Raw genomic sequence first — 42188 nt, forward strand, 5'->3', positions numbered from 1 at the left:
AATATTCTCGTCCACGACACCGCACTTGATGCGCAGCAGTGCCACCAAACAGCGGAAAGAACGAAACGGCCATCCACAGGACACCCCCAGCCGCCGCGAGGACAAACCTCGGAAGCGGCTTGAGGACTCTCGTCAACCGGCGAGTACTTCGCGAACAGCTTCGAGCGCCGCTCCAGCCGCCGAGCCGTCCGGCCCGCCGCCCTGCGCCATGTCGGGGCGGCCGCCGCCGCCCTTGCCGCCGAGCGCTTCGACGCCGGCACGGACGAGATCGACGGCGCTGACCTTGCCGGTCAGGTCTTCGGTAACGGCGGCAGCGATGCTGGCCTTGCCGTCATTGACCGCGATGACCACGGCCACGCCCGAACCCATGCGCGCCTTTTCCTGATCGAGCAGTCCGCGCAGTTCCTTGGCGTCGAGGCCGTCGATGACCTGGCCTGAGAAATTCACCCCGCCCAGTTCCTCGTCAGCCGCAGACGCCTTGGCTCCGCCGCCGCCGAGCGCGAGGGCCTTTTTCGCCTCGGCCAGTTCCTTTTCGAGCTTGCGGCGTTCGTCGAGCAAGGCCGCGACGCGGGCCTCTGCCTCGTCCGGGGTGGCACGAAGCAGGCTCGCAACACTCTTGAGCGCATCCTCGCGGCCCACCAGCCACTGGCGAGCGCCTTCACCGGTCAGCGCCTCGATACGGCGCACGCCCGAGCTTACCGCGCCTTCTGAGACAATGCGGAACAGGCCGATATCGCCCGTGGCGCGCACGTGGGTGCCGCCGCAAAGCTCAACCGAATAGGTCTGGCCGCCGGCGTTCCGCCCCATGGACAGCACGCGGACTTCATCGCCATACTTTTCACCAAACAGCGCCATGGCGCCGGCGGCAATGGCATCGTCGGGGCTCATCAGGCGGGTGACGACCGTTTCGTTGCCGCGAATTTCGGCGTTCACTTCAGCCTCGATCGCGGCCACATCCTCAGCCGTCAGCGCGGTGGGCTGCGAGAAGTCGAAGCGCAGGCGGTCCGCCGCGACAAGAGAGCCCTTCTGGGTGACATGGCCGCCCAGCCGGTTGCGCAGCGCCGCGTGAAGCAGGTGCGTGGCCGAATGGTTGGCGCGGATCGCGTCACGGCGTTCAACGTCGATATCGAGCTTGATCGTGTCACCGACCGAGATCGAACCGCTTTCCACCGTACCATTGTGCGCGTGCAGGCGGCCGAGCGGCTTGCCGGTGTCGGCAACCGTCAGCTTCATGCCATTCGCGCCGGTGATCGTACCGGCATCGCCCGACTGGCCGCCGCTTTCGCCATAGAACGGCGTCTGGTTGGTGATGACGGTAACGACATCGCCCGCAGCGGCGGAGGTCACTTCCTTGCCATCCTTGACCAGAGCAACAACCTGCGCCTCTGCCGTGGTGGCGGTGTAGCCGGTGAATTCGGTCGCGCCAACGCGCTCGGCGATGTCGAACCACACTTCGGCGTCCGCCGCCTGCCCCGAACCCTTCCACGCAGCGCGGGCAGCAGCCTTCTGGCGCTCCATCGCCGCGTCGAAGCCGGCCTTGTCCACGCCGATCCCCCGCGCGCGCAGCGCGTCTTCGGTGAGGTCGTAAGGAAAGCCGAAAGTGTCATAGAGCTTGAACGCGGTTTCGCCGGGAAGTTCGCCGCCATCGCTCATGTCGCCGGTCGCTTCGTCGAGCAGCTTGAGCCCGTTCGCCAGCGTCTGGCGGAACTTGGTTTCCTCGCGCTCCAGCACTTCGCGGATCAGCGGTTCGGCGCGGCCGAGTTCCGGATAGGCCTGGCCCATCTCGATCACCAGCGCGGGCACCAGACGGTGTATCAACGGGTCTTTGGCACCGAGCAGGTGCGCGTGGCGCATGGCGCGGCGCATGATGCGGCGCAGGACATAGCCGCGCCCTTCGTTGCTCGGCAGCACGCCATCGGCCAGCAGGAAGCTGGTCGAGCGCAGGTGATCGGCGATCACGCGGTGGCTGGCCTGATGTTCGCCCTGCGCGGCAACGCCGGTCAGACTTTCCGACGCGGCGATCAGCGCCTTGAACGTGTCGGTATCATAATTGTCGTGCACGCCCTGCATCACGGCGGAGACGCGCTCCAGACCCATGCCGGTATCGATGCTGGGCTTGGGCAGGTCGGCAACGATCTCGCCCGCGGCCTGCTCAAATTGCATGAACACGAGATTCCAGATCTCGATGAAGCGGTCACCGTCTTCATCCGGGCTGCCGGGAGGGCCGCCGGGGATGTGATCGCCGTGATCGAAGAAGATTTCCGAGCAGGGCCCGCACGGGCCATCATCGCCCATCGCCCAGAAATTGTCCTTGGTCGCGATGCGGATGATGCGATCTTCGGGCAGGCCAGCGATCTTCTGCCACAGGGCAAAAGCCTCGTCATCGGTGTGATAGACGGTAGCGAGCAGCTTGTCCTTGGGAAGGCCCCATTCGTTGGTCAGCAGGGTCCAGGCGTGCGTGATCGCTTGTTCCTTGAAGTAATCGCCGAACGAGAAATTGCCGAGCATTTCGAAGAACGTATGGTGCCGCGCGGTGTAGCCGACGTTGTCCAGATCGTTGTGCTTGCCGCCGGCGCGAACGCACTTCTGGCTGGACGTGGCGCGCGGGTTGGCGCGCGTCTCAAGCCCGGTAAAGACGTTCTTGAACGGGACCATGCCCGCATTGGTGAACATCAACGTCGGATCGTTGAACGGCACCAGCGGCGCAGATTGCACCACATCGTGCCCGTTAGAGCCGAAGTAATCGAGGAATGAGCGGCGGATTTCGTTCGTCGAAGTCATGCTGCGCCGATAGGACACTCGCGGATTTGCGGCAAGTGCGAAGCAATATGCGGTGAACCGATCAGGCGATGGCGGGCAGCATGACCTTGAGGCCGCCGGGTGCAATGCGGAAGGTCAGCGGGAATTCGAGCTCGATCACCTCGCCATCCAGCGCAATGTGATGCGATCCGTGACGATAGGCGATCACTTCGCGCGCGCTCTCGATTGCAGCGAAGTCCGCCCGCCGGTCGACCTTGCCGCGCATGATGCGCCATGCCGCCAGCAACAACCCCGGTCCGCCGCGCTGGGCCACCGCGAACAAGGAAAGCTGCCCGTCCTGCAGGGTCGCGCGCTGGCCGATGTGGCCCTTTTCGAGCGAATAGAGGTTATTGCCGATAAACAGCAGCGGCGTTTTCACCCGGCGGCGCGTGCCATCGATATCAAGGTCCAGCCGCCGCGTGCGGGGCCAGACCACAACGCGCAGCGCCGCCGGCAAGGTGGCGAGCCATTTCGGCAAGTGTCGCCGGTCGCGGTCCTCAACCATTCGCGCGTATAGCCCAAGCGAGGCATTGTTGAGGAACAACCGCTCGCCAGCGTAACCCACGTCAACCATATCGCAGCGGCCATGGGCTGCAACCTGCGCCGCTTGTTCCAGCGTGCCATCAAGGCCGATGTCGCGCGCGAAATGGTTGCGGGTGCCAAGCGGCAGGACGGCAAGGCAGCGCCCTTCCCCAGCGAGCCGCGCCGCGGCGCTGGCCAGTGTGCCATCGCCGCCGCCGACCGCAATGACGGGCGAACGGGTTGCGGTAACGGCTTGATCAAGGTCCTTGGCCTTGACCAGTTTCACGTCAATCGCTTGCCCGGTGAGCGCGAAGGCATTGCGGATCGTATCGCCCAGCGAATCGCCAAGCCCGGCGGCCGTGCCACCTTCGCAATTGATCACGACAGGAAGGACCTGGCGATGCATCCCGGTCAAACGCCTGAAACGTCGCTACGTTCCAGAATCATGCGTCCCGCATCAGTCACGGCGGGCGGTGACAATCCACGCGGCGGCAGCGAAAGCCACCACGCCTTCGCGCGCATTCCGCCTGATCCATCCGGCGAGCCGGTCGGCCAGAACCTTGCGCGCTTCACCGTGAAGTTGGCGGATCACCGGCGCAAGCGGGCCGATGCGGGCGAAGAAATCCGCCGCCTGCGCCTCGGCTTCGTCGCCGCTACCCGCGACATAGGCGAAATCGCAGGGCTCGATCCGAATTCCGCTCCAGCCGGCTTGGGTCAAGATGTCGCTGATGCGCTCGGGATCGGCGAAAGCGAACGGCCCGGGCGCATAGGGATCGGTGGGTGCGGGAACTCCGGGGAGCAGCGCGGCAAGCCCGGTCATCCAGGGGTTCTCTTCGCGTGACCGGAAGCAGGAGAAAGCCAGTCGGGCGTCAGGCGCGGAAATGGTCCGCAGATGCGTGAAGGCGGCGACGGGATCGTCGAAGAACATGACTCCGTGTCGCGAGACGTAAAGGTCTGGCGCGAAACCCTCCGGCTCCCAGCTCGCCGCATCGGCGCAGAGGAACCGTGCTGCGCTGTTGGGACCAGCACGATCATTGGCCATCTCGACCAGGTCAGGCGAAACGTCGACGCCGATAATCTGCGCTTCGGGGCGTTGGCGGGACAAGGCGAGCGAAAGCTCACCCGCGCCGCAACCGATGTCGGCGACGCGGCTGCCCGGCAGGGCGGCGATGACGTGGAGCAATTCACCGGTCAGCCCGGCAAAACTGCGATCGGTCAGCTGCCAGCTCTGCGCCCAGGCCTTGCCCACCCGGTCCTGCCATTCGCTTTTACCAGTCAATCGCCGGCTCCTGTCATTCACCCGGTCTAGGAGCCAGATGGTCCATGAACAAACAGAATCCGCTTGCGACTCACCGCCAAGAGGCAGACCATCGCGCCATGTCCCAAGCGCGTCTGACGCTGGACCGCGCCCGGCGCGCCTTCACGCAAGAGGAGGCGGATAATGGGTAACACCCCAAACACCACTGGAACGAATGGCAGTAAATCCACCCGTGCGGTCGCGCTTGTCGGGCCGGCCGGCACGGGCAAGACCAGTCTGGCCGAGGCGCTGCTTTATGCCAGCGGCGCGATCAACCGGCAGGGCACGATCGAGGCCGGCAATACCGTGGGCGATGCCAGCGCCGAAGCGCGCAGCCGGCGCGGCTCGACTGAAATCAACTGCATGCATTTTGATTATATGGGCGATCGCTTCGCGCTGATCGACACGCCCGGCGCAGCCGGTTTCGCCGCCGACGGCCTCGCCGCCCTGCCCGCCGCCGACATGGCGATCGTGGTGATCGACCCCGCCCCGGAACGCGCGGCGCTGGCCGAGCCGATGCTGCGCCGGCTGGACGAACTGGGCATTCCCCACGCCATCTTCGTCAACAAGATCGAGACGGCCCGCTCCGGCGCGGTCCGCAACCTGATCGGCGAACTGCAACCGATGAGCCGCGAACCGCTGGCCCTTCGCCAGATCCCGATCCGCGAGGGTGAGCACGTGACCGGCTATGTCGATCTCGCGCTTGAACGCGCCTATCGCTACCGACCCGGCAGGACGAGCGAGCGCGTCGACATTCCCGGCGAAGTGTTGGAGCGCGAAAGGTCGGAACGCACGCACCTGCTTGAAACTCTGGCCGACTTCGACGATGACCTGATGGAAGCGCTGCTGATGGACGAGCAGCCTGATCCGGGTACCATAATGGCCGATCTCGCAGTCGATACCGGGTCCAACAAGATTGTGCCGGTTCTGCTCGGTTCGGCGCTGACCGATGGCGGGGTCAACCGGCTTCTGAAATTCCTGCGGCACGAAGCACCGGCTCCTGCCGCCGCCGGGGCGCGGCTTGGCTTGGCTGAGGGCGGCGCGCTGCACGTGTTCAAGGTAACCAATGCCGGTGCGATGGGCAGGCTGGCGCTGGGCCGTGTGCTGGGTGAGCCGCTGAGTGAAGGCGCGGAACTGCTGGTCGATGGCGAGCCTTCGCGGACCGGATCGATCTTCTTCATGCAGGGTGACAAGACGGCCAAGCAGGCTGCCGCTGCGCCGGGCGACATCGTCGCCGTTGCGAAGGTGGATGGAGCGCGGGCCGGATCGCTGCTTGGAGGGCGCAAAGCGCGCCTGCGCGGCGAGTTCGGCGTGACCGCGCCGGTGCGTAATGCGGCGCTGGCCATCACGACGCGGGACCGGAAGGACGACGTAAAGCTTTCGACGGCCCTGCACCGGCTTTGCGAGGAGGATGCCGGGCTGCACTGGCTGCAGGATGATGCCAGCCACGAGACCATCCTGCGCGGGATCAATGACGAGCACTTGTCCGTTGTGATGAACCGGCTGGAGCGGCGATACGGGGTGGCCGTCGAGGGGCATCCGCCGAGCATCGCTTACCGGGAATCGATCCGCAAACCGGCGGGTGCGCGGGGGCGGCACAAGAAGCAGTCGGGCGGACACGGCCAATATGGCGACTGCGTGATTGAAATCCGGCCGCTGGGACGCGGTGAAGGTTTCCGTTTCGAGGACCGGATCACAGGCGGTGCCATTCCGCGCCAGTATATTCCGGCGGTTGAGGCAGGCATCCGCGATGCCATGGAGACGGGTCCGCTGGGCTTTCCCGTGGTCGACGTGGCAGTGACGCTAATCGACGGGTCGTTCCATTCGGTCGATTCGAGCGAGCTTGCATTCCGTGTCGCGGGCCGGATGGCCATGGCGGAGGCGCTGGCCAAGGCCGCGCCTTACCTGCTCGAGCCGGTCATGCGGGTGAGTGTAGACACTCCTGCCGGGACTGGGTCGAAGGCCGGGTCGGTGTTGTCGAGCCGGCGCGGACAGATCCTCGGTCTTTCGCCGCATCCGGACTGGGCACGCTGGGAACGGGTCGAGGCCTTGTTGCCCGAAGCGGGCATTCACGGCCTCGATGCAGAATTGCGGTCGCTGAGCCAAGGGCTGGCTGGCTTCCACGCCGAGTTCGATCACCTGGCCGAGCTGGGCGGCAAGCAGGCGGACGAAGTGGTCAAGGCGCGAACGGCGCAGGCAGCCTGATCGCCCTTGCCCAAAAGCGAACCGGCGCGAAGGGGGTGCCTTCGCGCCGGTTGCTTGTTCCGAGCCACCCGGGACTGGTCGGGCTTGATGGCTCCTTGAAGATCAGATGTCGTCGTCTGCGTCCGGACCCGTCATCATCTCTTCGGCAACCTTGTCGGTCTGGCCGCGGATAGCGGCTTCCAGACGGTCGCAAACTTCTGGGTGTTCCTTGAGGTAGGTCTTCGAATTCTCACGCCCCTGGCCGATCCGGATCGAATCGTAGGAGAACCAGGCACCTGATTTCTCGACGATGCCGGCCTTCACGCCGAGATCGAGGATTTCGCCGATCTTGGAGATGCCTTCACCGTACATGATGTCGAATTCGACCTGCTTGAACGGCGGGGCGACCTTGTTCTTGACGACTTTCACACGGGTCGTGTTGCCGACGATATCGTCGCGGTCTTTGATCTGGCCGGTGCGGCGGATATCGAGGCGGACCGAAGCGTAGAACTTGAGCGCGTTGCCGCCGGTCGTGGTTTCCGGGTTGCCGTACATCACGCCGATCTTCATGCGCAGCTGGTTGATGAAAATCACCATGCAGCGCGAACGGCTGATCGAACCCGTCAGCTTGCGCAGCGACTGGCTCATCAGGCGGGCCTGCAGACCAACGTGGCTATCGCCCATTTCGCCTTCGATTTCGGCGCGGGGCACCAGCGCGGCGACCGAGTCGATCACCAGCACGTCGATCGCGTTCGAGCGGACCAGCGTATCGACGATTTCGAGAGCCTGTTCGCCGGTATCGGGCTGTGAAACGATCAGTTCGTCAATGTTGACGCCCAGCTTCTTGGCATAGGCCGGATCGAGCGCGTGTTCGGCGTCGACGAAAGCCGCAGTGCCGCCAGTCTTCTGCGCTTCGGCAATGCAATGCAGCGCCAGAGTGGTCTTGCCCGAGCTTTCCGGACCGTAGATTTCGATCACCCGTCCGCGCGGCAGCCCGCCGACGCCGAGGGCGATATCGAGACCGAGCGAGCCAGTCGACACCGACTCAACTTCCATCGTCTCCTTCGAACCGAGCTTCATCGCGCTGCCCTTGCCGAACGCACGATCGATCTGGGCCAAGGCGGCTTCGAGCGCCTTCTGCCGATCTGAATCCTTCATAGTGCCGTCTTTGCCTTCCTGAATCAGCTTGAGCTGCGCTGCCATGATTAGTCCCCTCTGCCTAGGTGGCGGCGACCGGAAAGGTCAACCTCTGGGAATCGATGTATCGCATTTGTTCTAGTGGAACAAGAAGGGAACAGGAACATTTTTGGAACATTGATTATCTAATTGAAATTATGTTGATAATTTTGCTCCCACGGATCGCGCACCGCCCTCCACAGCGGGAATTTTTCCGATCCGTTCCATATCACGACACGAATCAGCGGCGGATAAATGAAAGCCCCGCCGCACCGGGACTGGAGGTGCGGCGGGGCCCAAGGAAACTGCAGGTTGGCCGGTCAGTCGCCGATGGCGACCTTCAGCCGCACGCCCCAGGTGCGCGGGGCACCATAGATGATGCCGCCATCGGCGCTCGAGCTGTTCTGGATCTGGGTGGCGATGTAGGTCTTGTTGCCCAGGTTGTTGACGTAGCCTTCAAGCTTGTACTTGCTGCCAAAGTCAAAGGTCAGCCGCGCATCGAAAATGTCACGGCCCGGCACCAGCGTGTTCACGCTGGGGAACGGGGTCGCATACTGCTGGGCGATGTGCGACCACTGCACCCTCGGCGTCACGTCGATGCCGCCGAATGCGAAGGTGTACTGCACGCCCGCATTCATCGTCCATTCGGGCGAGAACGGCAGGCGCCGGTCCTTTGGCACAAAGCGCAGGTTGGTGGCGCAGCCGGCGTCAGTGCCGGGGGAATTCGTGTCCGAGATACAAGCCGAATTGCTGAACTTGGCGTCGAGGTAGCCAAGGCCGAAGTTGAACCCGAGTCCGCCGAACTGGCCGGTAATTTCCAGCTCGGCCCCCTTGGCATGGCCAGCCAGCGCGTTCTGCGTCACCGGCAATCCGCCGACGAGGCTGGACAGCTGGATGTCCTTGTAAACCGAATAGAACACATCGCCGTTCACGCGCAGGTGGCGATCAAGGAATTCGGTCTTGAAGCCGAGTTCGTAGACGAAGTTGCGTTCAGGCAGGAAGTTGGGCGTGTTCGGCGTCAAGTTCACCCCGCCCGCCTTGTAGCCCTTGGACGCGGTCAGGTAGATCAGGTTGTCATCATTGACGTGATAGTTGACACCCAGCTTGCCGGTCAGCTGGCTGGTCGCGATCTGGCTGACATAGGGCAAGGTAAAGCCGGCCCCCGGAACGGCGGTGCGGGTGTAGACCTGTTTGTCCCACGAATAGCGGCCGCCGACGATCAGCTCGAGCTGCTCAGTGGCGAAGTAGTTGACCTGCCCGAACAACGACTGGCTGGTGTTCTTGGCCGATGAGATAATCGTCGAGGTCGAGCTGACGAAATCACGCGTGTTGTTGTTGTCACGCAGCAGGGTGACCGGCACGGTTTCATCCATCAGGAAGCCGCCGAGCACCCACTGCAAAGGCCCCTTGTCAATCGACAGCAGGTTCACTTCGCTGATGAAGGTCTTGAATTCGGTCGTCGCGCGGCTAACCCGGCCAACGTTGCCGGCGGGCGGGCGCGGCAGCGCGGTGGCGGTGCGATCGCCGTCAGTCTGGTCATAGGTATGGCCATCCTGCCATGAGACCATGCCGCGAACGGCGACGCCATCCCACAGATCATAGCGCGCTTCGCTCGACAGGCGATATCCGGCCTGATCCTGATAGGAGCGGGCGTCTTCCTCGATCACGAAGGGGTTCGCGGTGACGAGATCGTTGCGGTTCTTCACCGCGTTGTTGTCCGACTTCACGTCGAAATATTCACCGCGGACGTTGACCTTCAGACGGCCGTCGGCACCTTCCATCACCAGGCTGGCACGGATCGCATCCATGTCGAGATTGCCCGGCTGGCTTTGCGCGTTGGCGGCGATGTTGCGGGTGAAGCTGTCGCGCTCCTCGTGAAGGTAGGCGATGCGCAGGCCGACCGACTGGCCGCCCATTTCCGCCGTCGCAATTGCCCGGACGCGGCCATAATCCCCCACCGTCACATCGGCGGTGGCACCATGCGAATTGAACTTCGGATCGGGCGTTCGGACATAGATCGCGCCGCCAGTCGAGTTCTGGCCGCTCAGCGTACCCTGCGGGCCGCGCAGCACTTCCATCGATGCGATGTCATAGAAGCTGTGACCGATGAACTGTTCGTGCGGGATCAGCACGCCATCTATGTAATAGGCGACGCCGGGATTCGACGTCGGCGCCGACTGGGCAATGCCCACGCCGCGAATGTTGACGAAGGTCGAGCGGTTGAACGTGTTGATCGCGATCGAGGGAGCGACCTGCTGGATATCGTTGAGGTTGGTAACGCCCTTGCGCTGCAGTTCCTCACCCGAAAGCACGGTTGCCGAGATCGGCACGTTCTGCAGATTCTGCTCGCGGCGTTCCGCGGTGACGACGATTTCCGAAAGCGCGCCGTCGTTTGCCTGGGGATCGCCGTTGTCTGATTGCGCCATGGCGGGCATCGAAACGCCGGTCAGCATCAAAGCAATCGCGCCACGTGTAAAGTTTCGCATCTGTCCTCACCCTGCAACATTATTGTCTGGTGAGACGGACGTTATGCAAGCCCTTGCATAGGTCAAGGGAATTGCTCTCACACATAGTCATTCTGCGTTCAGGCGATGCAGCGCGGCAACACTTGTGCCGGCGCGGTGGGAAGCGGAGACCTTATCCGTGCGCCGTGCCCAGCACGCCGCCCACCTTGTCGCTGATCTGCTGGACCGAAAACGGCTTGGGCAGGAAATGCACGCCGTCGAGGTGGATTTCCTTGCGCAGCTGCTCCTCGGCATAGCCCGACATGAACAGCACCGGCATCTGCGGGTGTATGGCGCGGATCGCCTTGGCCATGGCGGGGCCGTCCATCACCGGCATGACGACGTCCGAGACGACGATGTCGAACATTTCGCCCGCCTGGACACGCTCCAGCCCTTCCTCGCCGTCGCTGGCGGTGGTGACGGTGTAGCCGGCGCGGGTGAGCGCGCGTTCGGCGACGGCGCGCACGGTATCCTCGTCCTCGACCAGCAGGACCTTGCCGCCGCCTGACCATGCCGCCTTGAGTTCCGGCTTGGCTAGCAGGCCGGCATTGGCGGGTTCACCGTGATGCACCGGCAGGTAGACAGTGAACTTGGTGCCCCGGCCCGGCTCGCTGTCGGCAAAGATGAAACCGCCCGACTGCTTGACGATACCATAGACGGTCGAGAGCCCCAGCCCGGTACCGCGGCCCTGGTCCTTGGTGGTGAAGAACGGTTCGAAGATCTTGCCGAGGTGTTCGGGCGCGATGCCGCTGCCGGTATCCTCGACGATCAGCGCGGTATAATCGCCCTGCGGGATGATCTCGCTGCGCATGGCGCGCACCGCGTCGGAGGTCACCCGGCGGGTGGAGAGTGTCAGCTTGGCGTGCCCATCAAGCTTGCCCGCCATGGCATCGCGGGCATTGACCACCAGGTTCATGATCACCTGTTCAAGCTGGGTCGGATCGGCGCGCACGGCGCCCAGATCACGGTCATGGCTGATGGTGAAGTGAATCTTCTCACCCACCAGCCGCTTCAGCATCTGGCCGATATCGGCGACCACGTCGGGTAATTGCAGCACTTCGGGGCGCAGCGTCTGCTGGCGGCTGAAGGCGAGAAGTTGACGCGTCAGGCTGGCGGCGCGGTTGGAATTGGCGCGGATCTGCTGGATGTCGTCATAATCGCTGTCCCCCGGCGTGTGGCGCAGCAGCATGAGGTCGCAGGTGCCAAGGATCGCAGTGAGGACATTGTTGAAATCATGCGCCACACCCCCGGCGAGCTGCCCGACGGCCTGCATCTTGGTCGCCTGGGCAACCTGCCGCTTGAGCCGGGTTTCCTCGGTCGAGTCAGTCAGGCCGAGCAGCACCGCCGCCTCGCCCAGCCCGCGCACCCCGGCGAGGCTCAGCGACACCGGCTCGTCCGGCTGGTGTTTCAGCCGCACGGCGATGTCGCCGCTCGCCGCAGAACCCTGCGCATAGCGGCGGACAGCATCGGACAGAGCGCCCTTGTCTTCCTTGACGACGAGGTCGGTCGGATAGGTCGGAGGTGCCTCGCCCTCCATGCCAGCGGCGCGCATGAAGGCCGGGTTGGCAAACAGCAGGTGCCCGTCGCGGTCGGCCATGGCGAGGCCCAGCGGCAATTGCCCCAGCAAGGCCTCAAGGTGCGGCGCGGCGGTTGGCGCATCGCGCTCTGCCCCGCCGCCGATGGCGATTCCGGCATCGATCACCAGCATCAGCGAGGGCACTTTCTCCATGTCGGGATCGCCGGCATCGGGATCGGCGACCGGCACATAGTACATGGTCAGCGCCGAACCGCGGCGGCCTTCGCGCGCCCATGTGAGCCGCTCGCGATCGTCCTGCTGGAGGAAGGAGACGAACGGCTTGCCGACAAGCACCGCGCGGGCATCGCCGGTGGCGCGTTCGGCAAAGCCGGCGTTGGCGCTGCGGATATCGCCTTCGGCATCGACCAGGGCTGCGGCAATGCCGTATTTGCCCAGTGCCCTGCCCGCCTTGCCTTCAATGGCGCGGGCAGTGTCGACCACCGGATCGGCGACGGTAAGCGCGGTGAAGCGCCAGATCAGGTAATCGTCGGCGCGGCCTGCGCGCTCGGCCTCCACCCGCCAGCGGCCGAGGCCGCTCTCGACCATTTCGGCCTGGCCCATGCCATCGCGCCAGGCAGCGCGGGCGGCCTTAATCAGGCGTTCGAGCGAAGCGCCATCGACGTCGAGCTTGGGCGGGGACTGGCTGGTACCGAACCAGCTTTCGTATAGCGCATTGGCGCAGGTCAGCCGGCCGGCGCGGTCGGTAATGCACATGCCGGCGTCCGGGCGGGCGATCGCGGCGACGGTCACCGACCAGTCGGGCATGGCCCAATCAGCCTTGCTTTCAGGAGCATTGCGGCGGGTCAGCAGATAGCCGATGCCGCCCAGCGCAATCACCCCGCCTCCAAAGCCAGCGAGTGCCGCCAGCGAGCCGGTGGCATACCATATCAATGCAAGCGAAATCGCGACGGCCAGCACCACGGCCAGCCGTTCGATCAGGGAGTTTGAAGGGCCCAGCGCCGAAGCGCTCACCCTTGCTCCGCCTTCATGCCTTCCAGTTTCACGCGGCGCTTGTGGCGCACCCACCAGTTCCAGGTAAAGACCGCGATGAAATAACCCACAACGGAAACCACGAAGCTGATCACCAGCAGGCCGGAAACGAGCGCCGGGGCGGCATCGGAGAACAGCCACGACAGCCACTGGTCAAGCCCGGCGCCGTGGGAATAGAGCGACTGGAATGTCGTCAGATCGGCATGATAGCCCATCGAATTGCCGACATAGATCGATCCCGCCAGGATCAACGGGGTCGTTGCCGGGTTGGACAGGAAGGTCATCGCTGCGGCAATCGGGATATTACCGCGAAACGGCACGCACATCAGCGCCGCACCGACGATCTGGACGCCCGGGATCAGGGCGAAGATACCGACGAGCAACCCGACGAATACGCCGCGAGGCACCGAACGCCGCGTAAATCGCCACAGTTCTGCCCTGCGGGCCAACGGCGCGACAAAGCGCACGTTCTCCAGATCCTCACGCTTGGGAAGGTTGCGGTGCGACCAGGCAGCGATGCGTGCGAACATTCCCATGGGTTTGGCGGATGTAATCATTCGTTGGGGCTCCCGAAAGGGGACCCTAGGGCTAAAAACATTGCAACACGATGAAGAGCGATCCTAGCGCGACCGCCACCCCGCGAGGAAACAACCGTTACTTGTGCTCGCGCAAGATACGCTGCTGATCGCGCTTCCAGTCACGGTCCTTGATCGTGGCGCGCTTGTCGGCGTTGTTCTTGCCCTTGGCGAGCGCCAGTTCGACTTTCGCCCGGCCGCGCCCGTTGAAATAGATCGACAGCGGCACCAGCGTCATGCCCTTGCGCTCCACCGCACCGGTGAACTTGGCAATCTCGCGCTCTTTCAGCAGCAGCTTGCGCAGGCGCTTGGGCTCATGGTTGTGGCGGTTGCCGTGGCTGAATTCGGGGACGTTGGAATTGACCAGCCAGACCTCGCCCTTTTTCACTTCAGCATAGGATTCGGCGATCGAGCCTTCGCCAAAGCGCAGGCTTTTCACTTCGGTGCCGGTCAGGGCAATGCCCGCCTCGAACACTTCATCGATGAAATATTCAAAACGCGCGCGCCGGTTTTCGGCGACGACCTTCTTCTTGTCGAACTGGGCGGGAGTCGGGCGAGCCATGGTAGGGGCGATGTAGGGATGACTGGACCAAAAGGAAACCGGTTCACACTAAAATCGTTCAGGCCCCGCGCTCACTAAAGGTTGAGCGCGCCCAGGTGCGTTTGCCACTTGATTTCGTCATTGTGCGAATGGGTGAACCCCACCGAGCGTTCGTAAGCGACAGTGTCCTGGTGCCGGAAGGCGACGATGTAGGTTCGCCGCCAGCGGTCCGCCGTGCGATTGCCGCCTGATCCGTGAAGGATCAGTTCGTCGTGCACCGTAATATCGCCGCGCTTCAGCGGCAGCTCGACAATCCGGTCGGCGGGATCGAGCGTCACGCTGAGAATGTGGAACTCTTCCTTGCCCTCGCCATGCAGGGGCCGGTGCGGCCGTAGCGCGCCCTTCTGCGAACCGGGCACCACCTGCAGACAGCCATTCTGGCTATCGGCATCGTCGAGCGCGAGTGAGCAGGTGGCCGTGAAGGTATCGGGTGTGTTGGTCGGCCAATAGCCCAGATCCTGATGCCACGAAAACATCGCGTCGGGCTTGTTAGGGCGTTTGGCGAGGAACTGGTCGTAATCGAGCGCCGCCTGTTCACCCAGAAGCTGGCGCGCGATCGATGCGGCGCGGCGCTCATAGACGTTGTCCTGCAGATGCGGCTGGTACTTGCGCGGGAGCATGGCGTTGACGAGGCTGAAATCCTTGAACCGGCGGTCGGCAGGGCCGCTCATGTCGCAAAAGTCGCGGCCCATTCCGGTCACTTCGCCTTGGATGAAGCGTTCGAAGTCTGGTTCGATCGCTTGCAGCTCTTCTTCGGTCACGACATCGCGCAGGGTGAGGTAGCCGTCACAGCGATAGGCTTCGACCTGATCGGCGGACAAAATGTACTCGTCCCCCTGCCTGCCGAGCTTTTCCGCCATGTCACGTCCTCCTCAAGCGCGGCCGGTCTGGCCGTTCATTGACGCAGGCGGCTTTGGCGCAACTCAGCGTGATGCAAAAGCCGGGAAAGGATTTTCTGTCACGATGTGGCGTCAAACCAGTCCCGCGATCTCCAGCGCCTCATCCACCTGCTTCTTCACCGCATCACCCACCTTGACCAGCGGCAGGCGCAGGTCGTCGGTCATCCATTCATGCACACGGCTGAGCGCGTACTTGCAGGGAGCGGGGCTGGCATCGGCGAACATCGCGTAGTGCAGCGGGTAGAGCTTGTCGTTGAGTTCGCGCGCCAGGGTCAGGTCATTCGCGGCGATCGCGGCCTGGAAATCGGCGCAGAGCTTGGGCGCGACGTTGGCCGTCACCGAAATGCAGCCCTTGCCGCCGGCAGCCGAGTGCGGCAGCCACAGCTCGTCATCGCCAGAAAGCTGCGCGAAGGGGTGGTGGATGCCCATGCGGTGGTCGGTGACCCGGCTAAGGTCGCCGCTGGCGTCCTTGATGCCGACGAAGGTCTTGGGATAGCGGTTGACCAGTTCGATCACCGTTTCGGGCTTGAGATCGGACACGGTGCGCCCCGGCACATTATAGAGTACGATCGGCAGGTCGGTGTTTTCCGCAAGGAAGCTGTAGTGCGCGATCAGGCCGGCCTGGCTTGGGCGGTTGTAATAAGGCGCAACGCAGAGGCCAGCCGCCGCGCCGCTCTTCTTCGAAAAGTTGAGGTGCAGGCGCGCGTTCATCGTATCGTTGCTGCCGCAGCCGGCGATGATCGGCACGCGGCCGGCGGCCTGCTCGATGCAGACCTCGATCACGCGGTGATGTTCGGCGTTCGACAGGGTCGACGCCTCGCCCGTGGTGCCGCAGGGGACGAGGCCGGACGAGCCATTCTCGATCTGCCATTCAACGAGTTGCCGGAAGGCGCGCTCATCGAACGCTCCATCGCGAAAAGGAGTCACCAGGGCCGGAATGGAGCCGGAAAACATGGACATCTTCCTGTTAGTTGCCCCAAGGAAGCGACGGGCCGATCCCGAAGCAGCTCCCCGCGGCTGGTTTGTGTTCAGGGCCTGATAAGGAGCTTACAGCGAAAATGTCCAGCATGGTGACGACACGTAATTTGAAACATCGCTCTCTCGCCCTGCTGATCGGCTCTCTTCTTGCCCTTCCTGCCCAGGCCCCGACAGCATTGGCCCAGACCGTTTCCGTGCCCGTGGTGCAGAAGCTGCCCGATAGCTATGTGCCCGGCGGTGAGGATCAAACCGCGCCTGCACGCCCGTCCGCCCCGCAAGCGCAGCCGTTGGCCGTGCCGATGGTGGGTGAAGGCGGCGAATGGGATGCCGCTCGCTCCATCCACCGGGAGAATGGTTCGCCGCAGATGGCAGCTGCAATCGCCCGCTGGAAGTCGCTCAGCCAGAACGATAATTACAGTTTTTCCGACTATTCCGGCTTCCTGCTGGCCTATCCGGGCCTGCCGCTGGAAAGTAAAATCCGGCGCAGCGCGGAAAAGGCACTGGAACGCGAAGGTGCCGATCCCGGGCGGGTTATCGCCTATTTTGACCGGATGCCGCCGCTGACCAATTCGGCGCGGGCACTCTATGCCCTCGCCCTTGCCTCTTCGGGCCGCTTGTCGCAGGCGCAGTCGCAGGCAATGGCCGCTTGGCGCGGCGGAGCGATGAGCCCTTCGGCGGAAAGCGGCATCGCTGCCATTCTTGGCGGCAAGATCAAGAGCGACGATCACGACGCGCGGATGGACGCGCTGCTCTGGGCCGGCGCGGCCGATGCCGCCTCGCGCCAGCTCTTGCTCGTCTCCCCCGGCTCGCGTGATCTGTTCGCGGCCCGGCTGGCCGTGCTGCAAGGCAACGATCCCGACCGGCTCGGCATGGTCACGCCGATGGGCGCGCAGAGCGATCCCGGCTGGCTGTACAACCGCGCGCGACAGATGCGCCGCCTGAACGAGCGGCTTGGCGCTGCCACGCTGCTGGCCAACCGCGCGCCGCTGTCCCGCCTGCCCCACGATCCCGAAAAGTGGGTCGAACTGCAACTCGCCGCAGCGCGTGATGCCGATGCGGCGACTGCCGTGCGCATTGCCTCCAAGATCGACGACGGCTTTGCCCCTAAGGCCGATGTCAGCCTGCTCTCGTTCGACCTGCGCGACGATTATACCTCGCTGATGTGGCTCGGCGGACAGAAGGCGCTCTACACGCTCAGCGATCCGCGCAGTGCAGCGCTGTTGTTCTGGCGTTACGGCGCCGCTGCACGCACACCGCAGACCCGCTCCAAGGGATTCTACTGGGCCGGACGGTCGCTGTCGCAAGCCGGTGACCGCGACGGGGCCAAGCGCTATTTCGAAGCGGCCGGAGCCTATGCCGACCAGTTCTACGGTATGCTGGCGCTCGAACGGCTGGGCAAGCAGATCCCTGCCCTGATGAGCAACCCGACAGCAGTTCCATCCCGCGCCCAGCGCGATGCCTTCAACGATCGCCCGATCACTCAGGCCGTCCGTGAAGTCGCGATCGAAAGCGACTGGCCGGTGGCCGTGCGCTTCTTCCGCGAGATCGCCGATCAGGCCGAAAGCGAACTTGACCACGTGCTGGTGGCTGATCTGGCGCGCGAGATCGGCCGGCGTGATCTTGGCGTGATCCTTGGTCAGGCTGCCCATGTCGATGGCCACGGCATTTACCGCAAGACCAGCTATCCGCTGATTCCCGTGCCGCAGGGCTCCAACTGGACCATGATCCACGCCATCAGTCGGCAGGAGAGCCAGTTCGCCATGAACGCGGTCAGCCACGCTGGTGCGCGGGGCCTGATGCAGCTGATGCCCGGAACGGCGCGCGAGCAGGCGGGCAAGATGGGCCTGCCCTATAACCCGCAATCGCTGATGAGCGACGCCGGATACAACCTGCGGCTCGGCGATGGCTATTTCCGGCGCGTGCTGAACTATTTCAACGGCAGCTATCCCCTCGCGATTGCTGCTTACAACGCCGGTCCCGGCAATGTGAACAAATGGCTGCGCGCCAATGGCGACCCGCGCACTGGTGAGATCGAATGGATCGACTGGATGGAGCGGATCGGCCTGTCGGAAACGCGCAATTACGTACAGCGCGTGCTGGAAAACGCCGTGGTCTATGAAGCGATGAACCCTGATCAGGCCCGGATGCGCGGGGCCAATCCGCTCAGCCAGTATATCGGCAAACGCGCCCCGGGCTGAGCGCAGGCGCCTCACGGCCCCAAAAACCAAGAGCCCCCGCCAAATGAATGGCGAGGGCTCCGGTTGGTCGATGTCCCTTGGATAAGGGAAAGATCATTCCATTTTCTTAACGCACAGGATTAAAATCTGCTGATCAGCGCTTGCGGGCCATCATCGGGCCGCTGACTTCGCGGCCTGGTGCTGCCGGGGCCTTGCCGCGCGACGGGGCGGCATAGGCGAAGCAGGCACCGCCACGCTTCTTGACGCTGGAGCACAGGCCGTTGGCCGTACCCGCGCCGGAAATGCCGGCAGCGGCAACGCGCCAGACGTTCTTGCCGCGCACCACGGCGGGCGTGATGTTCATGCGATAGCCGGAAAGCGCGGCATTGCGCGCGGTATAGATGCCCCAGGCGCGGCGGGCACCCTGTTGGCTGGAGAACGAACCGAGCTGGACCATGTGCGTGCCATTGGCGGTGACGGGCATGGCGCGCTGGATGCTTGCGCTGAGTTGGCGCGGTGCCGGCTGCGGCGCGGCAGTAGCGACCTGGATCACCGGCTGCGATATGAACTGGGTGGCTTCAGACGGAGCGACAGGCGCCGAGGCAGCAGCGACTTCCATCGGCGCTGCGGGGGCCTGAGCCATTGCCGGCGGCGCTGAAGCGACGGGGGTTTCGTCAACCGGAGCAAGTTCAGCATTTGCCGGCGCTGACGGCATATTCACCGCGACAGCGACATGCGCCGCTGGATTCGCCGTAGCTTCAGCAGCAAGCTGTTCCATCGCCGGATTGTTGGCAAGCGCCAGCATTGCCGGCTGGCCCGAATCTCTGCGCATCGGCGTGCCGAGCAAAACGGCAACGCGGCGCTGGTATTGTTCGGGTGCTACCGACGAGGCCCAATCGGTCAGGCGGTTGTCAAGCTTGTCAGCCTGGACGTCCTGCGATGCCATGACGCGCGCTTCCTTCCAGCGGCCTGCCAGCGCATAGGCATAGGCAAGGTTCTGGCGGACCTTCGGCGTGTTCTCACCGCCGCGCATGGCATCGGCAAGCACCGAGACGCCGCGTTCCGGCTCACCGGCAAGCGCGAGGGCAAGGCCGAGGTCGCTGGCAGGAATTTCTCCGCGCCAGTCATCGAGCACGGCAAGCGCCGCGTCCTGATGGCCGGCACCAATCTGCGCCAGCGCAAGGCTGAGCGCGGTGCGGGCGGAATTGTCACCCAGCTTCATGGCATCGTCAAAGGTGGTCGCAGCCGACTGGAATCGGCCGGCCTTGAAATAGGACTGGGCCAGCAACACGCGCAGCGCGACATCGCGCGGGCTGGCGGCAACCGCCGCCTCGGCGTTGACCACGGCCTTTTCGCCATTGCCCTTCATCAGCGCAAGGCGCGCCGCATCCGCCGAATTCTTGCGCACGGTCATGCCCTGCGCGGCGCAGCCGGCGAGCAGGCCGATTGCGAGCACGGCACCGGCGATCTTGGTGTAGCGAGCCTTGGAAGTGCGGGAAGACATGGCAGTTACCCCTTGGAAATTATTTGCGCTTGGCGCGTAGTTGGCCGGCAATGGCGTCGAGTTCGGGATTGTCGGCGAGAAACTTGTCGAGCGCTTGGGTGACGACGGCCTGAGCGCTGAGGTTCTGCGCGGTGCAGGCCAGCCGCAGGCGCAGGTGGCGTTCCTCGTCGAGCCGCAACGTGAAGGCAGCCTTCTGGCCGCGCGCAAATGCCGACTGGCGCTCGCGTTCGGCCCGCGCGAATTCGCGGGTCAGGCGCTGCTGCTGGCGGCGGGCATCGGCGGTGCGGGTGATCGGCACGATTTCGGCCTGAGGCAAGGTTTCGCCCATGTCGTTCCAGCCGAGCTCGTGATCGATTGCGGGGTCTGCGGATTCGCCGGGCATCGAAGCGGCTACAGAATGCTGGCGCATGGCCGGCTTTGCCCCGCCCTTGCGAGCAAGCAAGGTGGGGCTGAGAGAGGCCAGCGGCTTGTGAGTGTCTACCGCCATGGCCCTGTCACGATCCAGCGACGCGGCGGCCGAAGCCACCGACCGGGCGGGCATAGCCTGCTGCTACCGGCGCACCGGGAGCGGCTGCAGGGGCAGCGAACACGGTGCGGCGGAAGTTCTTTTCCAGGCGGTCGTAGACATAGTTCCACAGCGCGGCGATTTCCATCGACGAGCGGCCCATCGGATCGACTTCCATGACAGTGCGGCCATCGATCATCGAGGCAGCATAGTCGGTGCGGTGATGCAGCGTGATCGGGGCAACGGTGCCATGCTGCGACAAGGCAACAGCAGCTTCCGAAGTTATCTTGGCCTTGGGGGTAGCGCCGTTGACCACGAAGAGCAGCGGCTTGCCGGCGCGTTCGCACAGATCGACCGTGGCACCCACGGCGCGCAGGTCATGCGGGCTTGGGCGGGTCGGCACGACGATCAGTTCGGCAACCGAGATTACCGACTGGATGGCCATGGTGATCGCCGGCGGCGTATCGATGACGGCCAGCTTGAAGCCTTGCGAGCGCAGCACCTGAAGGTCTGCGGCAAGGCGCGAAACCGTGGTCTGGGCAAAGGCCGGGAATTCCGCTTCGCGTTCGTTCCACCAGTCCGCGAGTGACCCTTGCGGATCGATGTCGATCAGGACGACAGGGCCCGCGCCGGCGCGCTGCGCCTGCACGGCGAGATGCCCGGACAAGGTCGTCTTGCCAGATCCACCCTTCTGTGATGCCAGTGCCAGTACGCGCAAAGTAAATTCCCCCCGAATGCGTTGGACCATTCGATTGGCCCCTAAAAAACCAGATGCTCCCTAATTTTGAGTTAATGGCGGCGATGGAATTGTTCGCATCGGCATTGGCACCCCCGGCCATCGCAAGGGCTTTCAAGCCGGGTTTTCCTGTGTCACAAGCACGACTTAGGTCCGGCGGGGGCCACGGGTGGACGGGGTAAGCGAATGAATCTGCGAGTTGTGCTGTCAGGACTGGTTGCCGCCACGCTCGCCGGAGCCGGCCCGGCGATGGCCGATGTGAAGACCGGCGTCGATGCCTGGGCACGCGGCGATTTCACCACTGCGGTCAAGGAATGGGAAGGCCCGGCAACGCGCGGCGATGCCGATGCGCAGTTCAATCTTGGCCAGGCCTACAAGTGGGGCAAGGGGGTCAAGCAGGATCTCAAGAAATCCGAGTTCTATTTCGGCAAAGCAGCCGCTCAGGGGCATATAGAAGCCTCTGATAACTATGGGTTGTTGCTGTTCGATCGCGGCGAGCGCGGACAGGCCCTGCCTTATGTCAAGGCAGCTGGCGGACGCGGTGATCCGCGCGCGCAGTATCTGCTGGCGATCATGTATTTCAACGGCGACATGGTCAGCCGGGATTGGGTCCGCGCCTATGCCTTGATGTCGCTCGCCCAGCAGGCAGGCCTGCCGCAGGCGAAGGCCGGGCTTGAGCAGATGGACAAACACATCCCGCTGACCCAGCGCCAGCAGGCGGTCGTTCTTGCGCAGCAATTGGCCAGCGAGGCGGAGGCCACCCGCAACCGCCAGTTCGCCGCCGACGATCTGGGCGTGAAAAATCCAGCCGGGGTCGTCACTTCGCCGCCGCAAGTGGCAGCCGCCGCGCCAGTGCGCCGCCAGCCGACGGCCGAAGAAGCCGTTGCCGAAGCCGAGCGCGTGACTGGCAATGCCACCCCCCGCACCGCCGGCGCCGACTATGCGCGGCCCGTTGCCACCACGCCCCCTCCCCCGGCATCGCGCCCCACCGTCGCCGTGGCAACGCCGCGCCCGATCACCATTGCGCCCCGTCCGGCCGTAACACCCTCTCTAGCCCCGCCCAAACCCGCCGTGGTCACACCCAAGCCCGCGCCGCCACCAGTCGCAGGCGCCTGGCGCATCCAGCTTGGCGCATTCGGCGTCAGCAGCAATGCCGATGTGCTGTGGGCCAAGGTTCGCGGACGGCCTGAAGTCGCCGGCCATGCCCGGATCAACGTGCCGGCAGGCGCAGTGATCAAGCTTCAGGCCGGCGGCTACAGCGAAGACAGTGCACGCGCCGCCTGCCGCTCGTTGAGCGCTGCCGGGCTGGTCTGCGCGCCGGTAAGGAACTGACCGAGGACGTGCCGCCAACCAGCGCCTCTGCCGGGCGTATCGCATCACTCGACCTGATCCGCGGCACCGCGATCCTCGGCATCCTCGCGGTCAATATCGCCGGTTTCGCCGGGCCGATGGATGCAACTGTATCTCCGGCATGGAACGGAGCGCCCAGCCCGACCGACGAGGCCAGCTTCATGGCCACATTCATCGTGTTCGAAGGCAAGATGCGCGGCCTGCTCAGCCTGCTTTTCGGCGCCAGTATGGTGCTGCTGGTCGAAAGCGCCGAAGCGCGCGGGCGCAGCGGTGATAGTGCCCAGCTGAAGCGGCTGATCTGGCTGGCCGTAATCGGCTATCTGCATTTCATCGTGCTGTGGTGGGGCGACATCCTTTTCGCCTATGCCTTCGCCGGGTTTTTCGCGCTGCTGCTGAGGCATCTGCCGGTCAAAATCATGCTGCCGCTGGCCCTGTTCGCCTTTGCCGTGTGGCACGGTGGCGGCATGGCCGGAAGCGCAAACGCCGTGCTTGCCGACCTGCGCTATGAAGGGGGCGCTTCCCCGCCGGCCGAGGTCAGCCGTATCGAGCAGGAACGCAAGGCCTTGCAGGTCAGCACCGAAGCGGAACTGCGCCGCGAGAGAGGCGGCTGGAGCGAACTGGCCGTCTACAAGCTCACCGAGCAGCCTCGGTTTCCCATAGTCGGTGCCTTGATCGGCATTGGCGAAACCCTGCCCATGATGCTGATCGGCATGGTGCTGTACCGCAGTGGTTTCTTCACCGGTGGCTGGCCCCGGCGGCGCAGAGTGCTGCTCGCGGGTGGAACGCTGATCTTCGGGCTGGCCGGCACACTCATCCTCGCTGCGATGGCCCGGGCGTCCGGCTATGCCCCCGCGACCATGAGCGCGATCATCGTCTACTGGGCGGCGGTCCCGCATGTGGCGATGACCCTCGGCTATGCAGCGCTGCTGGTATCGGCCGCGCGGCGGCTGTCCGGCGGCCGCCTCACCCGCCGCATCGAAGCCGTGGGCCGCATGGCATTGACCAATTACCTCGGCTGCTCGCTGGTCTTCACTGCACTGTTCTATGGCTGGGGCTTGGGCCTGATCGGGCAAGTGCCAGCGCGCTGGCATTTCGCCTTCGTGCTGGGCGGCTGGATCGCCATGTTGACCTTGAGCCCATGGTGGCAGGCGCGGTTCGGGCAGGGTCCGGTCGAGCGGATCTGGCGCTGGCTTTCCGGCCGCCGCGCTGAACGCGAGGCGGCCGGAGGTTAATTCCTGAAGTTCAGCTCTTCGCGAAGGGGTTCTTCGGGCTGCGCAGCGTCAGGCGGACCGGAACAGCATCAAAGCCCAGATCGCGGCGGATGCCGTTGATCAGGTAGCGCTGATAGCTCATCGGCAAGTCATCAAGCCGGGTGCCGAACAGCACGAAGCCGGGCGGGCGCGTCTTGGCCTGCGTGATGTAGCGCAGCTTGATCCGCTTGCCGCCGGGCGCGGGCGGTGGGTTCTTCTCCAGCACGTCGTCAAACCAGCGGTTGAGCAGCGAGGTCGGCACGCGCTTCGACCATGCTTCGCGCAGTTCGAAGGCGGCGGCGATCAACTCGTCGAGCCCCTTGCCGGTGCGCGCGGACACGGCCAGCAGCGGCACGCCGCGAACCTGGCTGAGGCCTTCTTCCAGTGCGGCGCGGATGCCGTTGAACAGGCCGGAGGGGCCTTCCGCTACGTCCCACTTGTTGATCGCAACGATCAGCGCGCGGCCTTCTTCAAGCGCCATGGCGGCGATCTTGAGGTCCTGATGCTCCAGCCCTTTGGTGGCATCGAGCAGCAGGACGACGACCTCGGCGAAATCGACCGCGTGCCGCGCATCGGCGACGGCCATCTTTTCGAGCTTTTCGACCACCCGCGCCTTTTTGCGCATGCCAGCGGTATCGATCAGCCGCACCGGGCGAGCTTCCTTAGTCTTGGGATCGGTCCAGACCCAGTCCACCGCGATCGAATCGCGCGTGATCCCTGCCTCAGGCCCGGTCAGCAAGCGGTCTTCGCGCAGCATGGCGTTGATCAGCGTGGACTTTCCGGCGTTCGGGCGACCGACGATGGCCAGCTTGAGCGGCCCCGCCAGGTCCTCCTCGTCCTCATCTTCCTGCACTTCCTTGCCTTCAACGTGCGGCAGCAGCGCCTGGAACAGATCGGCGAAGCCCTCGCCATGCTCCGCGGACACGGCAATCGGCTCGCCAAAGCCCAGCGAATAGCTTTCGAGCAGGCCCGATTCGGAGGCGCGGCCCTCAGCCTTGTTGCCCACAAGGATCACCGGAATGGTCGATTGCCGCAGCCAGCGCGCGATTTCCTCGTCAAGCGGAGTCAATCCGGCGCGGGTGTCGAAAACGAACATCGCTGCATCGGCCCCGTGCAGCGAAACTTCGGTCTGCGCGCGCATGCGGCCGGGCAAGGTGTCGGGATCCTCGTCCTCCCAGCCCGCCGTATCGACAATGGTGAATTCAAGGCCCAGCAAGTTGGCATCACCAAACCTGCGGTCACGCGTCACCCCCGGCTGGTCATCGACCAGCGCCAGCTTCTTGCCCACGAGCCGGTTGAACAACGTCGATTTGCCGACGTTGGGACGTCCGATAATGATTATTTGCGCTTTCGCCATGACGCGCCAAGTGGCCTTTTGTGCGCCAATAGGCAAGCGCGGCGGCAAATGCGTGCCTCTACCCGGCAAAATATTACCGTCTTGTTTACCATATGTAGATGCCCTGATTTAACCGGACACGCGCAAAAGCGCTGGCATGAAGTGCCGCCTTGTCCCCTTTGTATTAGCCACGCTTGCCGCGCTGCCTTCGCCGGTTTTCAGCCAGGTGCAGGGTGAAGCAATGGTCGCCGGGACCGCCGGCATCTCGGCCATACAACTCATGTCGCTGCAATGCGTTCCCTATGCACGCACGGTTTCAGGCATCCGGATTTACGGCGATGCCCATACGTGGTGGGGTCAGGCTGCGGGCAAATATGCCCGCGGGGACCGGCCCAAGGTGGGAGCCGTCATGGCGTTCAAGCCCTATGGCCGCATGGAACTGGGCCACGTCGCCGCCGTCAGCCAGATTATCGATTCGCGCACCGTCCTTCTGCGCCACGCCAACTGGTCGCTGATCAACGGCGCGCGAGGGCAGATCGAAAACGACGTGCGCGCGATCGACGTTTCGGAAGGCAACGACTGGAGCAAGGTGCGTGTCTGGTTCGCCCCGATCCAAGGCATCGGCGGCACGGCCTGGCCGGTACAAGGCTTCATCTATAACGAGAAGCCCAGCAGCCGCAGCATGCTGCTAAAGCCGGAAAAGCAGTCCGCACCGCGCAAGACCGATAGCGCCATGGCAAAGGTCCCGTCCGGACCGGCAAAGACAATAAAGGCCCCGAAAATCGACGCGCGCTATGCCGCCGATCCGATTGGCGCGATCATTGCCGCGGCAATGAAGTAGATCGGCTCAGCCGACTTTGTTGACCGGCGCGCCTTCGCCCAGATCTTCGTACCATGCCTCGACCGGACCCGTGAGCTTCAGCGTCAGCGGCTGGCCCTTGCGGTCCATTGTCTTGCCGGCCTGAACCCGCACCCAGCCTTCGGAAATGCAGTATTCCTCGACATTGGTGCGCACCACGCCCTTGAAGCGGATGCCGATGCCGCGCTGCAGCTTGTCCGCATCGAAGAAGGGGCTGCGCGGATTGATCGCGAGGTGATCGGGGGGCACATCAGGGCCCGAAGTTGTTTCTTCGCTCATGCTCCGCGCCTCTAGAGCGATAAGCCGTCTTGTCAATTCGCGCCGCTCGCTCTAAGGGCGCTGCTCTTCGCGGGAATGGGCGCGTAGCTCAGTGGTAGAGCACACCCTTCACACGGGTGGGGTCGCAGGTTCAATCCCTGCCGCGCCCACCATTCCCATCGGCGAAAATTAGCCCTTCTTGGCCAACTTCTACTACGGTGAGCTTGCCGCCCTGCCCCGCCGTGGTCAGCAAGTGGTCAGCAGCATAACTCCGAGCTGAGCGGCGAACCTCCCACCAGAGCTTGGTCAGTACGCGAGAGGCATTGCGCAAACGAGTGGGGTCGTATTTCGCGTAAATCCGCGTCGTGCGGGCAAGCTGGCCTTCGTGGCCCAGCAATTCGACGATCTCGCGCTCCGGCACCGACTCGTCGGCACAGAGAAGCGTTGCCACGGTATGCCGAATTGTTTTCGGATAGACATCAGACGAAAGACCGAGAGTACGTCGCATGATGCGCCATGCCGTCTTGTGACTGGCCGCACTGCTTGCGACAGGGTCCTGCTGCCACTGTTGCAGAAGGACGCGCAGCGGACGGATAGCTGGTATGAGGGGGTCCCTGAACATTCGGCACAGCTTGCTCAGGCGACCTTTTCTGATCGCAGCAGAGCGTGCAGACCAATCAAAGCAAACAGAACCGGTGCAGACCAGACAGCGAGCACCGAGGGGACTTCGCCAACCGAACCCATGATTCGCATCACTCCATCGATAAACATGAACAGCAAACCCGCTGTCGAAGTCATCGCTACACTGCTGGCGATTTTGCGCGGTTGCTGGCTGGCAAAGACAACCGGCATGGCAAGCAGGAGCATTATGAAGGGCATCACTGGAAAGGCCCAGCGATAGGCCAGGCGCGTGGCATAATAGGCGCGGGCTCGGCTGGCTGCGGCACTGCCGGCCAATATGCGGGCTGAAAGTCGCGAGTTCTCTGGAGGACCTTGTTCGACTATCCGGCGAACGTCAGCAGGCGTGAGGGAAGTCTTCCAGTCTTGCCGGCTGCGTTGCTGCGGCGGCGTTGCGCGCAAGATGTCATGCTCTTCCGGGCGAAGCAGGCTCCAGCCAGAAGACTGCCTGGTTGCGCTTGCCGCGCGCAACACCGAAGTCAGTCCACCTTCATTGTCGCGGGTCAGGATCAGAAGTTTCTGAAGTTGGGTCCCGTCCGCCGAGGCAGCTTCGAAGCGAACTATCCGACCATCAATCCGAAGCCAGGCAGGCTTGTCGACTAACTTCTCACCGGCCGCCCGTTCAACTGTTCGCCACCATCGAGAAAATGCCGCTTCGCTGAACGGAACGAGGGATTCTGCAATGATGAAACCCAGTATCGCCAGCATTGCAGCGGAGAGCGACGTCACTCGCAGGACTTTGAACGCGGAAAGGCCAAGTGTTTGGACAATCAGGAGTTCACGTGAATCCCGCAAGGTAAGAAACGCCAGCAATGGTCCGGCTAGGGCCGCCAGCGGGAGGGCTCGGACAATCGTCTGCGGAGCGCGCAGCACAAGGTAGCGGGCGAGACCACCCGTTCCCGTTCCGGACGCGATAAGCACATCTCCCGCCTCCAAGACGTCGATCAGCTCCAGCAAGAGGGTCATGAACAAAAGGATGGCCAGCGAGAAGCCCAGAACGCGGCCGGCAAGAAGGCGATAGATCATTGGCAGCACGGCGGTGCCCAAGATGCGTGCGCGGGGCTGGCCTCTTGGTCTCGCCTTGCGCCGTATATGGAGGTGGGACAGCATCCCCAGTGGAGTTTGTCCCGGAATGTTGCGTCCCAGCACCCAGATCAGCGCGACCAGTAGCACTTGCCCCAAGAGCAGCAGCTGGAGTGGTCGCTCGGGCGAGACTGCGCCTTCAACACCCATGCCGTACGCCAAATTAATGCCGTGATGTCCGGCAATCATGATAGCCGCAATCACGAAAACCGCCGGGCCGCGCCGGCCGGGCGTATTGGCCGCGATCAGTGGCAAGACCAGGAAGGGTATTAACGGGATGGCGAGTGCCCGCGCGAGCCGCCGCCAGGTCTCTGCCACGGCCTTTCGCCGAACGGTCTCGTCCTTTGCGGTGCTGCTGGTCGCCAACAGCTCGGGCAGGGTGGATTCCAGCGCATCACGTCCGCGTGGCCAGGGTTGCGCGCCCACACCTTGGCTGGCCGAAATCGTCAGGCTGTCGAACGCCGGGGCAATGGTAACGTGACTCGCCCCAGGCCTGTCCGCAATTAACCGGCCATCCCGCAGGTTCAATGCCAGCCAGTCCGACCCCTTCTGGGCGTGCAGGACGCCGCGCTTGGCGGCGGCGATTATCTCTGTACCGTCCTCTCCCCGCGACCAGACCAGAACTTGCTCCAGATTGTTTTCGGCAGCTCTCCCCGCCGTCATCATGATGACGCGCCCGACCTCGTGGATGGCGTCTGGCCGGATCGAGACCTCATCGAGCCGGTGCTTCGCCAATGCCATTTTCTCGCGGTACAGGTGCCGGCCCAGCGGCTCGACCCAGCCACTGACGAAGAGGCTGGTCGCACAGAGCGCAAGGCCCAGCGCGCCGAAGGGCATGGCGATCCGCCAGGCAGGCCAGCCCTGCCCGAAAAGACACTCTACTTCGCGCTGGCGGGTGAGCTGATCGAAGACAACTACCATCGCCATGCCGAAGGTCACCGGAATCGCGAGACTGAGAGAAAACGGCACCATGGCCACGATCAGCGGCACGAGATGTGCGCTGCCCAGTCCCAGCAACTCCATTTGCTGCAGGAGCCTGATCGACCGCTCAAGCAGCACGACAGCGAACAGCAACACCAGATATGTAAGGAAGCTTCGTGCCCCCGCGCGAAAAAGGTATCGATCAATCAGGCGCACAGGCATTTCGCTTCCCGGGGGTCGCTGGTGCTGATCATGGTCGTATCCGGTTGCTTGCGATCAAGGCATCGTTCAATCGCGCGCTGCCTCGCGCTTTGGCGCTCAAGGCGCGTACGACCTCCGGATACAAAGCGGCCAGATCGTGCTCCGCCAATGCGTCGTCGCCGGCATAGAGCATGGGCGCCCCGTCTTCGGGAGGGAGGTATAGTGAGTAAGCGCTCGTAGCCAGCGCGATGGCGCCGTTCTTTACGACCAGAGCTTGGGACAGGGCCGGTTCAACCGTAAGGAGGTCGTGGCCTGCGGCGGCAATTTTGTCGCAGATGCCCAGAAGGCCGAGAATGGTCGGGCCAAGGTCTATGTGCGAACCAACAGCTGGCTGGGCTCCGCGTATCGGCAAGCCTGCCGGGCGATAGATGATTAGCGGAACCCACGTCGTTTCGGGTCTGAGATTGGTGAGCGATCCGGAACTTCCGCGATCGCCCAGGTCGAAGCCATGATCGCCGGTTATGACGAAGATGGTGTCCTCAAACCAGGTCGCGGAAGAAAGTGTGCCGACGAATTCCCGCACGACATCATCGGTGTAACGCATGGTCGCGTTGATACGGTCAACAGCTTCACCCGATCCGACGCCGGCAAAGCGGGATTCCGGAAGTCGAAATGGAACGTGGTTGGTGATTGACTGAATGACCAGAAGAAATGGTCGGTCATCTTGCCTTCGAGACATGAGGTCCCGAGCGGCCCGGCGAAAAGTGTGGCGGTCCTGTTCCTGATCTTCCTGATGATAACTGATTGCGTCGAACCACTTCAGGAACCAGTAGCGCTGATTGTCCCAGTCCGGATCAGAGCCGGAGTAATAGGCGGTATGATAGCCTGCCTTCCTGAGAATGGAGGGGAGGGAGTCGAACCGCGTGCCCGTGGCAGTCTTCCAGACCATTCGCGCGTTATGGGGAGGTATTCCCGTCATGAGCGCTTGCACGGCATAGGCCGTCGGCACTCCGTTGGTATGGTATCGCGGCCAGAATGCACTTGCCGGATTCGCAGTAAGTGTGTCGAGGAAGGGCGTGGTCAGTTCGGGGGACGCGGCATTGAAGCTGCGCATGTTCTTTGCCCTGAAGGTCTCCAGAACTATCAGGACGACATTTGAACGGCTTTGGCTTGTGGCGGGGTGCTTGCAGCTTCGCCAATAGGGGTAGGCAAGATCGCCAAATGTCCAGTCTCCCGACCTATCAGCTGCGAGCCAATCTCTGCGGAAATTCGCGGCATCGTCCGCGACCTGGTCAGGATCCACTTTAACGATGTCGAAGCTGGCGCCAATTTCGCGCGCAAGCGCGAGAATTGACGGCGCTACCCTGTCTTTCCGCAACTGGCTGCCCGGCTCGATATGCCACGCCCAGGCGGGGGCAAGAAACAGTCCGCAGCCAAGAGCGCCGAGAACTGTCCGCCGCCAAGGGGCCTTGAGCCGCCAAGTGAGCTTGCCAGACTGCTTCAGCAGCCAGGGAAACAGCATCAGCGGAACCGCGAGTAGCCCCAATGACGACCAGGGACCGCCCCTGTCATCGCCTAACGCACTGATTATCGCTGAGGGAGGCGCGTTCCATCCATGGTAGATTGCCAGAAGTTCCGGGGAGAGCCGGATGCCCATGAAGCGCTGCAATTCATGGTTGATATGATCAACTGCCAGCAGGGCACCTACCGCCAGTGCCGCTCCAAAAGCGAGCAAGGCTCTTGCCCGCTTGCCGCTTAGAACCAGGAGTCCGAGCCAGAACGGTAAAACTGATAGCCCGACGCCATAGGCTGTGAAGAACAGCGCGGCCGGTAGGTAATTCCAGCGATCGAGTACAAAGGGCACACCGAGCGGGCCCGGCCGCATATACAGTGCCAATTGAAGCAATACCGCACATGCGCACCCACAGGCCCAAATCCGGACCATGATCGAAGTCTTTCCCCGAGTTGCGTCTATCTTCATTTCAGATATCACTACTCAGACTTTGCAGTGATGAAATTGATCTAGGCCAGTTCGCCAGATGCAGCAGCCGGTATTGTCAGGCCAAGATTCACTAATTGGCCGAAGATCACCCCAAGGGCGGTGGCAACTCGAGCTGGCAATACGGAGAAGCCGGAGATCGGCCGGCCGAGTGGCGATTAGCCCAATCCACTCCGATGAACCCGAGCCAAGTCACTATTGGCTTTTGCCAAAGCAGCAGTACCGCCCCTAGTCTCGGTGAAAAGCGCGAGTTCGGTATCCGACTGGCTGGGCGGAGTGAGGGCAAGATCGGTGTATTGGTATCTGGCGGGATCGTGCCGGGCGCGGCGCACAATCCGACGGGTGCGCAAGATTCCATAAGAGTAAGCTAACAGCTTTCTGATGTTCTCCATCAGCCGCTTCGCCAAGAACACCGGCCGGGATTCGACCTTCCATCCAGACCGGCGCGCAGTGCGATGGCGCAGGCGAAAGACCCCGCCTTCAAGCGGGTGTATGCCTTCGATCTCGTATAGCAATTTGAACTCGGCGAAGTATTGCGCAGCCTTGCGGGGGTGGCCTTTGCGCCGGCTCGCATGGCGACGGGTGACGACTTCCATGTGTTCGTACGTATAATAGGTCCGCCAGGCTGCCGCATAGGCCTCACGCCATTGGCCTTCGCTCATGACCGGGTGCGGCGCGACGACATGGTGCAGGTCGTATCGATTCAGGTCTGGCGAGATCGGCACACCCCCACGAACCATCTCTTGATGATCCTTCGATCCTGGCAAGGGGGTGAGGACAAAGAACTCCAGCACGTCGATCGGCAATTCGCGCTGGATCACCTTTACATCGCGAACCACAGATTCTGGCGTGTCGCCTGGGAAGCCGATGATGTAGCCTGCAAAGGTGCACACGCCATGCTCAAGCCAGGCTTGAACCATGGCTCGATATTCCGTGATGCGGTTTTGTCGTTTGCCGATCGCGCCAAGATTGTCGGGATTGATGTTTTCCAGGCCGATGAACACCCGGCGCACGCCTGCAGCGACGGCCTTTTCGATGAACCTTGGCGCCTTATGGCACAGCGTGTCGACCTGAATGGTGAGGTTCGCTCCGATCCCCTGTTCGCGTAGGCTGATCAGGCGATCGAAAAAGGTTTCCCAGTCATGGTTTCGCACCATGTTGTCGTCAGTGATGAAGAACGCCTTGATCCCCAGCGCGTGATTGGCGCGAATGATCTGCTCCAGATCGTCGGCCGTCCGAAACCGGCTCTTGCGGCCCTGCACGTTGATAATGGTACAGAACGAGCATTGGAACGGGCAACCGCGGCCGAGGTCAAAGCTCGACCAGTTGCCGAGCGTCTTAAGAACTGCATCGGCAGGAAGGATCGGAGTCGGGGCGCCTTGAAGGTTCGGTAGGTCTCCAAGGTGGTTGTACAGCTTTTCCAGTTTGCCGGACCAGGCGTCAATCAAGACCTGATCGAGCCGGCCTTCTTCTGCCTCACCTGCAAACAGTGACACGCCCAAGTCCCAGGCTCGTCGCAGTTCGGCGGGGGGCTCATCCAGCATCGATAGACAGCCCGAGACGTGGAATCCCCCGATGGCCACCGGCAGGCCCGCCTTGCGGAATTCCGCAGACAGATCGAGTGCTCTTGGAAACTGATTGGTCTGTACGCCGGTAAGCATGACGAGCGCTTTGGCGCCAGTGTGCTGCAGCCTTCGGGCATACTTCCTTGGATCGACCACCGTGTTGGTCTCGTCGACCGTTTCAATCGTGAATTCAACATCCGGGCCCAGGATTTTTCGGTTAGCGCAATCACGCGCAAGGCCATTCATAACCGCAAGGGTGTTCGAGGGAATTGCCGCCCGCCACCACGAAATCGGGTACCCATCGTCATCGTAGTGCGATGGCTTGATAAGCAGAAGGTTGAATTGCTCGATCATGACAAGCGCATCTTGGCACGAGTCAGCTTGAAGTCTTTGCGCTAGAACAAAGACAAATGGGGCCTCCGTGTTCCAACAGTGAAGTCAGATAGCGTCGCCGTTTCAAAGGTCTCGCAGGTCACGCTGCGGCCCGGAGGTCAAATTGTCTTGCATGTATAGCAAGTTGCATTCGGAAGCCGGTCTCGATGCAGGCCATCTGGTTATTGCCATCCCGCCAGAGCAGTCCAGGATTTTCACTATTGATACGGCCGAACGGAATCGGAGGCTCGCATCTCGGGAAGGTCTGGACTTTCTTCCGTCTGGCGCAGCACTCGATACGCTGGATGCCAGCCCCCGCTGGGCTTTGGCGGTTCCCGATGGCGTCCTGCTCGAGCCGGGCTTTGCTGCAAGGCTCCCGGAAACAAAGGACATCTGCAAACTGTTCGACGGATCGGCCAGCGTGGTTTGGGGGCCGGCTCCGGTTGTCGCCAGCTGGCTGAGCACCGGCTGTCCCGACATATTGCCAGCGGTCCCGGTACCGGCTGGACTCTTGCTCAACACAAGAACTCCAGAGGCGGCTGCCCGCGCGCGCAGCATTCTTCTTTCTCGAACCGGCAAACCCAGCGACGGGCCGATTTCCAGACATATCAACAGGCCGATCAGCCGCCAGTTCACACGGCTTTTCCTTTGGCTGAACCTGAGCCCGAACCACGCGAGCGTCATTTGTCTCCTGATTGGCATCGCATCGGCCTGGTATGCCGCCCAGCCCGATCCGATATCTCTGGCGATTGCGGGGTTTCTTTATCAATTCGCCTCGATGTTCGACGGGGTCGATGGGGAGATGGCGCGCGTTAACTTCAGCGAATCCGAAAAGGGCGCCTGGATCGATTCATCGATCGACTATTTCACTCACGCAATCTGCCTTGGCGGCCTGGTCATCGGCTGGCTTCGGTCAGATGTCGGCCTGCTTGAATTGTATGCGCTGGCCGCTATTGCTGCGGGATTGCTGCTAGTGAACGCCGGAGTGGCGCGACTGGTAAAGCAGTACGGCCCTGAAGGCGAAGCCATGTTGCTCACCCATTTCAGCATCTGGGTGAACAAGGCGGCCGGCCGGCCCGACTGTCCGACAACCCTGCGCATGGCCAATGCCCTGTTTCCGATCGTCAGGCGCGACATGGTTGCAATGTTGCTGATGCTCGCGACGTTCACAGGGTACCGGGAAACCCTCGGACTGCTTGTCGCCTTTGGCCTCGGCATCGGCGCCTATGCGCTGATCTTTCACAAACGGCGAATTATCGCGGAATCCGATCGCGGCTCAGGGATCGCTGCTAAGGCTTCGGTCGCAGGCCCGGCCAGAGCTGAAAGTTCCTAGGTGGGACTGTCCAGTCGGCTGAGGTATTCCCGATCGAAGCCCGCGAGTTGTAGCGTTTGCCCTGTTGCCGCCAGGCCTGCCTTGAGCACGATAGCATAGACAAGCAGAGCGGCCCCGAGAGCCATAAGCGGAGACGCGATTAGCAGGGCCGGCACGATCGCCAGCCCTGCCGCAACCGATGGCACCGCGACCGAGGCTAGCGGCAGGGTCAGTCTGAATTGCCAACGCAGTGCGGCAACCCGCAGAACCGACCGAACGCAATAAGCAGCGAACGAAGCAAGGGCCGCCCCGGTAATCCCGAAGCGCGGCATCAGGAAAATCGCCAAAACGGCACTGGTCGCAACGCTCACCAGGGTGATGGCAAGTCCCAGCCCGGGCTTTCGGTAAACAAACACCAGGTCGCCAAGACCCATTGCCGACTGCAGTATTTCCGCGGCACAAAGGATGATCAGGACGTGGTAACCAGCCTCGAAGCCGGGACCAAGCAGCTGGAGCAGCGGCTGTCCGATAGCCAGTGCGGCGACCAGCATGGGGAGCTGCAAAGCAAGGATCTGCCGGATGGACGAAGACAATGCTAAGGTGGTCTGCGGGACGCCGCACTGATCGATGATCCGTGCAATGCCCGGTACAAGCAGGCTGTCGAAACTTTGCCGAACTTGCCGGATTGGCGTCGTAAGTTGCCGCGCAAGTCCATAGATACCGGTAGGCACGGGACCCAGCACTATGCCCACTATGTAAATGTCGATCCTGTAATAGAGCGCATTGAGCAGGTCATTGGAACTGTTGCCGGGGGCCATCGCCAGCAACTGTTTTGCGCCGCGATAATCGAAGCTGTAGGACCGCGATAAGGGCTTGGGAAACTCCCGGGCGATACCCCAGCATGCATAGGCGAGCGCGGAGAGGGTTCCGCACCAGTACCCGATCGCCAAGCCGCTGCTTTCAAGGCCCGCGAGGACCGCCCCGGTTGCACAACTTGCGAGAATCCAGGGTTCAAGCACCGAGCGGCCGATGATCTCGTATCGCACCCTGCCTCGCCAACGCACCGCCGCCACGGCAAGATCGATCAGGGCTTGACAGGCGATCATCGGCGCAATCAGGGCGAGGGCGACTGCAACATCGGGCGGCGCCAACAGGAACCCAAGTGCGGAGATCATCGCCGCGAGTGCGACCGAGGCGATGCCGATCATCACTGCGGCATCGATCACGACGTGGACAAGAGGCCGCTTTCCGTCCACTTCGGCTCGGTCGAGAAGGGGGAACAGGGTCTTCTTCACCCCTAGGCTGCCAACGCTCACGCATAGCTCGATTACAGCAACCGAAAGCACGAAGTTGCCATAGGCCCGCGGGCCGAACAGTCTCGCCGCCATGAACAGGAAAGCGGCCCTCGCCGCGAGCCGCAGAAGCAGTCCCGCCGCATTTGCTTTCGCGCCCTGGGTAATAGCGTGCCCGGGATCATCGGAGCTTTTGGTCATCTCGCTTGAATCAGCGGACATTTGCTCTCTACCATGAGTCCATGCCGCTGCTCCTGCCAGAACCATTTCAATCCGACCAGCGGCCTCTCGTCATCATCTATCGTGGACCCGTTTTCAATAGGTCGGAAACCTTCGTGCGCGCCCAAGCTGAGGGCTTGCAGCGCTACCAGCCCCTGATTGTCGGCAGGAAGCTTATCGGCAACATTCCGACCACCTTGGATGGGAGATTGCGGATCAATCCGTCGGCGGTCGACCTCCTGCCCTTTCAGGCACGACTGATACATGCGCACTTCGCCACCGACGGCCTTCGCGCCCTGACGCTGGCCCGTAAGCTGCAAGTGCCTCTGATCACCAGCCTGCGCGGCTATGACATCTATCGGTCGCGGCGCGCGCTGTTCGGATCCGGGCGGCTTTCTTGGATGTTCTACGCGCTTTTTCAGCGCCGCCTGATTGACCGGGGAGACCTGTTCCTGGCCGTCTCGGATGCGCTGCGTCGCAAAGCGATAGAATGCGGCTTTCCGGCAGATCGAACAGTCACGCATTACAACGGAGTCGATCTCGACCGATTCCGGCCGTCAGGAGAGCGTGACCATGCGACGATCCTGCACGTTGCCAGACTGGTCGAAAAGAAGGGCACTGCCCTTTTGATGCAAGCTCTCGCAACTCTTGGGGACCGGCACGGCGCGTGTCTGGAGATTGTCGGCGACGGCCCCTTGCGCAAGGGACTGGAGCACCTGGCCGGCAGACTCGGAATAGTCGATCGAGTCCGCTTTTACGGTGCGTTGCCGCAGGAAGCCGTCATCGAGTTAATGCAGCGCGCAACTTTGCTCGCCGCCCCGAGCCGAGCCGCTCGCGACGGCGACAGCGAGGGGCTACCGAATGTCGTGGTAGAGGCCATGGCAACGGGTTTGCCGGTTGTTGCCACCGATCACGGCGGGATCGGAGAAGCGCTCATTGATCAAAGAACTGGCTTCGTTGTGGGCGAGAACGATGCCGGGCAGCTCGCCAGCAGGATCGGCGACCTGCTTGACAGCCGCGACCTCGGGACTCGGATGGGGCTGGCAGCACGGCAAGTTGCGAGCGAGAAGTTCGATTTTTCGCGGCAGATGGCGAAACTCGAATCGTATTACGATGATCTTACCTGCGGAAGAGCGAACAAAATCCGGTTAGACACAAAAGCGCATTGACCTTGCACCGGGCTTGATTGACTTTGGCGTGGGCCGCCGCGAGTCAGACGTACAGAGATCTTGATGATGCGGCCAATGCAAATCCTTTATCCTGTTCTCTGGGCCCGGCCAGACCGGAAAGCTTGCCGTTTGCAGACCATGTCGACGGTCGCCGCGCTGTCGCGGCGCGGGCACGAAATTACCCTTCTTCTCCCTCGGGGGCGAGACGATCCTGAGGTTACGACTACTCAGTTGAAAGAGTACTTCGGCATCGATGGTGATTTTCTCGTCCAGCAACTGAACAGCCGCTGGGAGGGCGACGCACTTTTTCGAACCGCGCTGTGGTTGCGTCAATGTGTCAGGGCCCTTCCGCCTAAGAAGTTCGATATATTCTATTCGCGCATCCCGGCAATGATCGGGCTTGGCAGTATGTCGCCTATTCCCTTCGTGACTGACCATTACAAACCATGGCCCGACGTCTATCCAGTCATAGCGCCGCTTGTCCGGAGAACAGCGAGATCGCCGCACTGCTTGGGCTTCATCGTTCACTCCCGATATGCTGCCGGCTCATATTTACGAGTTGGAATAAGTCCAGATCAGCTTCTCGTGGCGCACAACGGCGTGGACGATGTGCGGGAGAGCAGGCCTGACAAGGCGCAAGCGCGAGCGAGGCTGAGCCTTCCTCCCGCACAGAAGATTGTCGCGTATGCCGGCAGGGTAAATGCTAGTAAGGGACTGGATCAGGTTCTCGCGCTGGCGGCCCTCATGCCCGAAGTTCTGTTCCTAATCATTGGCTCCGAGGGAGAAGGTCCGGTCGAGAAAGCGGCGAGCAATCATGTCAATGTTTGGGTCGTGCCATGGCAAACCAGGGCTCAGCTGCCAGTTTGGCTTGCTGCAGCCGATGTTCTGGTAATTCCACCGTCCCTGGAACCGCTGAACGTGTTCGGAAACTGTGTCCTGCCCATCAAGCTGTTCGACTACCTTGCTGCAGGACGTCCGATTCTGGCGCCGGTTTCACCTGATACCGCAGAACTTCTCTCCCACTGCACAAACGCCTATCTTGTTCCCCCAGTCAAACCAGAAGCGAGCGTCGCCGCCTTGCAGCTATTATTTAATGACACTGCGCTTTCCAGCCAAATTGCATGCGGCGCACTGGAACAGGCTCGTGCGTGCACCTGGGATGCACGCGCTGAGAATATCGAAGGTTTTCTAAATCAACGATTAGAGCACCTTGCGAATTTCTCGCCGGCTCGAGGCCGATGACCGTTGCAGATAAACGAACAGCAAGAACGGGGTTTAGCAATCATGGCGAGCAATGGCATCTGTGGACGCCCTTTTGGATGCAAGCGGTAAAATCGGGTAATTTGGCACGTCGTCGGATGCTGTCATCAGTCCGGCCTCGATGAGCAGCGCCAAATGCTGCGGGTCAGTATGGGAGTTCGCGGACTGGATCCATTTCAGCTTTGCGCGCTTGGCTAGTGAGATGCTACCCGTTTCGAGTCGATCGTTAGCTCCATCGCCCCTTGCACCTTGATACTTTCAGGGGCAGCCGAACTCTCAACGCTTGAGACAATCAGATTATCTGTCTCTGGCTCCAAATTGGTTCTGGGATCGAAACCTCGTCTCGCCTAGATGGCTGCACCTGATCAGAAAGTTTGGCAATGAAGCGTTGGTATGCGGTCCAGTCCCAACCAAGAAAGGAAAAGCTAGCCGAGCAGCAGCTTCAAAATCAGGGCTTTTCGACTTTTTGTCCGCGCCAGCGCCGCTCGCGCCGTATCGGCAAAAAGGTTCTGCCCGTCATAGAAGCCTATTTCCCGAATTACCTTTTCGTCGAACTGGATATAGAGCGTGAACAGTGGCGCTCCGTGAATGGAACGATCGGCGTTGCCCGGCTTGTTGCATTAGGGAGTCGCGGATCGCCCGCCCCTACTCCCCTTCCCCTGGGTTTTATCGAGCAACTGCGAACCCTCGCCGACGTCGACGCGGTCGTTCGTTTCGATGAACAATTCAAGGCAGGTGACAAAGTCCGCATCATGTCCGGTCCCTTTGCAGACCTGTGCGGCACAATCGAGTGCGCCCCACCAGGTGAGCGGGTCACGATCCTGATGCAGCTTCTCTCGGAAAGCACCAAGGTAAGTGTCTCGAGGGCATCTGTCCTGGGCGCGTGAACGACATCAAGGGCTGCGTAGATTATTTGTCATGTCAGGGCCCAAAAACCGGGGGTTCCTATGCGCCGCGCAAGTCATGCTGGTTGGCGCAATACCACTCGTAGGTTTGCCTGACCCCTTCCTCTAGAGTGGTCTGGGGGTGCCAACCCATTGCCGACAGCTTGGAGACATCAAGGAGCTTACGAGGCGTTCCGTCAGGACGACTTGTGTCAAAGCTAATTTCGCCTGTGAAACCTGTGATCCTGGCTATCAACGTGGCAAGTTCGGCGATGCTGACGTCGCTGCCGCAGCCGACGTTAATGTGGCTTAACATGGGCCGCGTGTGAGCTTGTAAGATATTCGCCTCCACACCCAATATGAAAAGCGAAGCGCGCGCCATATCGTCGACGTGGAGGAATTCCCGCTTTGGCTTGCCGCTCCCCCAAATAACGACCTCGTCCCGGCCCGTTTGCGTAGCTTCGTGAAAGCGGCGCATCAAAGCCGGCAAAACATGAGACGATTCCGTATCGAAATTGTCGCCCTGCCCGTAAAGGTTGGTCGGCATGATGCTGCGGTAATCCGTGCCATACTGCCGATTATAGCTTTCGCACATCTTGATGCCGGCGATCTTCGCAATCGCATATGGCTCATTGGTAGGCTCGAGCAGTCCCGTCAGCAGGGCATCTTCTGACATCGGCTGGGGCGCATTTCTCGGATAGATGCAGGACGATCCGAGAAACAGCAGCCGCCTAACGCCGGCGCAATAGGCCTCATGAATGATGTTGCATTGGATGGCGAGGTTTTCATGGATGAACGAAGCGGGAAACTCGTTGTTAGCTTGGATTCCGCCAACCTTTGCGGCCGCAAGGATCACTGCATCGGGGCGTGCATCTTGCATGAAACGGCGAACATCGGCCTGATTTGTCAGATCCAGTTCGCCTCGCTCGGCGACGAGCGGGTCGGTCCCGAGCGCCGCAAGTTTACGCACGACTGCTGACCCGACCATGCCGCGGTGGCCTGCCACATATATTCGGTCAGGCAACATGGCGATTAGCGATTAAACGACACGTCATAGCCATTTTTGTTGAGAAGCGCCTGGCATCGCGCGAGTTCCAGGTCGACGTATACCATTTCTCGGCACATGTCTCGAACGGAGATCTCAGGCTCCCAACCGAGTAGCTGGCGTGCCTTTGTCGCATCGCCCTTGAGCTCGTTCACTTCCGCTGGCCTGAAATAGCGAGGATCGACCCGGACGATGACATCTCCCTTTTTCAAGCCAGGGCACTCATTCGAATTGATTGCCTCGACGACTGCGCATTCTTCAGTGCCTGTGCCTTCAAACCGGATTTCAATTCCCAATTCTTCGGCCGACCAGCGCACAAAATCGCGGACTGAGTGCTGCTCTCCCGATGCAATCACAAAGTCGTCCGGCTGGTCCTGCTGCAGCATAAGCCACTGCATCCGGACATAATCCTTCGCATGCCCCCAGTCGCGCAAGGCGTCGAGGTTGCCGAGATAGAGGCAGGTCTGGAGACCCTGGCTGATATTGGCCAATGCGCGCGTGATTTTGCGCGTAACAAATGTCTCCCCGCGCCGCGGGCTTTCATGATTGAACAGGATGCCATTGCAGGCATAGAGACCGTACGCCTCACGGTAGTTTACCGTGATCCAATACGCATAGAGCTTGGCGACCCCATAGGGTGAACGTGGATGAAACGGAGTTGTCTCGCTTTGCGGAGACTCACGGACGAGCCCATAAAGTTCAGAAGTCGATGCCTGGTAAAATCTCGTTTTCTTTTCAAGGCCAAGGAAGCGAATGGCTTCAAGCATCCGCAATGCTCCCAGCGCGTCCACATCGGCAGTGAATTCGGGCGCCTCAAAGCTTACGGCTACATGACTTTGCGCGCCGAGATTATAGACTTCGTCCGGCTGAACCTCACTCACAATGCGTGTCAAACTGGAGGAATCTGTTAGATCTCCGTAATGAAGCACGAAACGAGCCGCCTCATCATGCGGATCGGCGTACAGATGGTCGACTCGCTGCGTATTGAAAGACGAGGCACGGCGCTTGATGCCATGAACCTCATAGCCCTTTTCAAGCAGCAATTCAGCTAGATAGGATCCGTCCTGGCCGGTGATTCCTGTAATAAGTGCACGTTTCGTCATAAACGGTTCAGTTCGTAATGACGAACTGCTTGACCTTTCTAAGATTCTTCATGGCAAGCGTTCTGCAACGACCGACACCGTGGCGCCTCAGCGCATGAAAGTCTTCCCAGCTCTTCCTCATGATGCGTTTGATCGAGCCATTGCTTGCCCCGCCAACGCGCATCTTAACCAGTACCTCGGGGATATACGCGGACCTTATCCCGCCTTTTCCAAACCAGCGCAAGACGGCTTCGTAGTCAGCTGCAATCTCGTAAAAGGTGTCGTAATCGCCGAGTATATCTATGACATTCCGCCGCAGGAAAAGCGCCGGATGAGGGGGCATCCAACCACGCTTCAACTTCTTTGGTTCGAACACACCAGCTTCCCAATGTCGGACGACGTAATCGGTATCGTCAGCTTTGACATAATCAAGATCGCCAAAGACAGCGTCGATGTGCGGATTGGAAAAGGCTAGCGCAACTCTTTCAATGACCTGGTCATGCGCCAGAAAATCATCTGAATGGACTATGCCGATGACTTCGCCAGTTGCCATCTGCATCCCCTTGTTCAGGGCATAATAGATGCCTTCGTCAGGCTCGCTGACAATTTTCATTCCAGGCTTCATCTGCCGACGGATCGCATCGAGAGTCCCGTCGCTGGAAGCGCCATCGACCAGAATGTGCTCGATGTCGGGATAGGTTTGCCGAGTGACGCTCTCGATAGCCTGTTCGATCGTCTGTGCACGATTAAACACTGCCGTAACGATTGAGACCTTCATGCGAACCTAACCCCTAAAGCGACGACTACATCGCTTCATTCATAACTCAATCGAATCAAGAACGTGATAGACGCATATATGTAAATTTACGGCCCGGCCAGATCACCAATTCAATAAAAATCATTTCCTCATATTCAGGCGTCTAAGGCCGCATGTACAAGGGAGACCGAGTAGCAGTCGCGGCGAACGAAAAAAGATGCGCGCACGATAGGTAGAACGGCGGCTTATCGTCCCACGCTGGTATAGGCAAAG

Annotated in this window: 33 protein-coding genes and 1 tRNA gene (1 of these 34 running past the window's edge); 10 read left to right on the forward strand and 24 right to left on the reverse strand. The window is 61.9% G+C overall.

The genetic code is table 11. From position 1 onward, the window contains the following. From WG900_RS07255 to WG900_RS07270, 4 genes are all read right to left on the reverse strand, one after another. A protein-coding gene (locus WG900_RS07255) for a hypothetical protein (RefSeq protein WP_339965929.1) crosses the window boundary here: on the reverse strand, nt 1–73 show its start. Its footprint begins 359 nt before the window's first position; only the first 73 of its 432 coding nucleotides appear in the window; the start codon lies at nt 71–73; the stop codon falls past the left edge of the window. 59 nt (nt 74–132) lie between these two features. Next, nucleotides 133–2781, reverse strand: a complete 2649-nt coding sequence (alaS, locus tag WG900_RS07260; RefSeq protein ID WP_339965930.1) for an alanine--tRNA ligase — start codon at nt 2779–2781, stop codon at nt 133–135. Between the two features lie 61 nt (nt 2782–2842). Further along, entirely contained in the window at nt 2843–3727 is an 885-nt protein-coding gene (locus WG900_RS07265; RefSeq protein WP_339965931.1) for a diacylglycerol/lipid kinase family protein, read from the reverse strand. A 51-nt stretch (nt 3728–3778) separates the two neighbouring features. Then, the gene (locus tag WG900_RS07270; RefSeq protein ID WP_339965933.1) at nt 3779–4600 is read right to left on the reverse strand and encodes a class I SAM-dependent methyltransferase; all 822 of its coding nucleotides are present in this window, start codon (nt 4598–4600) and stop codon (nt 3779–3781) included. Between the two features lie 162 nt (nt 4601–4762). Here WG900_RS07270 and WG900_RS07275 point away from each other — a divergent pair, with 162 nt between their 5' ends. Beyond that, complete coding sequence (locus tag WG900_RS07275; RefSeq protein ID WP_339965934.1) at nt 4763–6823, forward strand: elongation factor G; 2061 nt, start codon at nt 4763–4765, stop codon at nt 6821–6823. Between the two features lie 102 nt (nt 6824–6925). On the opposite strand, the gene recA is transcribed toward WG900_RS07275, so the two are convergent. From recA to dapA, 7 genes are all read right to left on the reverse strand, one after another. Next, the gene (gene recA / locus WG900_RS07280; RefSeq protein WP_339965936.1) at nt 6926–8005 is read right to left on the reverse strand and encodes a recombinase RecA; all 1080 of its coding nucleotides are present in this window, start codon (nt 8003–8005) and stop codon (nt 6926–6928) included. Nucleotides 8006–8298: 293 nt separating this feature from the next. Next, a complete protein-coding gene (locus WG900_RS07285) occupies nt 8299–10404 on the reverse strand; it encodes a TonB-dependent receptor (protein WP_339965937.1) in 2106 nt (701 codons plus the stop codon). Nucleotides 10405–10615: 211 nt separating this feature from the next. Beyond that, nucleotides 10616–13030, reverse strand: coding sequence for a hybrid sensor histidine kinase/response regulator (locus WG900_RS07290; RefSeq protein WP_339965939.1), 2415 nt, complete (start codon nt 13028–13030; stop codon nt 10616–10618). Continuing rightward, entirely contained in the window at nt 13027–13578 is a 552-nt protein-coding gene (locus WG900_RS07295; protein WP_339965994.1) for a DUF2062 domain-containing protein, read from the reverse strand. The genes WG900_RS07290 and WG900_RS07295 overlap by 4 nt, the downstream gene beginning before the upstream one ends. Before the next feature lie 124 nt (nt 13579–13702). Beyond that, on the reverse strand, nt 13703–14185 hold the full coding sequence (gene smpB / locus WG900_RS07300; RefSeq protein WP_339965941.1) for an SsrA-binding protein SmpB: 483 nt from the start codon (nt 14183–14185) through the stop codon (nt 13703–13705). Nucleotides 14186–14259: 74 nt separating this feature from the next. After that, on the reverse strand, nt 14260–15084 hold the full coding sequence (locus WG900_RS07305; RefSeq protein WP_339965943.1) for a phytanoyl-CoA dioxygenase family protein: 825 nt from the start codon (nt 15082–15084) through the stop codon (nt 14260–14262). Nucleotides 15085–15195: 111 nt separating this feature from the next. Continuing rightward, the gene (gene dapA, locus WG900_RS07310) at nt 15196–16077 is read right to left on the reverse strand and encodes a 4-hydroxy-tetrahydrodipicolinate synthase (RefSeq protein ID WP_339965945.1); all 882 of its coding nucleotides are present in this window, start codon (nt 16075–16077) and stop codon (nt 15196–15198) included. Nucleotides 16078–16277: 200 nt separating this feature from the next. Here dapA and WG900_RS07315 point away from each other — a divergent pair, with 200 nt between their 5' ends. Further along, a complete protein-coding gene (locus tag WG900_RS07315) occupies nt 16278–18299 on the forward strand; it encodes a lytic transglycosylase domain-containing protein (protein WP_339965947.1) in 2022 nt (673 codons plus the stop codon). Between the two features lie 133 nt (nt 18300–18432). On the opposite strand, the gene WG900_RS07320 is transcribed toward WG900_RS07315, so the two are convergent. Genes WG900_RS07320 through WG900_RS07330 form a run of 3 tightly spaced genes read right to left on the reverse strand, consistent with a single transcriptional unit; the run spans nt 18433 to nt 21005 of the window. Continuing rightward, entirely contained in the window at nt 18433–19782 is a 1350-nt protein-coding gene (locus WG900_RS07320) for an SPOR domain-containing protein (protein WP_339965948.1), read from the reverse strand. Nucleotides 19783–19801: 19 nt separating this feature from the next. Further along, nucleotides 19802–20269: a plasmid partition protein ParG gene (locus tag WG900_RS07325; RefSeq protein WP_339965950.1), complete on the reverse strand. Its 468-nt coding sequence runs from the start codon at nt 20267–20269 to the stop codon at nt 19802–19804. 7 nt (nt 20270–20276) lie between these two features. Beyond that, on the reverse strand, nt 20277–21005 hold the full coding sequence (locus WG900_RS07330; RefSeq protein ID WP_339965995.1) for a ParA family protein: 729 nt from the start codon (nt 21003–21005) through the stop codon (nt 20277–20279). Between the two features lie 204 nt (nt 21006–21209). Between WG900_RS07330 and WG900_RS07335 the strand changes: the two genes are divergently transcribed. Together WG900_RS07335 and WG900_RS07340 are read left to right on the forward strand one after the other, a co-directional pair. Continuing rightward, nucleotides 21210–22355 (forward strand): SPOR domain-containing protein, encoded by a 1146-nt coding sequence (locus WG900_RS07335; RefSeq protein WP_339965952.1) that lies wholly within the window; start codon nt 21210–21212, stop codon nt 22353–22355. Between the two features lie 8 nt (nt 22356–22363). After that, complete coding sequence (locus WG900_RS07340; protein WP_339965954.1) at nt 22364–23605, forward strand: DUF418 domain-containing protein; 1242 nt, start codon at nt 22364–22366, stop codon at nt 23603–23605. 10 nt (nt 23606–23615) lie between these two features. On the opposite strand, the gene der is transcribed toward WG900_RS07340, so the two are convergent. Next, nucleotides 23616–24980 carry a ribosome biogenesis GTPase Der gene (gene der / locus WG900_RS07345; RefSeq protein ID WP_339965955.1) on the reverse strand — a complete coding sequence of 455 codons (1365 nt, stop codon included), beginning with the start codon at nt 24978–24980 and terminating at the stop codon, nt 23616–23618. 136 nt (nt 24981–25116) lie between these two features. On the opposite strand from der, the gene WG900_RS07350 reads away from it, so the two are divergent. Beyond that, nucleotides 25117–25800 (forward strand): CHAP domain-containing protein, encoded by a 684-nt coding sequence (locus tag WG900_RS07350; protein WP_417597149.1) that lies wholly within the window; start codon nt 25117–25119, stop codon nt 25798–25800. Between the two features lie 6 nt (nt 25801–25806). Here WG900_RS07350 and WG900_RS07355 read toward each other — a convergent pair whose 3' ends face one another. Continuing rightward, nucleotides 25807–26097: a DUF3297 family protein gene (locus WG900_RS07355; RefSeq protein ID WP_339965957.1), complete on the reverse strand. Its 291-nt coding sequence runs from the start codon at nt 26095–26097 to the stop codon at nt 25807–25809. A 77-nt stretch (nt 26098–26174) separates the two neighbouring features. On the opposite strand from WG900_RS07355, the gene WG900_RS07360 reads away from it, so the two are divergent. Further along, nucleotides 26175–26249: transfer RNA gene (locus WG900_RS07360), tRNA-Val, on the forward strand. On the opposite strand, the gene WG900_RS07365 is transcribed toward WG900_RS07360, so the two are convergent. From WG900_RS07365 to WG900_RS07380, 4 genes are all read right to left on the reverse strand, one after another. Continuing rightward, on the reverse strand, nt 26228–26584 hold the full coding sequence (locus WG900_RS07365) for a hypothetical protein (RefSeq protein WP_339965958.1): 357 nt from the start codon (nt 26582–26584) through the stop codon (nt 26228–26230). The two genes, WG900_RS07360 and WG900_RS07365, sit on opposite strands and share 22 nt — an antisense overlap. A 128-nt stretch (nt 26585–26712) precedes the next feature. Continuing rightward, on the reverse strand, nt 26713–28980 hold the full coding sequence (locus WG900_RS07370; protein WP_339965960.1) for an LptF/LptG family permease: 2268 nt from the start codon (nt 28978–28980) through the stop codon (nt 26713–26715). Between the two features lie 28 nt (nt 28981–29008). Next, nucleotides 29009–30940: an LTA synthase family protein gene (locus WG900_RS07375; RefSeq protein ID WP_339965962.1), complete on the reverse strand. Its 1932-nt coding sequence runs from the start codon at nt 30938–30940 to the stop codon at nt 29009–29011. 176 nt (nt 30941–31116) lie between these two features. Then, entirely contained in the window at nt 31117–32877 is a 1761-nt protein-coding gene (locus WG900_RS07380; protein ID WP_339965964.1) for a B12-binding domain-containing radical SAM protein, read from the reverse strand. A gap of 163 nt (nt 32878–33040) precedes the next feature. Here WG900_RS07380 and WG900_RS07385 point away from each other — a divergent pair, with 163 nt between their 5' ends. After that, nucleotides 33041–34228: a CDP-alcohol phosphatidyltransferase family protein gene (locus WG900_RS07385; protein ID WP_339965966.1), complete on the forward strand. Its 1188-nt coding sequence runs from the start codon at nt 33041–33043 to the stop codon at nt 34226–34228. On the opposite strand, the gene WG900_RS07390 is transcribed toward WG900_RS07385, so the two are convergent. Next, a complete protein-coding gene (locus tag WG900_RS07390) occupies nt 34225–35766 on the reverse strand; it encodes a lipopolysaccharide biosynthesis protein (protein ID WP_339965967.1) in 1542 nt (513 codons plus the stop codon). The two genes, WG900_RS07385 and WG900_RS07390, sit on opposite strands and share 4 nt — an antisense overlap. On the opposite strand from WG900_RS07390, the gene WG900_RS07395 reads away from it, so the two are divergent. From WG900_RS07395 to nusG, 3 genes are all read left to right on the forward strand, one after another. Then, nucleotides 35742–36887: a glycosyltransferase gene (locus tag WG900_RS07395; protein WP_339965969.1), complete on the forward strand. Its 1146-nt coding sequence runs from the start codon at nt 35742–35744 to the stop codon at nt 36885–36887. The two genes, WG900_RS07390 and WG900_RS07395, sit on opposite strands and share 25 nt — an antisense overlap. 138 nt (nt 36888–37025) lie before the next feature. Continuing rightward, nucleotides 37026–38129, forward strand: coding sequence for a glycosyltransferase (locus WG900_RS07400; protein WP_339965970.1), 1104 nt, complete (start codon nt 37026–37028; stop codon nt 38127–38129). 398 nt (nt 38130–38527) lie between these two features. Further along, nucleotides 38528–39034, forward strand: a complete 507-nt coding sequence (gene nusG, locus WG900_RS07405) for a transcription termination/antitermination protein NusG (RefSeq protein WP_339965972.1) — start codon at nt 38528–38530, stop codon at nt 39032–39034. Nucleotides 39035–39092: 58 nt separating this feature from the next. Here the strand turns inward: nusG and fcl are convergent, their stop codons facing one another. The 3 genes from fcl to WG900_RS07420 are packed head-to-tail and all read right to left on the reverse strand — an operon-like array spanning nt 39093 to nt 41936. Further along, entirely contained in the window at nt 39093–40058 is a 966-nt protein-coding gene (gene fcl, locus WG900_RS07410; RefSeq protein ID WP_339965974.1) for a GDP-L-fucose synthase, read from the reverse strand. Between the two features lie 5 nt (nt 40059–40063). Continuing rightward, nucleotides 40064–41179: a GDP-mannose 4,6-dehydratase gene (gene gmd / locus WG900_RS07415; protein ID WP_339965976.1), complete on the reverse strand. Its 1116-nt coding sequence runs from the start codon at nt 41177–41179 to the stop codon at nt 40064–40066. A gap of 7 nt (nt 41180–41186) precedes the next feature. Next, nucleotides 41187–41936: a glycosyltransferase family 2 protein gene (locus tag WG900_RS07420; protein WP_339965977.1), complete on the reverse strand. Its 750-nt coding sequence runs from the start codon at nt 41934–41936 to the stop codon at nt 41187–41189. Nucleotides 41937–42188: the final 252 nt, after the last annotated feature.

It is taken from the genome of Novosphingobium aquae, assembly GCF_037572715.1.
Taxonomy (GTDB): domain Bacteria; phylum Pseudomonadota; class Alphaproteobacteria; order Sphingomonadales; family Sphingomonadaceae; genus Novosphingobium; species Novosphingobium aquae.

What these genes read in the sequence shown, in the direction of transcription:
- alaS (WP_339965930.1), bottom strand. Translation starts at nt 2,781, where the DNA reads ATGACTTCGACGAACGAAATCCGCCGCTCATTCCTCGATTACTTCGGC.
- WG900_RS07265 (WP_339965931.1), bottom strand. Translation starts at nt 3,727, where the DNA reads ATGCATCGCCAGGTCCTTCCTGTCGTGATCAATTGCGAAGGTGGCACG.
- WG900_RS07275 (WP_339965934.1), top strand. Translation starts at nt 4,763, where the DNA reads ATGGGTAACACCCCAAACACCACTGGAACGAATGGCAGTAAATCCACC.
- recA (WP_339965936.1), bottom strand. Translation starts at nt 8,005, where the DNA reads ATGGCAGCGCAGCTCAAGCTGATTCAGGAAGGCAAAGACGGCACTATG.
- WG900_RS07285 (WP_339965937.1), bottom strand. Translation starts at nt 10,404, where the DNA reads ATGGCGCAATCAGACAACGGCGATCCCCAGGCAAACGACGGCGCGCTT.
- WG900_RS07295 (WP_339965994.1), bottom strand. Translation starts at nt 13,578, where the DNA reads ATGTTCGCACGCATCGCTGCCTGGTCGCACCGCAACCTTCCCAAGCGT.
- smpB (WP_339965941.1), bottom strand. Translation starts at nt 14,185, where the DNA reads ATGGCTCGCCCGACTCCCGCCCAGTTCGACAAGAAGAAGGTCGTCGCC.
- WG900_RS07305 (WP_339965943.1), bottom strand. Translation starts at nt 15,084, where the DNA reads ATGGCGGAAAAGCTCGGCAGGCAGGGGGACGAGTACATTTTGTCCGCC.
- dapA (WP_339965945.1), bottom strand. Translation starts at nt 16,077, where the DNA reads ATGTTTTCCGGCTCCATTCCGGCCCTGGTGACTCCTTTTCGCGATGGA.
- WG900_RS07320 (WP_339965948.1), bottom strand. Translation starts at nt 19,782, where the DNA reads ATGTCTTCCCGCACTTCCAAGGCTCGCTACACCAAGATCGCCGGTGCC.
- WG900_RS07325 (WP_339965950.1), bottom strand. Translation starts at nt 20,269, where the DNA reads ATGGCGGTAGACACTCACAAGCCGCTGGCCTCTCTCAGCCCCACCTTG.
- WG900_RS07335 (WP_339965952.1), top strand. Translation starts at nt 21,210, where the DNA reads ATGAATCTGCGAGTTGTGCTGTCAGGACTGGTTGCCGCCACGCTCGCC.
- der (WP_339965955.1), bottom strand. Translation starts at nt 24,980, where the DNA reads ATGGCGAAAGCGCAAATAATCATTATCGGACGTCCCAACGTCGGCAAA.
- WG900_RS07350 (WP_417597149.1), top strand. Translation starts at nt 25,117, where the DNA reads ATGAAGTGCCGCCTTGTCCCCTTTGTATTAGCCACGCTTGCCGCGCTG.
- WG900_RS07355 (WP_339965957.1), bottom strand. Translation starts at nt 26,097, where the DNA reads ATGAGCGAAGAAACAACTTCGGGCCCTGATGTGCCCCCCGATCACCTC.
- WG900_RS07365 (WP_339965958.1), bottom strand. Translation starts at nt 26,584, where the DNA reads ATGCGACGTACTCTCGGTCTTTCGTCTGATGTCTATCCGAAAACAATT.
- WG900_RS07370 (WP_339965960.1), bottom strand. Translation starts at nt 28,980, where the DNA reads ATGCCTGTGCGCCTGATTGATCGATACCTTTTTCGCGCGGGGGCACGA.
- WG900_RS07375 (WP_339965962.1), bottom strand. Translation starts at nt 30,940, where the DNA reads ATGAAGATAGACGCAACTCGGGGAAAGACTTCGATCATGGTCCGGATT.
- WG900_RS07380 (WP_339965964.1), bottom strand. Translation starts at nt 32,877, where the DNA reads ATGATCGAGCAATTCAACCTTCTGCTTATCAAGCCATCGCACTACGAT.
- WG900_RS07395 (WP_339965969.1), top strand. Translation starts at nt 35,742, where the DNA reads ATGCCGCTGCTCCTGCCAGAACCATTTCAATCCGACCAGCGGCCTCTC.
- WG900_RS07390 (WP_339965967.1), bottom strand. Translation starts at nt 35,766, where the DNA reads ATGGTTCTGGCAGGAGCAGCGGCATGGACTCATGGTAGAGAGCAAATG.
- WG900_RS07400 (WP_339965970.1), top strand. Translation starts at nt 37,026, where the DNA reads ATGTCGACGGTCGCCGCGCTGTCGCGGCGCGGGCACGAAATTACCCTT.
- nusG (WP_339965972.1), top strand. Translation starts at nt 38,528, where the DNA reads ATGAAGCGTTGGTATGCGGTCCAGTCCCAACCAAGAAAGGAAAAGCTA.
- fcl (WP_339965974.1), bottom strand. Translation starts at nt 40,058, where the DNA reads ATGTTGCCTGACCGAATATATGTGGCAGGCCACCGCGGCATGGTCGGG.
- gmd (WP_339965976.1), bottom strand. Translation starts at nt 41,179, where the DNA reads ATGACGAAACGTGCACTTATTACAGGAATCACCGGCCAGGACGGATCC.
- WG900_RS07420 (WP_339965977.1), bottom strand. Translation starts at nt 41,936, where the DNA reads ATGAAGGTCTCAATCGTTACGGCAGTGTTTAATCGTGCACAGACGATC.